Origin of the sequence: Bacillus sp. M6-12, assembly GCF_002860285.1 — a bacterium.
GTDB lineage: Bacteria > Bacillota > Bacilli > Bacillales > DSM-1321 > Peribacillus.
Genome location: NZ_PGVF01000003.1, coordinates 173,015 through 230,685 on the forward strand (window position 1 = coordinate 173,015; position 57,671 = coordinate 230,685).

The window sequence follows — 57,671 nt, forward strand, 5'->3', positions numbered from 1 at the left end:
CTTAACACAGCCAAATTACCACGCTTATTAATATCTCCATGGGCACCTAAACCAAACTTTCCGGCTATCTTCATAGCCTCCGAATTAACATATCCCTGAAGAGATGCCGTTTTAGCACTAGGTGTAGTGTAAATAAAGGACTCATAGCCGGTGCCGCCGCCAGCGTTTACATGATTGCTGATAAAGACATCGGCATTAAGCTTATTAGCAATATCAGCCCTTTTAGAAAGCTCAATAAATACGTCAGTTGAACGCGTTAAAGCAAGCTGAAACCCGGTATAGTTAGCTCTCAAATACTCTTCCATATATTTCGAAATTCTTAACACCAGATTCTTTTCCTGAAGCCCATTTCTTACTGCCCCGGGATCTTTTCCACCGTGCCCAGGGTCAATAATAATCTTTACCATTATAAAATCACCCCTTGCTTCATTCTATGTAAAAGCATGTGGACAAGTTTGTGTTTTACACTAAGCAGCTTACCTTAATTTATCCGTGAGAATGAAAAGATTTTTCTTCAGCAGCATAGTCAGCTTGTGCCCACATGTACGGCTACACTCTGTACTCCTCCAGAACTAAGGCTATAAATAAGCAGAACTTATAAGTGACATTAGATGTTTTCTTCAGCCTAGCCAAATAATCTAATCTAAACCCATATTAAGCAAAAGAGTCTCAAAGCATGAATGCTGAGCGGTTATTCGGATGAATTTTGCTCCTTAACCCCGATAAGACATTATCGAAACCTTGTCCTTATTTAGAATCCTTAAAGATAAACTAGAGGAGTTATGTGAATTTGTTTAGGCATATTCTGTTAAAGCGATTGTATACATTAAATTCAGATGGGGCTAGATTTGGCGAAAATGTTAGGAAATGCAATGCAAAAAGATCTATATATAGGCGCGGTTTGGCAATAAAACCATCCCAGATAGTCCAGTGGTCTTAGCTGACTATTAAAAATCGTTCACCATAGTCCGATAGTAATGTTATAGATGCACAATGAATACACCACTTATTTTATTATAGTGAATAAGAACATGGAGGCGCCTCATATGACAAAAGCAGCCCGCATCATGACCATTCTCTTTAGTTTCTTATCGATTTATGTAATGTTTGGCAGCATTATAGTAAATGCTGATAGTAATAGGCCATCAGAAAGAGCGGAGAGTGACATGAATAATCGAAAGGAAAATGCTATAAAAGGCAAGTCTATTCAGATAGATCCTAGTTTCCCATATTATCAGGGAAGATCTGCTGAAAGTATCGCAGATGAACTCGAATTGGCCGGATATAAGTCGGTTCATTATTTTATTACCAACGAGAATAATGTAAACCCGCAATTGATCACTGCTCTCCAAAACAGAGGCATAGCAGTATGGGGACTGGTTCTAGGAAATGGGACCTATTCGACGGAGAGATTTCCGCCGGAATGGCCAAAGTGGCAAATGGAATTATTAAAGCCGGTTAACGATGGTTATATCAGGTTTTCTTTGTTCAGTGAAGAATATGTAAGCTGGAAAAAGGAAACCGTAGCTAATCTGGTAAAAGAACATCCTTTTGATGGAATTGAAATCGCTGAACCATATTTCCCAGAGTGGAATGGCATTAGCCGAGGTGTATATGGAGATGTAGGACCTTTAGCCAAGCAAGCTTTTAAAGCAGCTTATGGCAGGGAGATTCCTGACTTTACTAATGAAAAATCAAAAAACTACTACCTTTCAAATAAAACTTTGTACAGTAAATGGGTTAACTTTCGTGTAAAAGCTGTAAATGATTTTCTTGATGAAGTAATAAACGGAACCGGGGGAATCAGAGAATCGAGACCAGACATTTTAGTCGCAACCTGGAGTCTTGCAATAGATGCAGGCAAAGATTCCAATAAGCTGCTAAAGGAGTATCAGGGTTTGTATGCCCCTTCAATGGTCGCACAAGTGAAGCCCGATATTCACTTTTTTCAGACTCATTGGCCGGACTGGATGAAATTATCACTTGCACCTGGATACATTACTCATTACCAATCCTTTTACAATGAACTAAAAAAGAAGTTTCCCTCCTTGCCAATTGGGATCCAGACTGATATTGGTTCGCTCCCGTTAATGGTCCGCAGCAAAAACTGGCTGAACCAGTTTTCAAATCAGTCAATTAAATTGGGATATAACACATGGACTGCTTATGAATATCATTTAGGCGGCTATATGTATTCGGAAAAACCAGTACCATTAAAAGCTGTTTTGGATAAGTCAAGTGCCAAGATTACTATCTCGTTCAATAAAAGAATTGATCCAAAATCAACTTCTATTTCTAATACCTTTTTTATAGAGAAAAAAGGAAGAGCTGTTGCTCTGCCTTTACAAGAAGTGCTTGTGGATGGAAATCGCGTGAAAATCACCTTAAAACAGCCAGTTGCTTCTTCATTCACACTCCGCGTAAATAAGCTAAAGGACACTCCCGAATTATGGTGGTTTAAAGACTACAAGCAAAATGAGAGTCCAAATGGGGCAAGGGTCATTGTTCAACACGACCAGTAATAGCATGCAGATAGGCTGCCTCTTTGTGAGAGGCAGCCTATCTTTTACCGTTTTTATAGAAGTTATTTCTCGTCCAAATTCACTGCAACTTCGTCAAAGGCTACATTTCTCTTATGGTCAGTACGTATCCATGTTTTGTTTTCGGATGTGATGAATGCCCAGATAAATAATGGAACGTATGAATAGTTCATAATAAACAGGCTTATAATTGCTTTAACTTTTCCGAATTTTTTCTTGGCATCTTTTCCGATCGTAAACCCTATATACCAAAGGTTAAACAGGAAGAACGCTGCCCATATCCAAATAGGCAAGATAGATTCTGCCCAGTCCGCATCTGTAAGATAGCAAGTAACTAATATGATTCCTGTGATTGTTCCTAAAACGATTTTCCCAGGGTTAACTAAATACATAAATCCATCAAAAGCTCTGATGTCCAAATTCTTAATTGATTTCCAAAGCAGCGGAAGTCCATACTTAAAGCAGACATCCCAGTGTCCGCGGGCCCATCTCAAGCGCTGTACGCAGGAAACCATAAAGCTTTCAGGTTTTTCATCATACACTCTTGCTTTGTGGGACCATTTTGCCGGCACTTCTTTCAGCAGACATTGCATAGTGAATTCTAAATCCTCTGTAAGAGAGCGGGCAGTCCATCCGATCTCTTCCATTAATTGAGTATCTACACAGAAACCAGTTCCACCAATCGCGTTACCAAGATTTAATTTCGATTTAGCTAACTGCCAAGAGCGGTTCATATAATAATAGCTTGTTGCATAGGACAAAGTTACCCAGTTGTCGTCAGGGTTTTTCGAATCCAAATAACACTGAATTAGACGGTCTCCGTTCATCAAGTGATTATTCATTTCTTTCAAATAATTGGTAGAAACGAGGTTATCGGCATCAAAGAACGCAATTGCATCGTAGTCTCTACTTAGACGTTCCCCAATATATTCTAGTGCATATTTAATACCATAAGGCTTTCCTTTTTTCTCTCCAGGCAAGCTCGTATGTTCTATTACATTCGCCCCAAGCTTCCGGCTGATCGCAGCTGTACCGTCATTGGAATTATCAGCAATAACTGTAATATCAAATAATTCCTTTGGATAATCCTGCTGTTGAAGATTTTGCACTAGACTTCCAATTACAGCCTCTTCATTATGAGCTGGTATCAGAATTAGAAAACGTTTCTTAGGATCGTGTGATGGTTGTTCTTTTGGCTTGCCAAAACCAAACATACTGATAAAGAACCAGTAGCCCCAAAAGAACAATAATCCGATCTGGACAGTCAAGAAGGCTGGTTTATAAAAATCCTCCTGAAGATAAACACATAACAAGATGACAGCAACAATAAATGAAATAAAAAATATATAATTCCTCGAAGCAATCCAATAATGGCGGATCCTATCCATCTACATATCTTCCCCTTATATTTAATAGATCCTTTTTCCACTTACCCATTACCAAGCTGTACAACAAAACCCATTAGCAATTGGAAAAAAACCTTTGATTATCTTACCATTAAACATGTTTAAATAATATATTGATATATTAATATTTTATTGGATATTACGGATAAAATTGCTAAATGAAAGAGCGTCAGGGTTTTTAAGAAAAGTAGGGGGATATAAATTCGGGTGTGATACAAGTGGACATCCGGTTCATTAAGCCAAAGATTTAAACTAGTAATTTTAGGGTGTATTTCCACTTTTGAGATTAAAGGATAGTACTCGAATTTGTTAATATACCAGCAATTAAAGCGTTAACAATTTAATAAAGAAATTGGAAATTACTTTTTTACAATAATTTATCTACTATTACTCTCCTTTGAAATTAATGTAAACTATAGTTCAGCGATAACAGTTAAGAAAAAAGGGGGGGAGAGCGGTGAAATCGAGTTTTTTTAATGAGTATCCTTTTTATCAAAAAGATTTTGAAACTCTATTAGCTGATGCAATTGGTAAAATAGCAAACAAAGAAAAGCATTTCATTGTGACAGCCAACCCCGAAATTCTTATGAATGCATACAGAAATGATCGTTATCGCTCAGCTCTTCTTTCTGCAAATGATATTGTGGCAGACGGAATTGGCGTAGTTTGGGCCTCAAAACTATTGCACACTCCTTCTCCTGCGCATATCCCAGGAATTGATATTATGCAGCAGCTAATAAATAAAGCCAGTGATAAACAGTTTAAGGTTTATATGCTGGGCTCAAAGCCAGAATCTCTGGAAAACGCAGTGTCTAACCTCAAACAGAGTTACCCAAATTTATTAATTTGCGGCTATCACCATGGCTACTTTCAGGATTCAGAAAAAATACTTAAGAAAATTAAAGCAGCAGAACCGGATATCGTTTTTGTAGCACTGGGTTCACCCATGCAGGAACAATGGATATATGAGAATTTTCCGTTTTTCGATAAAGGTTTATTCATCGGGATTGGCGGCAGTTTTGATATATTGTCAGGACAGGTCAAACGAGCCCCCCTTTCTTTAAGAAAAGCACATTTAGAATGGGCTTATCGTTTACTCATTCATCCCAGGAGAATGAATAAAGCAAAAAATCTTTTTGTGTTTTCAATATTGATATTGTACAGCAAATTAACTTCTTTTCTCAGTTTGAATAAAAATAGTCCGTCTCACTCCCCCGATTGATATTCATTTGTCCGAACCTAATCGTAACACGTTATTGGCAAAAAGTTGCTCATTGAATCAAGACACTTGCCTTTAACTGCTTGGACTTATAGGATTGACTATTCTTGCTTAGTCCGGCGGTTAAGTTCACAAGGACAAAAATATACCCGGTAAAAGTTAGGAATGACCAAAGCCAACTATCTATCCTGAGAATTTGATTATCCTGGAATGGAATAATACCAAAATGAAAGGGCCTGGCAGCATGTTATTCAAAATAAAAGTTCAGTAGAACCCTGAAGGAATAAAGAATATAACCTGTTTCTGCTGAAATATAAAAAAGAAGCCACTCTTCCCCCGGCTATGCCTCAGGGCAGAGTTAGCTTATTTTTGGCTTTAGAAATGCCTAATACTCACCATAACCAGCTTCCGTTCCATCTTCAGCAGATATGTCTGTTTCTTCCACATAGAATTTGGAATACCTTGAGGACGAAGGACTTTGAAGGCATGCTATTACACATTATAGGCAGAATAGTCTATAAAGTCATGCCTCATTATTCATTTGAGATTTCATAACAGGGAATTCTACTAAAAACTGTGCTTCAAATTGTAATGACCACTTTTCCTTGAGCGTGCCCTTCTGCAAAATATTGGAATGCTTCAGGAACTTCACTTAATTTATAGCTTCGATCAATAACAGGTTTTACTTTGCCAGCTTCAATAAGTTCCTTTATATAAATTAGATCTTCTTGGTTTGCCCTTTGCAGCATGTTGCCCATTTTCTTGCTCCCAGTCATGGAATACCAAGGCCCAAGGACCATTGCCTGGAACATTTGAGACTCGGATCCTCCGATATGAACAAAAATTCCATTGGGATTTAATGCACGCTTATAAACTGAAATTGGCTGATGACCGTTCACTGCGAGAATCAGGTCATAACTCTGAGTTTTCTTGGTAAAATCTTCTTTGGTATAGTCGATGTAAAAGTCTGCGCCAATTGATTGCACTATGTCTACATTTCTTGTACTGCAAACACCTGTTACCTCAGCCCCGAACGATTTGGCAATCTGTACAGCAAAGGTCCCAACACCGCCAGAGGAGCCGTAAACCAAAACCTTTTGCCCGGGTTGAATTTTTCCTTTATTCCGCAGTCCCTGCAGGGCGGTTACAGCAGCCATAGGTACCGCAGCAGCTTCCTCTAGCGAAATATTGGCTGGTTTTATTGCTAATGCATTTTCCGGAACAGAAACATATTCGGCGAAACCGCCCCACCCGCTGCCGGATAGATCTCCGAATACCTCATCTCCGGGCTGGAACTGAGTAACCTCTTTGCCAACTGCCTCTACTATACCAGCTATGTCACCTCCAGGGATGGTGTATTTTGGTTTTAGAAGTCCGAAAGCAAAACGGGCTAAGAACGGTTCTCCTTTCAAAAGCACCAGATTACCATAATTCAGTGATGCTGCATGTACTCTCACCAGTACTTGATTATCCTTAGCAACAGGTTTCTCCACCTCTTTTAATGTAAGAACATCAGGCGGACCATATTTGTGATAAACGAGAGCTTTCATTAGAGATTCCCCCCATATTTACTTGATCTTGTTCATTTAGGATCATTTAGAAAAAACAAATAAACCATTATAAACTCCGTTCCTTAAATGTATTCAAGCCGTAAGATATTCAAAACAGGAATATGGTGAAATAGTTTGTAGCATTCTAATACTATTCTTTTTCGCCATTTACCAAATACGCAAAAAATTACTATTAAAGATAGAACCCTATAACCAAAAAATTTTAGTTGTTTTTGTCGAAATTAATCAAAAAAATAGAAATTTGATACATTAATATATTTTTATGGAAAAGTAGCTACACATGATAACAACTTAATATATCGAAAGATTTTTAAATCTGCCCATTATTAATTAAATAGTTTCAATAAATAAATGCTTTGTTGAAATATCTTCTGCCAATCCGTTAAAAAGCTAACTTTGTAATCTATTTATCCATTTAATATGTCTAATGGGGAAATTAAAAAGGATAGATGAGCATAATAAAATTTGCTCCACCTATCCTTTTTTTGGACAAATGACCTTATTCGCTGCAACAAAAGATTTGTAATGTTGTTTTGCTAACGCACCCTTTCATTTAAGTATTTACAATCTCATAAAATAATTCATTTTTGCATTACTACAAGATGCTTGGTTGTAATAAAGGTAAAATGAATGTTGTAAAACAAACCGAAACAAATATTCTCCAACCGCTGTTCATTAATTTTCACACAACAAATAAAAGGAGCTGAAAACAGCTCCAATAGAGGGTATCTAACTATACAGATTTGCATATTTATATGAGTTGAAGGAAAGATTTTTTCAGCCTTCCCGGTAGCTTAACGAGGAAAAAGAGCCATGCGTCGAAAGTTCGTAATATGTAACAGAATTATTTCAAACCGGGGGAGGATTTAACACCATGCGACTCTTCTCTTTCGCCTGCTAATTTAAATTATTGTTCGTCCCATTTGTCCTAATGCATAATGAATTCCATGCTGTAAGGACTGAAAACAATCATACTTGGATAAGTTTATAGCTGATTGAGAAATAAGAATGCTTAATTCAGCTGAAATACCAACAAGAATAGTTTTCGTTCCAATTAGGGAAGCAGCAGAACCGGTTTTTTCAATGAGACTTGCAGTGTGAGAACTAATATCTTTATCAAGACCAGTTAGGTCCAGAATAAGATAGTTCGCCTTATATGTTGGCAGATTCTTTAATGTCTTGACAACGAGCTCTTCCGAACGTTCTTCGTCGTATTTCCCAATTAGCGGGACTACTACAACTCCTTCAAGAACAGGAATGATTGGTGAAGAGAGTTTCTTCACAAGTTCAGTTAATATTCTTGTTTTATCTTCTACAAGAGCTTCTAAATGATGAATGTGATCCGATTCCTTTTTTCTGGCTAACTGATGAATGTTATTTGAAACAGTAACATCAGAGGGGAAATACTCAATTACACTGTGCTCATGCCCCTCTAGTTGATATTGAACTACTTTGTACCAAATATTTGTGCCAAATAGTCCTGTAAATATTCCTGCATAATGGGCTGGGAGAAAATTTCCTCCCTTTTGCTTTCCTTGTGCTACGTTAATTTTATGCTCCCAACTATCTTTTAAATGGGCAGTGAGTGTTTTTGTTTCAAAGTTTAAATTTTCAATAACCGTCCGGCCCCATCCAGCGGAAGCATATGTATTAGTAATTAATTCTGCTGCTTCAGAAACACTTACATCCTTCATTTTCTCAAAGTATTCCCCTACCACAAGGCCTTGGCGAAATCCTGTTGCCTCAAAAACCAGGTTCGAGGCTTCTTCCCCTGAAATTTCCTCAATCGTATCGAAGAAAGTTTTCATTGCACTAGAAATCCAGAAGAGAACCGCATCCTGTCCTTCAAATAAAAATTGTCCTTTTTCCAAGTCCCATTTGAATTCAAGCCCGCCTATATTAATATTAGAATTTGTAGTCATCAAATAAATCCCTTTCTAGTTTGTAATGTTTATCTCCATGCTTATTCATTATAAATATCCTACATATTCAAGTCCAATATACTGCCACATGTAAGTTTACTTAAATCATCTCACTCAATCATTTATGTATCAATTTTAAAATATTAGGAACGTTCCATAGTAAACGTTTAAAAGCCTGTTTATTGGGGTGGAAGGCGCAAGATCCTCGAAAATGCATCCGCATTTCCTTCGTGCGGTGTTTATTCGAGGATGCTTATTCAACGTCCTGCGGGAGCAACGCGACAGGTGAGACCCCGCAGGAGCATGCGGTGAGGAGGCACCGCACCCCCCGCGGAAAGTGAAGCGCCTGGAACGGAAATCAACAGAACCCCTTCACAGGCCAAATAAAAAAATAACTGCAGGCAAACTCGATGAAATCAAGTTTGCCTGCAGTCTGACCAGTTATTTTACAATAACTGGCTAGTATCTCATATGTGTTAGCAGTAACCTTCCCCGGCAGTTCAGATTTTAGGATTGAACTTCAGCATAGAGATCTTTATGTTTTGTCCGCAGTACATGTTTTTGGATTTTTCCGGTTGTAGTCATTGGCAGGCTTTCAACAAAGACAAACGCTTTTGGTACCTGAAAATTGCCTAAGTGCTGCCTGCAATGATCAGCAATTTCTTTTTCGGAAAGAGTTTCGTTTTCCTTTGGAACAATAAAGGCTGTTACCGCTTCTACCCAATGTTCATGCGGCAAACCAATCGCCACTGCATTTGCCACTTTTTCATGCATTAACAGTACCTGTTCTACCTTGATAGAAGCAACGTTTTCCCCACCCGTTTTGATCAGATCCTTTTTCCTGTCCACAAAGACCATTTGGCCGTCTTTATCCCAATATCCAAGATCACCTGTATGATGCCAGTCGAATTGCCTGCTCGCATCGGTTTCTTCCTTACTATCCAAATACCCATTCATAACGTTTGGACCTCTGTGGACGATTTCCCCTATTTGACCTGCTGGCAAGATGTTTCCTTCTTCATCCATAACAGCGGTATCGTTTATGAGGCTTGACACACCCCAATAAGATCCAAAGCGGCGAAGCTGTTCCTCCGGCTTAAACATCAGTGTAGATGGGTATATTTCTGTTTGTCCGGTACCTAATGCAAAATCGGCATCGAACTCTTTGATTAGTTTTTCCAATGTTGGGCGGTCCATCGGAGCCATGGCGTACATGCATGTGTTCAATGAAGTAAGGTCGTATTTCCCCCTATTAGGGTGATGCAAAATGGCGCGGTACATCATTGGAAGCATAAACATCCATGTGATTTTTTCTTGTTCAATTGTTTTCATTAACCCTTCCGGATCAAAGCCTTTGAAAATGATGCTTGTCGCTCCAATATTTAAAAAGGATGTGACGAAGGTATGCTGGGCGCAATGAAATAATGGCATCAGTGCTGTGGTTACGTCACTAGGCTTTAATCCCATTTCAATTATGTTTGCGAGACTTGCCATATAGACAGTTAAATGGCTGATCATTACCCCTTTTGGGTTTCCGGTCGTGCCGCTTGTGAACATAATCTGCGCCACATCCCGGTCCTGTATCTCCACACTTGGTTCCTTTTCTGAAAAATCCTCGAACAAAGAGAAGAATTCGCTGACACGGCCGTCTAATTGAAGGGTTTGAACCTGACTTTTATAATACTCCAGCTGGTTCTTCAATAACACTTCATCTCCGATTAGAAGCTTAGCTTTCACTTTTTCCAAAATGTATTTCTTTTCATCAAAAGAAATCCCCGGATTTATCGGAACCCATATAAGCCCAGCTTTCGCAATTCCAAACATGGTGATGATGAATTCCATCGAGTTTCCGCAAATGGTCGCGATCTTATCCCCTTTAGTTAGCCCGCTCTCCAGTAAGTAGTTCGCAAATTGATTGCATAACCGATCCACTTCCGAAAAATTCCATTTTTGGTCTCCTTGAATAAATGCTGTCTTTTCAGGGTAACGGCTTGCACTTCTTCGAATAATATCTCCAATTGCAACACGGTTTACTGTGGAAATTCCATACATCCAAACGTCCCCTCTCCAATTTTCATTAAACCTTCTGGCTTTTGTATTGTTCGATCAAAGCAGCTTTTTGAACCTTACCTGCAGGGGTAAGCGGTACCTCTTTTACAAAAATAAACTTTTTGGGAATCTTATAGTCTGCAAGGCGAGATTTACAATATTCGTGGAGTTCATTCTCTGTAATTTCAGCCTCTGTTTTTGGGACGATGTAAAATACTCCTACTTCTCCAAGCACCGGGTCTGGGATGCCGAATCCCGCAGCTATTTGCACCTTTTCATTTAAAGTCAGGACGTTCTCTATTTCGACTGGAAAGATGTTGAAGCCTCCGGATATGTACATTTCCTTTTTTCTTCCCATGTAATGTAAGTAGCCCTCTTCATCTTTTATCACCATATCTCCTGTGTGAAGCCATCCATCGATAAAGGAATCCCTTGTGGTGTCCGGCATGCCATAGTAGCCTTTCCCAACGCATGCTCCCTTTATAAGCAGCTCCCCTACTTCATTTACTACTTCTTCTCCATTTTCATTTACTGCCTTAGCTTGAAAATCCCCAATCACAACGCCAATTGTTTGCTGAACTTTTGAAATGTCATCAGTTAGCCTTGATAAAACACAAGCTCCTGATGTTTCACTTAAACCATATAAGTTAACTAGGTGTGCTTTCGGGAATCTGCCGTCTATTAAATTGCACAGCTGAGGTTCCACGTTGGAGCCTCCGATAATACACAGATTAATAGAATCAAGGTTATATTTCTCTTGCCCTTTTGCGGACAAAAGCATGACATACATGGTTGGAACGCCGCCAAAAATCGTTGCCTTGTGCACCTGAATCGCCTCAAGAACCAAATCTGGACGAAAACCTGGGATTAGCACCACACTGCCTCTTGTTGTAAGCGCTACCATAATCGTGCAAGTAATTCCACCTACATGGTTAAACGGCAGGCTTCCTATTGCCTTGTCTTTTTCTGTAATGTTAAAGTGCGAGGCTTGAGCACGGGCGGATGCAAGCAAGCTTTTGTGAGTGATCATGGCCCCTTTTGGTTTTCCGGTTGTACCGGATGTGTAAATGATCAATGCTGTATCCTCTTCCTGAACTTTGGACGCAGCGTTCTGCAATGCATCTTCATTCGGAATAGTATCTAATAAGAAATCAAAGGAAGTTTCTTTTTCGCCTCCAATATAAATAAATGTTTTTACTCCAGGTATCCGATTCTTGAAACCTTGAAAGAATTCCACGTAGTTAAAATCCTGGAATGAGGCCAATGAAACTATAGCTTTTACATCAGCATTATTAATCATATATTCCAGTTCCGTATCGCGATAACGGACATTCAAGGTAACAAGTCCCACTCCGATCTTTGCTGCTGCGAAAAAAGTATACAGCCATTCTGTTTGGTTTAATGCGATTATAGCTATGTTGTCACCGTGTTTTAATCCAAGCTTTAATAACGAGCCTGCTAATCTATCAGATGTTTCTTTAAATTGCTGAAAAGTGATTTCTTTGCCGCCTTCTATTAAAAAAATCTGGTCTGGATGACTGCTAACTGCCTCCGCTAACTCAAGAAACACTGTTTTGTTTTTCAGCATCTTCCTGCCCCCTATTTTTCAGGTTAAGCCAGGTTAATAAACGTGATTCATCAGCCAATTCAGATTGATTGAACACAGAAAACATCTTCCCGTCGCGCCAAAATCTTTGGACAGGAAACTCCATCATATAACCTGCTCCTCCATGAATCTGAAGTGCATCATCAGATACTTTCTTTACCATACTTATAGACGAACGGTGTGCTAAAGTATTCGATGCTAAAAAGGAATATGAGCATTGATCTTGATCAAATTCATAAAGAGCGCGATAAGTGATACTGCGCGACTTTTCTATTGCTATAGCCATGTCAGCCATTTTATGGCGGAGTGACTGGAAAGAAGCTAACGGTTTCCCAAATTGGATTCGTTCCTTACTATATCGGATCGCGCATTCTAGTGCCATAGAAGCTAAACCAACGCAGCTGACGGATGTCATGACTGTCTGCCATTGGGCCATTTCTTCTCGATAGTCTGCAGCTGTTTTTGCTTCAGCGATCAAATACTCGGAAGGGACATGCACATTGAGGAAAGTCAGGTCAGCCATTTCAAGTGAACGCCAGCCTAGCTTTTTCCGGCATTTTACCGGGATTACACCCTTTGCCTTCATATCTACTAAAATTAAACTAGCGGCATCCTCGGTGCTAATTCTTGCTTCCAATAGCGCATAATCTGAACTTTCTCCCAAAAAGACATTAACAGCGGAACCGTTCAATAAGTATCCGTCTGCTGTTTTTTCAGCTGTTATAGAAGATTTGTTTATGGCTGATGTGAATACTTTCCTTCCGGCTATCCCATCCATTAGCAGATTACGCTTCTTTCTTTCATTGGCGGCCAATTCTATCAATCTCAGGACAGTTAGATGTGCCTGGACTGCCAGTACTGGACCTGCGGCACCCGCTTTCATGAGCTCCTCCATAAAAACCGCTTCCGTAATCGTGTCAAGGCCGCTCCCGCCGTATTCTTCAGCAGCCGTTATTCCTAAATAACCTTGCTTCCCCAATGTTTGAAAAAAACCATTTGGAATATATTCTTCCTTTTCCCAATCCACTATCTGTGGAGCTACTTCTTTATGAATGAATTTCTGTACTGTTTTTCGAAAAAACTCATGTTCGTCAGAAAAAATCCAATGTCCCATTTTCCTCCTCCTTCAGCTTATAACCCAATTTCCTTTGCCACAATTTCTTTCATAACTTCATCAGTTCCGGCACCAATCCTATTCAATCTTGAATCGCGCCATATTCTTTGTATAGGATGCTCCCAGTCGGCAGCGTCTTCCCCGATCAGCTCTAACACTTGGCCGGCAATGGTGTGCGCGGATTGTGCAGTCGTTAATTTAACCATCGAAATTTCCTTGCTCGGAACCTCCCCATTTGCATATCGGTATGCTATTGAATAGACCATTTCCCTGCAAACTTCAATTTCAGATGCTATCTCCATTAGCTGGCCGATTTTCGTGTGATCACTTTTAAAACCATTTTTATAAATATATTCTTTTGCATGTGAACAGCAATAGTCCATCAAACCGATAGCTGCACCGGAAGCTATCATTCTCTCACTTTGAAGCTGCCACATTAACTGGTAAAAACCCTTACCCTCTTCACCAAGCAAATTTTCGTTCGGCACGCGTACATTATCAAAAATAAGTTCAGCCGTATCCGACGAACGCATCCCGACTTTATCCAATTTGCGGCTTATGGAAAATCCAGGGCGATTCGTTTCAACTAAAAATAAACTAATCCCTTTGTATCCCGGAGCATCCGATGTTCTGGTGACCAAGGTGACAAAATCAGCCCGTGGCCCATTGGTAATATACATTTTCGTTCCGTTAATCACCCATTCATCACCATCACGTACAGCCCTGGTTTGTATCGAGGAAACATCTGATCCATGATTGGGCTCAGAAATCCCCAATGATGCAAGTTTTTTCCCTTTTATTGAAGGGGTCAGGAACTTTTCATGGTGATAAACTGTTCCAAATTTATAGATAGGCGGGGTCGCCATATCCGTTTGGACAGCTATTGCCATCGGAAAGCCGCCAGCACCGCATTTATTGAGTTCTTCAGCAAAAATAATCACCTTGAAATAATCTGCTTCCTGACCGCCCAGTTCCTTTGGATAACGCAAACCGAGCAGCCCAAGCTCACCCATTCTTTCTAACAGTTCTAACGGGAACTCACCCGCTTCTTCCCATTCATTTATAAACGGGGCTACCTCTTCTTGTATAAAAGAGCGGACGAACATGCGAAATTCCCTATGCTCTTCTTGGAAATACGGATCCGTAACCATGTGCGCGACTCCATTTTTCATTACGGGCTCACCTCCGATGGCAGGATGCGATCATCTATTTCTATTTCCATGCGCAGTAAATTAGACCCAAAGCATTTTCCCAGATTATCCAGACGTATGGAGGAAGACCCTCCGCCATTTAATGCTTTCTGGCAAATAAAATTTAATGCAAGAATATTAGGCACTTCATAACGGACGACGCTGCCTTCAACAAGTCCCTCGAAATGCTGTTTAACTTTTTCCGTTGTGATTTGCTGGATAAATGTTTGATAAATGGCGTCTGTCGGAGCAAAAAGACCGATATTAACCATATTCCCTTTATCTCCTGACCGGGCCTGGGCAACCTCTCTTAATAAAACTTTAGGCATAGGCGCTCACCTCAAATAGTTCGACTTTAATTTGTTTTTCGACTTCCTCACGCGGAAGCAGGCATGACCACATGCCAATTAATTCACGCGGCGGAATGTTTCCAATATATGCACCCATAGATGGGGGACCGTTTAGGGCTAGCGGCGGAAACAGCCGGCCGAATTTCATAACTTCCTGTTTCGTATTTCCCCTCACTGCCATTCTTAAAAAAACCTCATTCAAATCGCTATCGCTATCAGTTTCCTTTACAGCAGGACCATGTAGCGAGTTATATCCAACATAGTCTGTTTGTACTTCCTTATACGACATTCGATAGCGTTCCATTTGCTTGCGGATAATTTCATCGGCCTTACGGGCTTTTTTCAAAGCATCCGGCCATGAGAATCCAATCATTACCTGTCCCATATATCCGTTCTCATACCCCATAACAACTTTTAATGTTTCAGGCCGCGGTTTGCCTTTTACACCTGTAACTTTGACCTGATTAGGATGGATATTTTCCAAACAGACCTTTGTAATATCGACAACTACATCCGGAGTCATATAGCGGGAAGGATCATGAATTTCATAAAGCATCTGTTCCTTGATCGTGTCACCCGTGACCAAGCCGCCCCGCTCTTCTACTTTTGACACGATGAAATCACCGGTTTGTGAAACCTCTGCAATTGGATAACCGATTTGTTCCATTCCCTCGATTTCCCACCATTTTCCGCTAAAGTTTCCTCCCGTAGATTGGGCAGAACACTCCAGCAAATGACCCATAAAAACGCCGGAAGCCAGGCGATCCCAATCGTCTTCCTTCCAATCAAATTCATAAATAAGCGGTGCCAAAAATTGTGCAGTATCGGTAGTCCTTCCAGAAATGACGATATCTGCACCCATACGCAATGCATCCACAAGCGGCTGTGCACCCAGATAGGCATTGGCAAATAAAAGTTTTTCCTGGACTTCGCTGAAGCTCCGTCCTGTTTCAATATCTTCAAAGGAGATTCCTTTTTGATTCAGTTCTTCAATATTGCCTAAAATATTATCTCCGGTTACAACGGCCACTTTTAAGCCTTCAATCCCGATATCCTTTGCAACTCGCAATAATTCCTCCTTAGCGGCCAATGGGTTGATGCCGCCAGCGTTCGTTAGCAGCTTGATCCCCTTTTCCTTTACATAAGGCAGGAGTGCCTTCATTGAGATTCCTAGATCCCTAGTATATCCAAGGTTTTCATCCCTTTTTTTATCCTTAACCAGAATGGCCATTGTCAGTTCGGCCAATCCGTCAAAGCAAATGTAATCGACATTGCCATATTTAGCTGTAGCTACAGCGGGTTCAATGGTATCCCCATAAAAGCCTTGGGCGGCTCCAATTCTAATGTTTTTCACAATCAGCCTTCCTTTCTCTTTTTAAAATTAGCTCTGTTAATTATGCCTGTTGATTTCCGCTCCACACTCGCTTTCACCTCTCACGTTTACGCCTGCAGGGGCTCCTTTTACTCGCTTCTCCCGAGTACACTATCCTTGAAAAAACACCGCACGAAGGAATGCGAAGCATTTTCGAGGAGTCTTGCGCCTTCCGCTCCATTATAGAAAAGCGCAAGCGCCCTGGTCAGAGGAAGAACGGCTATAGTCGCCAGTGTTGTAACAAAAACCATGTTACAACCTTCGTCCTGTGGCAACGCCGTTCTGACCAACGTCCTCACAAAGCTGTCGCTTTGTTTCGTGCGATGTATCGCTGCCGAAGTATTCCTTGTCCTGTGGACCTCCGACTAAGGTTGTGACGGCTCTTGGTCACAACACAGCATAAGACAAGCGCTGACAGAAGGCGCTTTTTGCCTTCCGAAGCGATTGGCTTATGACCAAGGTTGTAACGGCACTTGGTTACAACACTCGAGAGGCGGGGCGCTGCAGCTAGACATCAACGCAGTGCTAAAATCAACAATGAACTTTAACATAGCTTTAAGATTAATAAACTGCTATCTTCCTGCACAAAATCACCTTCTGAAACGAAAACTTTTTCCACTTTACCGTCTTCCTCTGTTTCAACCGGAATTTCCATTTTCATAGATTCCAGGATTATTAAAGTTTGACCGGCTTTTACCACATCTGCTTCCTTGACCAGAACCTTCCAAACATTGCCACTCATTGGAGCTTTTATATCCATTATGTTCATCCTTTATATTTATTTCCCCTGCCAAACCGGTTCTCGTTTTTCTAGGAATGCCTGGGCGCCTTCTTTTAAGTCCTCACTGCGGAAGGATATGATTCTAAGAGTAGATAAGTAATCAAATGACTTCATTAAATCCATTTGTTCAGTTGCATAAAAAGCATCAAGTCCCAATTGAACCGCCAGCGGACTATACGAAGCGATTGTTTTGGCAATTTTCAGCGTCTCTTCTTCCAGAAGCTCATGAGGGACGACTCTGTGAACCAAATTATACTCAAGTGCTTTTTCGGCTGAAAACACCTCAGCAGTCAGCATTAGTTCCATTGCCTTCCTGTCTCCTGCTGCTCGTCTTATCCAAGGTAAAATTACATATGGAACGATGCCAAGACGCAGCTCGGTTAAACCCAGTTTCGCTTCCTCTGAGGCAATCGCTATGTGGCACATTGCAACAATTCCGCATCCGCCGCCAAGGGCCGGGCCGTTAACAGATGCTATCAACGGTGTTTTTATGGTCGCTCCAAGCTTGAATAATTCCGTGCTTTCCCTTCCCTCAAAATGGAGATCCGGGACACTTTTCGTGAAGTTTGCTTTAAATTCGTTTAGGTTACCGCCAGCAGAAAATGCTTTACCATTCCCTGATAAAATGATAGCTTTTACATCTGAATCCTTGTCGGCAGCAGTAATGGCATTAACAAGTTCCTGTGTAACTTGTTTTGATAACGGATTTCTTAGCTCAGGCTGGTTCAGGATAATTTTTGCGATTCCATCATTTACTTCATACAAGATTGTTTCATAACTCATGTAAACCCCTCCTCCATTTATACCGGGTGGATTGAATTTCTTTTCTCCAGCCCTTTAATTGTTTTTGAACGATATAACTTAAACCGGCGAATTACATCACTTCTCAGTTCATCAAATCCAACAATATCATCGATTATCAGCTTGGATGCCAGACGGTGGATATCTATATTTTCCGAGTACTCTTTTCTCTTCTCCGCTATGTAGGAAGCCCGGTTTTCTTCAGGAAGTTCCTGTATTTTGTTAAAGTAAACAGCATTGACAGCTGCTTCAGGGCCCATTACCGCGATCTGTCCGCTAGGCAGTGAAATCACAGCATCTGAACCAAAAGCCGGGCCGCTCATCGCATACAAGCCTGCCCCAAAACATTTACGGACAATAACTGAGATTTTAGGGACAGTAGCTTCAGACATTGCGGTAATCATTTTGGCGCCATGGCGGATAATCCCGGACTGTTCCACCTTGGATCCGATCATATAGCCCGGAACATCGGATAAAAAGAGAAGCGGGATTTGATATGCATTACAGATCATTATGAAACGGGCTGCTTTATCAGGCGAATCAACAAATAGTGTTCCGCCTTTCACTTTTGATTGATTGGCGATTACTCCTGTGGCCTTTCCATCTATCCGTGCAAAACCGGTGATCAATTCAGGAGCGAACAACTTTTTATATTCCAGCCAGCTGCCTTCATCGATTATCTGATCGATCAGCTCATACATATTAAATGGTGTGTTGTTATTTTCAGGGATGATAGCCTCAATATCCCTTCCTTTTTTGGGCTGTACTGCTTCCTTATTTGCTGGCGGTGATTGATAATTTTGCGGCATGTATTCTAAATATTGCTTACATGCTTCAATGGCTTCTTCCTCAGAACCTACCAAAATATCGCCAAGACCGCTGGTTGTACAGTGCATTCTGGCTCCGCCCATCTGTTCCATTGTGGTTTTTTCGCCGATGGCCATTTCAACCATTCTGGGAGAACCTAAATAAGCACTTGAGTTGTTTTCGATCATAATAACTACATCGCTAAAAGCTGGCACATAGGCTGATCCTGCAGGCGAAGGCCCAAAGAGTATACATATTTGGGGAACGACTCCTGACATTTGAACCTGGTTATAAAAAATTCTCCCGCCATGCCGTTTGCCTGGAAAAACCTCTAATTGTTCAGTAATCCGGGCCCCGGCAGAATCGATTAAATAAAGGATAGGTATCTTTAAGTCGATTGCTTTTTCCTGGATACGGATGTTTTTTTCTACTGATTTGGCGCCCCAGGAGCCTGCCTTGACAGTAGAGTCGGCTGCCAGAAAGCAAACCGGCCTGCCGTTTATTTCCCCAATCCCCGTTACGCAGGCATCAGCAGGCAAATTCGGATCCTCACTGTTTGCAAATAGTCCGTCTTCAATTATTGTTCCTGGATCAAACAGCATTTCTAAACGTTTTCTGACAAACATCTTTCCGCTTGTTTCATTAAGATCGTGATACTTAGCTGCTCCTCCCTGCATAATTCTCGTTCTCTCTTTGTAATAGCGTTCGGTATCCTTTCGCATTTAGCTCCCTCCAATTCGTAATATATGAATGCAAGAAGCGTGCCACTCCATTGGGCATGGTTAAGGGAGGCTATATGACCCTTTTAAATTGATAGACTGTTTCAGAAATTGAACAACTGTCCGGAGTATCGTACAATTGTACTATACAATTCAGAAAATTCTTTCGAATTGAAAAGAGGTGTAGGTTCATGATGAAAGTTGAGTATTTTACAACAACCGATTTTGCTGTATTATCACCTTCCAGTACAATTAGAGATGCTTTACAAATATTCCTTGAAAAAAGAGTTGATTTAGCATGTGTGACTGAATCGGGAAAACTCACGGGCATTGTTACAAAATATTCGATTTATCGTCTGCTATTGAAAAATGCTGCTCTTGACCAGTCGGTAAGGGACGGAATAAAAACTCAAATCATTGCCATAAAGAAAGATATGAGTTTATATGCTGCAAAGGATATTATGATGGACGGGAAAGTCAGCCACGCAGTCGTGCTAACCGATAAGGGAGATATTTTCGGGATCATGTCTAAATCAGATTTAATCAGGGGGATCATGTCAGAGGTACAAAACCTGGCTGAACGACTATCAGCTCTTCTTGAGAATCTCCAGGACGCGGTCATATCCGTAGATGAATCACTAATGATTACTACTTTTAACCTTGCTGCCAAAACACTATTTCAGTTTGATGATAAAACAACTGGAAGCGATATCGAGCATATATTGCCATCTTTTACAAAAGAGCTTAAGGATTCATTGACAACAGGAGAAATTATTGAGGCTAAACGGATTGTTGTTTCTAACATTACGGTTATTGCTTCCTTTATACCGATACGCCAAATGAACAGTATTACAGGAGCGATGGTCGTCCTTCGGGATGTTACTGCCTACGAATCAATCGCCAACGAGCTGGACACGACCAATAAGTTAAAAAGAATTCTCGATAGTGCTTTGGAATTTGCCTATGACGGGGTGATCATTACTGACCAGGAAGGCAGCATTACGATGGCTAATGAAGGATTTCTGGACCTTTTTCAATTTAACAATGCAACGGAAGTCATTGGACAAAGCATTTTTACCATTGCCCCTGAATTGCCAGCAAACAAAAGCCTTGAGTATCAAGAAGTGATCAAGGGTGAACTCGTCACCATCCAGGAGAAATCCTGTATTATAACCCAAACCCCGATTCTGCGCGATGGACTGTTAATAGGGGCTATATTCAAGATTATGTTTCGTCAATTGGAAGTGTGGAAGGACTTGTTAGTCAGAATGGAGCACCTTGAAAACGAACTTACCTATTATCGGGGTGAATTGATCCGTGTGGCCAATAAGGACAGCCCGTTTTCACATGTTATAACGAACAACCCGCAAATGAACAAGCTGCTAAATGATGCCTTTTTAGCGGGGCAATCTTTTTCAACTATATTAATATCCGGAGAAAGCGGAACGGGTAAAGAACTGATTGCTGAAGGAATCCACAATTCCTCAGGCAGGCATGGCTCATTCATTAAGGTCAATTGTGCTGCGATTCCGGCTGATCTTATTGAATCAGAATTTTTTGGTTATGCCGATGGTGCATTTACAGGAGCAAAAAGAGGCGGAAAACCGGGGAAGTTTGAACTGGCAGATCAAGGAACCCTCTTTTTAGATGAAATCGGCGATATGCCGTTAGCTTTACAAGCCAAGCTCCTTCGGGTACTTCAGGAAAAAGAATTCGAGAGAGTTGGAGACACAAAAACAACACATGTAGATGTACGGATCATCGCTGCTTCCAATAAAGACTTATGGCAGCTTGTTCAAGAAAATCAATTTAGAGAAGATTTGTACTACCGCATCAACGTAATTCAATTGCAGATTCCCCCACTTCGAAACCGTCTTGATGATATTCCTCTTCTATGCGATCACTTGATTGAAAAAATTAATAAAAAGATGAAAAAGAATGTTTTAGGTATTTCGCCCTCGGCAGTCCATTTACTTCAATCACAGCAATGGCCAGGAAATGTAAGACAGCTTGAAAATGTTATCGAGAGGGCCTTTCATTTTTGCCAAGGCTATTATATTAATCTGGAACACTTATCCGATGAACTTTTCCATTCCGGGACAGGGCAGCGCATAAAGCCTGGCCAGCCTGTTAAAGACAAAGGAGTGAGCAGTTGGCTGCAGCAAATAAATGATGCAGAAAAGAAAGCCATTTTGGAAGCATTGCAAAAAGTGGATGGCAATAAAACAAAAGCAGCCAAGATACTTGGAATAAGCCGTTCGACCCTTTATCAAAAGATGAATCAATATAAAATTAAGACATATTTAGATTACGCTTCACCGCCGTTCTAAAAATCTGGATTCGACCCAGTTTTTCATATGGGTCGAATCCATAATCCTCAAGGTTATCCAACCCCGTTTATAAACTGCTTCCCTTTCATTTTGAATAATTCTAATATTTCTTTTATGCGGGCTTCTGTTAATCTTAGCTATTGATTTCCGATGTAGTGGCGGTTCAGGAGCTTCCTGGCCACTTCAATGTCAATTCGTTTACGAAGATTGCTCTAATATGGGGTGGATTATTTCATGTTGAAATTAAAATAGATTAGAAAGCTGAGGATTAAAATGAAAAAAGCAATTTTATTAATTTTATTTTGGTGTATCACTATTTTTTCCGTTATAGCACAGATGTCAGACAAATTCATTTATTGGCTAAGTCCAAATGCAGTTTCTCTTATAGATGAAAGAATGACTTATACATTTGTCCCTATGTTGATAAATTTCTTTGTTTTATTTTTATTGTGGAAAATAAGAATTCAAAAGTCTGTGTTCCGATTTTCTCTCATATTCAATGTAGTTCTTTTTCTATATTTTATTTATTATCAATTTGGGGATTTAGGTCTTGGAAAATTTAGGTAAATATTACACTGTATCGGCTGTTGAAAGGAATCCACGAAAACATTATCTCTTCTCCGCTGAATAAAAAACACCGGCCAATTCATTACTTCTGGAGAACCTTTAGGAGGGGTACTCTCCCCTGAGTAGGGATATTGTGACCATCTTCGATAATCTTTTCGCATAAGCCCACCCCTTTCCGAAAATTCCCCTTATCTTATTATTAGGGGTGATGGAATATGAACAAATTTAAAACTATTTATGATTCTGTTTCTAAAACTGAATTGAACATCCAGTAAAATATCCCCCTTCAAACTGCCCTGTTAAAAAAGAAAGGGAGCTGCCGCAGCACCTCCCGGTTTGACAATCGCACTTTATAGTGGCAGAAGACAAACAATTCGTCTTGTGCTCGGCCTTTAAAAGGCCTTCTTTAAGACAATTTCTTCACTAAGCCACAGACTTCGTAACAGTTTTAGCTGAATCTTTATACTATCTCTAACTTTACATCGATGTTCCCTCTTGTTGCTTTTGAGTATGGGCAGAAAGCATGTGCTTTATGAACAAGATCCTCTAATTGCGCTTTTTCGATACCTGTACCTTTTACTTGTAGCGTGACCGCTAATTTAAACCCTTGGTCAGAATCGTCCTTTAATAGACTCACGTTGGCTGTCACTTCTGATTCAAAAGACACCCGCTCTTTCTTCGCGATAAATTGCAGTGCACCATCAAAGCAAGCAGAGTAACCTGCTGCAAATAACTGTTCTGGGTTAGTGGCTTGAGGCAGTTCCTTTGCTCTAGGCGTTCCAGGCATTGCAAGGTCAAATTTAATTACTCCATCAGATGATTCTACCCTTCCTTCTCGTCCTCCAACGGCTGATACACTTGATGTAAATAATGTATTAGACATATACATCCCTCCAATTGAATATTATTCATCTTACTATTCCATATTAGCAGCATTATTAAACTTTTTTCTTGATAACTTGACCTTCTTCCATTCCTGATAAGCGAACAGAATGGCAAAACAAACCCTAATTGAAATAGAAGTGATGTAAAACAACTTCCCTGCTGCAGCTCATATGTATCATGGCCAGGTTTGGTTCCTGGAAAAACGAAAGTGCAGGGAAGAGAAAATCAGCCAAGACTAAATTACTATTCACTGCAATTGTTTACTCATATTGTACCAAGTAACTCCGCCATGCCCAGAGTTTGAAACACCTTTGTTGCGGAATCCATAGTTTTCATAGAAAAGAATTAAGTCCTCTTTACAAGTAAGTGTAATCGTTTCACGTTTTTTCTCTTTTGCTTCTTTTTCTAAATGTGTAAGTAACGCTGATGCCACTCCACGCTTCTGAAAATGTGGGGATACTGCTAAACCTAAAATACTTTGATGACCGCCAAACGCTGGGTTTGCCTTTATGTCACTAAATAGGTCATCTGTAATGTATGATGATGAAATGACGGGTCCATTGATTAAGCCGACAAACACATCATCCAATTCTGCTACAAAAAAACTATCCGGAATGAATCGAATGCGCTTTTCAAACGCTTCTTCCGTTGCAGCCTCTTCTTTTGTGAAACAAAGATGTTCTATGACTGCAAGTTCAGGTAAATCTTCCATTTTTACGTTTCGTATTTTCAACATTTTCCCTCCAAAAATGAACCATAATAAGATAAACAGCCGTTAAGAATTAGCACAATAAGATTTAATTGAATAGGTGTTTGTAATTATGACCTAAAACTCGTATTGCGTGAAAATTGTTTTTTTAACGTAAATATAAGCAAAGTATACTTTATTCCGCCAAAGGAGGAGTATCCATTTGAAGGTCTCTTCAATATTGTTCAAAGATCCTCCAGTTTATCATGAATTCCCTCCCATCTATGAAGGTTTAGGGCTTCCAGATTTATCGCCATTCATTCAGCAACGATTTGAATTTACTTATAGCTTGGGAAAAGTGGAAAGAACGGGGCATGGGAGCATTCGGTTTTATAAACAACAGAGAGATTATAAAGTAAATATATCAGATAAATTGCCCGGAGTGGGACCAATAAAGAATCAGAAATTACAGGATCTGTTACTTGAGGAAGCAAAAGCCGCTTTCATTGCAAATATCGAATCTGAACCCGAAAAGCGGAAGGTGTACTACGCGGATTTTCGCAGCCCTGATAAGAATGAAGAATGAGTGTGTTGTTTTTCCACAATATGGCCCTGAAATGAACGAAGGAACAATAAAAATAAGCCATCTCAAATTGGATGGCTTTTAAAAGAATTAAAGTTCACACTTTTTAATTTGAAATCGTTTTTCCTTTAAACGCTTTTTTACGCCGATATTCTTTGAGTAATAGACAATTTGCGGAGCCATTCCCAAATACTAATCTGATGGTATCTCTCTTATATGTCCATCTCCCACCACTTTTGTTCTTCTTGCTTCATCTGTTTCTCCGTTTGCTGAGGATAGGCGGTTCGGAATTTATGATGGTCTGCTGGGATTATTTCTACCATTTTTGCAATCATATCTTCCGGGTCAAACTGGTTCTTTAACCCCTCTTCCGCCTTTTTTATATCCTCTTTTCTCGTAAAGTTTTTGTCTTCTTCGTACCATTTCCATAGCTCTTCTGCCGCCCGATCATTAAATCCTGTCTTGAAGGCACCAGGGTTAATGGTGGCAACTTTTACTCCAAACCCGTGAAGTTCCAACTGCAGGGTATGGGCAATTGCTTCAATCGCGTGCTTTGTAGCGGCATATGGACCGCCATATGGAGATGCCAAAATTCCAGCAATTGAACTCATAAAGACGCTTTTTCCGCTTCCCTTTTCAACCATCTTCCGTGCAGCTATCTGGGCTGTTTCCAAGGTTGCGAAAACATTTACCTCAAAAAGTGCCCGAAACCGGGCCATTGGCACTTCCCCGAGCGGCCCTCGTTCATTAATGGCCGCATTTGCAACGAATACGTCAAAATCATACTTCTCAATCTGTTTGAGATCCAAAGGGTTCGTAATATCGACTTTAATCACCTCTATATCCAGTTCCAGGTCATTTGATTCCCGCAGAAGGTCGGTTTTTTGAGAAGTCAGCTCAGTAGTGGCAATAACCCGATGGCCTTTTTTGGCCAGACCAATTGCTGCACCTCTGCCGAGCCCGGTGCCTGCACCAGTAATGAAAATTGTTTTACCCATTTTAAATTCCTCCATTCGAAATTGCATGCCAATTTATTGTTCCCTTTAACTGTAAGGGCAAAACGTACATGGGTACTTCGGTTTCTGGCCATAATCAATGATGTCGTCTCTGGGAAAAAACGGGCGGTGATGTCTTTTTCTGCTGTAGTATTTTACCGTCTATATGTACCCGGTCCATAAAAGCATAGCGGCTGCCAGTTGCAATTTAGGTTTGTAAATCGAGGATGAGCTACAACAAAATCCAACAAAATTCTGGCAAAATGTATGATAAATTCTTAGTAATCATATGAGTTGGGGGATCGATCATGGCTAGAATGCGTAGCGATTCTGTCTATAAAATTCGTCGTACAATCCGCGTTTCTTTCTTCATATTAATGGCCTTTCTCTTAGTTGGATCGTATTATCTTCATACTAAAGGTGAACTTGGTTCTTATTTTTTTAGAATAATGAAAGCACTCAGTGCTACACTAATGGAATTATTAAATATGCTGGTTGTATTATTAGCAAACGAACCTTTGTTAGTAGGGTTAGGATTGATAAATAATGCTTTTATGTTAGGAATTGGCTATATAATCGCAAGGAAGCGGTTTTTATAAATAGGGGTGAAGATACCTCTCACTAAAAACGTTGACAGTAAAAAGCAGCTGCATGGCAGCTGCTTAAATAAGAGTTTATCACTGTTCTTCCGAAGGCTCTTCTGTGATATCCGGTTCATTTTTGCAGGATTCTGGTCCTTATCATAAATCTTCCGCTAAACGTATTCCAGTGAATTGCCAGCGCTTTTCTGGTTGGAAAAAGTTACGATAAGTAGTTCGTATATGGGAAGATGGGGTTGCACAAGATCCCCCTCGCAGCACCATCTGATTACACATGAATTTGGCGTTATACTCTCCTAATGCCCCCTCTAAAGGTTTGCTTCCGGGATAGGGTGCATAAGCACTACTGGTCCATTCCCAAACGTCACCAAACATTTTAAAAAGCGCTTCCTGTTCCTCTAATGCAGCCGATACTGGATGATAATACTGATTTTCTGCAAAATTCCCTTGAGTTACCACACTCTCTGCTGCAACCTCCCACTCCGCTTCTGTGGGAAGCCTCTTTCCCGCCCATCTGGCATATGCATTTGCTTCGTAAAAACTAACGTGGCATACAGGTTCATCTAGATTTAATAGTTTTTCCCCTGATAGAGTAAATTGAGTCCACTGTTTATTTTCTTGTCTCCAATACAGTGGTGATTCCCAGCCAAACTTCTTTACAGCTGCCCAGCCGTCGGATAGCCAGAATTGAGGTTTCTTATAGCCACCGTCCTCCATAAACAATAAATATTCAAGATTTGTAACAGGTCGATTAGCAAGTGTAAATGGCTCTAACCAAATTTTATGTCTTGGTCTCTCATTATCAAAAGAAAAGTCTTCCCCACTATGTCCTATTTCCATTAATCCACCTTTAAATTTTATAAATAACATAGGTTTTTGTTCATTCTTACTTTGTTTCATAGGGGAATATACCGGATACAATGGATTCTGGGAAAAATTATACTTGATGTCAGTTATAAGTAGTTCTTGGTGCTGTTGTTCATGCTGCATACCTATTTCTATTAAACCTTTTATTTCCTCAATTACGTTATCACTGCTATTTTCCAATAGCTGAACAATGTTTTCATCCACATATTTTCGATATGTAAACACCTCTTCAACACTCGGTCTTGCTAATACACCTCGCTTATGACGAGGATGGAATGGTCCAATCGTTTCATAATAAGAGTTGAAAAGATAATCAAAATAAGGATTAAGTTCCTGATAATCTTTTTTATACTCTTTTAATATAAATCGTTCAAAAAACCATGTTGTATGCGCTATATGCCATTTAGGCGGGCTGCTATCGGCGTTAGCCTGAATGATAAAATCCTCAACTACCAGCGGTTGGACAATTTGCTCAGTGAACAAACGGACTCCCTTGTAACGAGATACTAATGAATCTTTAATCAGAGTACTAGTCATACACATCTTCCTTTCCTAAGTGTTCCTGCCATAATCTAATTGGATTCCTTTTTTAACTGCAATTTAACTATTGCTTTTATGCTCATCCTATTACCCTCCTGTTGCAGACAATACTTCCCAATACCCTCTCAATTTTTATTTAAACCTAACACATTTTTGCCTTTAGTACTAACTAATGCAACTATTTAGGAATTAGCACTAAATAAATGTATTCTTAGATGATGGATGTAAGTAAACTCGTTTCAACAGGCAATAAGTTGTTAATGTTAACACCATTATTTCAGTAATCATTTTGCATATCTTTAAACACCGATTCAAATGCGCTTGATTATATTTCTTTCTGCAGAACCATAATTTTAATCCTTTCTGAAATTCTTAAGGTCCCCGATCCAATACCTTAATAAATATTTTCTAATCTTGTGCCAACTCTCCTTGTCCGGCTCCAACGTGTTACATCACTTCATATGTGCTTTGTCTTATAAATCCATAAAATGAGATACGCACCTATCAGGAAAATTAGCGCACATCTATCTTGTAGAAAAATTTGCCTCCAAAGAGACTTTTCCGCTACTTCTTTGTGTAGTATTCATCCACTCAAATAAAAAGTTAGGACATACCCTATTAGTGAGTTTTAATATTGAGGTGTAGTTTTAAATGTCAGTTTCGCATTATCACAGTATTGCACCCGTGGCGTTGGAAGGACTGTTGAAATTAGAATGTGTGACGGACGTAGGCATCCGGGAATCATCCATCGGGTTACTAGAGACAGAGTTTATCTTCGTCTATTAGGCAAAAACTTTGGTGGGTATGGATACGGATGGGGCTTTGGATTCGCCGAAGGCATAGCACTTGGAGCAATCGTCAGCCTGGCTTTCATTCCGTTTTTCTGATAATGAAATTTTGACCTAGAGTTTGTCAGGGGACCGTTTTTAGTTGCATTATCCTTTTTACTATCATTATATATTTTCGGGAAATGTTCCATTGGGGATTTATTTGACTGGAGAGGGCGCTAAACTCCCTTTTCTCCTTGCCCTTGTTCGCGATATGCTCTATAACCGAAATCAGGTATATAATAACCGCAGCTCGAGCTGCGGTTATTATGATGAGAAAAACCATATCGGTTTCCCAAACATGAGGTTTTACGTAATAGAGATAATCAATACTTTTATTCTTGTCTTAACATTTGCCCCCGATAAACATGTAAGAGAAGAATTACGGTTATTATGCAAAATATCCTATTGAAAGGCTATTTTACTTAACAATAGCATCCGTACCCGTACGACGGAGAAACTGGACCATACCCTCCATTTCCACCACAAAAACTTGCTCCTATAATAATTAATAGGATAAACAACACGACTATTAAAGCCAATCCGCCACCAAATCCATAACCAGCACCAGCTGCAACTCCATCTGACATATAATCATCTACTCCTTATGTGAATTACTGTCATGCTATGCTCAAAATTGGTAAACGACACAAAAAAAGGACTGCCGCAGCTATGGCCGTAATAAAAGCACCAGTCCTTTAAAAAGGTTTAAAAAACCCTGATAAATAAGGAAACTGACGTGCGACAATTCACACGTCAGTTCTTATACCATTTATGAAGAAAGCACCCGAATACGGAAACCTTTAAAGTATCGTAGTAGTGTGGCTCTTTCACATATTTATTTTATTTTTTGGGAAACAAAATGAACAAATGTGCTTGCGGTCCATGTAAAGGACTTGTCTCTAAGCGCTCTGCCGGTAGTGGCTTCGTAGTTTTCAGGGAAGCCGTTTAAGCGGGCCATTTCACAGAACCGGCCGGCGATGTCGGCTGCTAATTCATGTTCACCGCAATCTTTTAGTGCTTCTACAAACAATAATGTGGATGGGGCCCAGATTGGTCCGCGCCAGTAAGCATCCGCTTCATAATCAGGGCTGTCTATTGCTTCAGTGGCAATTCCCCACTTTGTTAAAAAGCGGTCACTTGTTACAGCATCTATCATTTTTTGTCTGATCTGATCGGGCAGCCTTTTTCCTAAAACAAGACTCACGAACGGCAGCACACCATTGCTTGGGATGATTTCATCATTTAGCGTTTGTTTGGCAACCGGCAGATCATTCATTATGAAGTATTCACAGAACAGCTCAGTCAGCTTGTCGGCTTTTTCTGTCCAATGCTTTTGCTCGTCATTTTTGTTCAATTTTCCGGCGACAAGCGCCAACAGATCCATACCTTTGATGATAAAAGCAGTTAAATCCGGGCTGTTGACTACAACCGGCTTACTGAAAACAGTGCTGTTGTCCTGGCCGGAGTCGTTTCCGTGGTGATATTCACAAATGCCATCACCGTTGGAATCTTTGTATTTTAAGTAAAAATTAATTTGTTTTTCAATGTATTGATACGTTAATTGTAATTGTTCTTCTGAAAAAGGCATTTTCTCCATCATCTTTCCGAAGAAATAACCATGAACAGGCGGTTTGCAAAAATTCCAGCGGATGGTTGAATCACTGACTGAGCCAGGAATCTGCCCCAGCTCATCCTGGTGGTCGAAAAGAACGGCCATTTGATCCCAGGCTAAATCATTATCCACACCGGCAAGACCTAATGCGTTGAAACAATGGTCCCAGCTCCATGCACCCGGAAAATTTTTATTCGAACAATACATCGTATATCTTTTTAAATTTCCTTCAGGCTTTACGAAAGTAGACCAAGTTGTATAGGCCGCAAGCATAAGCGCTTCTTGATACTTTTCTTCAGCAGCAGGAATTTTAGAATAATAATCCTGCAGGCTCTGTTTTGATTCAGCTTGAATACGATCTATATCAAATACAGTCTTCTCCGGTATAGCTGCGTTTGTAGGGATATCTTGGATCAAGCATAAAAACTCTTCCCCATTCTCCGGTTTTATGTCAATGATGGATGAGTTATTTGCTTTATCTGAACTTCCGGTTGAATCATACTGTATATCCTGATTCAGCGAGATTTTGCCCTCGGTGCTGTAGATCAGGAATTTTGTTAAGTTTTTATAGCTGTTGATAATAGCATATTCTTCCCCTTTTTTACCGACCAGGAAATTATATTCAAAATTATAAACAGGCTGTGTATCAAAGCGCAGTCCAACGTCTTCCCCGTTTCCTTTTACTACAATGCGAGAATCTCCATCAAAGCTGATGGTAATTTCCCCTCCAAGGAATTTTAAGGAAATTTTTGTATAGTCGGCTTCATACTGGTACTCAACAGGCTCATTATTTTTTAATGGAACGATCTTCATTACATTCATATGGCTTTTGGACTTGCCTCTTAAACTATTCAGAAACAATCCTGAATCGCCAGTCTTTTTTTGATAATTTATCGACATATAAGAACCGTAATAACTGAACGGAATATCTGTTAAATTCACTTTGAAAAAACTCCTTTAACAAAAATATGTATATACAAGTTGATACTCCTAATTTAACATAGTATGAAGATTAGTCAAGAAAGTAAAGGTTTTCAATTAGGTCTTGACAAGGCTTACAATTTGGAATATTGTAGCTCTTGTATATACAAGTTAAAACAGCGAAGAGGTGTCCATCATGTCTGAATTGAAAGAAAGCGTTTCCCAGATTATTAGTTATATAGGCGGTGCGGACAATATTGAAAGCGCATCCCACTGTGTAACCCGTCTGCGTCTAGTGCTTAAGGACAAGGATAAAGCAGATGTTAAAAGCATTGAAAGCCTTGATATTGTTAAGGGGACCTTCTTTGCAAGCGGCCAGTTTCAGGTTATTATCGGTCCTGGTTTAGTTGAAAAGGTATATGGCGAATTTATCAGCCAGGCCGGCATTAAAGAAAGTTCCATGGCTGAAGTAAAAGAAACGGCTCGTGCTAAAGGAAGCATTGTCCAAAAAGCGGTCAGAACGCTGGCTGATATCTTTATCCCTATCCTTCCAGCCATTGTAGCTTCCGGTCTATTAATGGGCTTAAACAATCTATTAGCAAATCCCGGCCTTTTTTATGAGAAGTCTGTTATTGAAGTACATACTGGCATTGCTGGGATTGAACAAATTATTAATCTAGTAGCCAATGCGGCATTTACATTCCTTCCTGCATTAATCGGGTGGTCTGCCGTCAAGAAGTTCGGCGGAAATCCAGTATTAGGGATTGTTTTAGGGTTAATTTTAGTTCATCCGGCACTTATGTCCGCTTACGATTTTGCGGCTGATCCAAGCAAGGTTAAATATTGGGATGTATTAGGCTTTAAAGTCCAACAGGTTGGTTATCAAGGACAAGTCCTTCCGGTTTTAGTTGCTGCCTATATTCTGGCTCAGATTGAAATTTTCCTTAAAAAGAGAATACCTGATGCTATACAATTGATCGTTGTCTCACCTATTGCCCTTTTGCTCACTGCGTTCTTAACGTTTGCAATCATTGGACCTCTAACTATGACAGGTGCAAACTGGATTACAGACGGAGTAGTTTACTTATTTGATGTTGCTCCTGTTTTCGCGGGTGCTTTATATGCCTTTATTTCTCCGCTGCTTGTAATTACAGGAATGCATCACTTATTCCTAGGTGTTAACCTGCAAATGGCAGGAAGTCTCGGCTATGTTACATTGTGGCCAATCGGTGATACAGTTACATTGGCACAAGGTACTGCAGCTTTAACGATGTTCTTTATCCTGAAGAATAAGAAAATGAAAAACGTTGCCTTTACTTCCTCCTTCTCAGCATGGCTAGGAATAACGGAACCAGCTATTTATGGAGTAAACTTACGGTACCGCTATCCATTTATTGCAGTCATGCTTGCAAGCGCTGTCGGCAGCGGTTTCTTAGCATACTTTGATGTAAAAGCCTCATCAATCGGTGTAGGCGGACTCTTCTCTTTCTTATCCGTTTTCCCTGAATATTGGGGCGTATATTTCACTGGAAACATCATGACTATTATTCTAACAGCATTGATCACCTTCCTATTTTCAAAAAGCAAACGCTTTAAGACGGAAGAATTAGAAGCTTAATAGAAAAAAATCGGCAGGCCCGTGAGCCTGCCGATTTTTGTGGTGTAAGCTAATTTCCTGCTCATTTGCAGGGAAGATTGTCAGCAAATTCTACCCTGCTACATCTGAAATCTGTTTAGAATTTTCCTTCATTTGTTCCTTCATAAATACTTCTATTTCCTCCGTTGGGAGAGGCCGGCTATAATAGTATCCCTGTCCCAAGTGGCAGCCGTTATCCTCCAGGAATTTGGCCTGATCCTCATCCTCTATCCCTTCGGCAATCAGCTTGAAGTTCATAGTGGAGCCAATATCAATGATGGTTTTTACCAATGTTGCCGAGGTTGGACTTGTCCAAATTTCCTGGACAAAGGACTTATCTATCTTCACATAATCCATTGTCAGCTTATGCAGCACACTCAATGACGAATAGCCTGTTCCAAAATCATCAATGGATATTTTAACGCCGATTTCCTTTAAATCTGCAAAGATATGAAAAGTGTCTTCCAAATCATGCATGACACTTTCTGTAATTTCCAGCTCTAGGAGTTCAGGATCCAGCTCATAGTTTTCAAGAGTTTGTCTGATATTCTTGATTAATCGGCTGTTTTGAAACTGGAGAGCTGAAACATTGACCGCAATTCTTATCGGAGTAAATCCCTCGTCCTGCCATATTCGATTTTGCCTGCACGCCTCATCAATCACCCATTCCCCAATCTGGACAATAATACCTGTTTCCTCAGCGATCGGAATGAACTCCATTGGGGAAATAGATCCGAATACCGGGTGGTTCCAGCGGAGCAATGCTTCCACTCCTTTTAGTTTTCCGGTTTTCAGCTCCAGTTGCGGCTGATAATGCAGCATCAGCTCATCATTTTGAATTGCTTTTCTCAATGCTGATTCGAGCTGGACCTTTCGGGTGAGAGCTTTATCAGATTCAGTTTTGACAAACTGAAAATTATTCTTACCCTGCTTTTTGGCCATATACATGGCTTTGTCTGCTTTATGAATGAGTGTATCCGGCGTATTTCCGTCCTGAGGGAATAAGCTGATCCCAATGCTTGTTGAAATAAAAACTTCTTCATTAGTATCGAAGAACGGCTCTTTAAATGATTTCAGTACTCGTTTTGCTGTTGCGATAACAGAGGCTTTATCAGCATCTTCCAAGACAATAATAAATTCATCCCCGCTTTTTCGCGCAACGACATGTCCATCTCTTACGCTGGCAGCTAACCTCTCTGCCACTTTTTTCAGGACCAGGTCTCCAGCCTTGTGGCCTTTCGTATCATTCACGAATTTAAACCGGTCCAGGTCAAGGAACATTACAGCAAGCTCCTTGTTGCTTTTTTGGCACCGGGCAAGAGCACCAGCAAGATAATCATTGATCATATACCAGTTAGGCAAATTCGTTAACGAATCATGAGTCGCCTGGTGTTTCAGCTTCCTCTTCATTTCATTTTCTTTATTTAATAGAATAAACACCCCAATGCTGCACATGGCAATTCCGATGCTAAATAGTCCATTCTCTATGTAAACATCGATAAAACCGGGAAGCTCTATCCCTTCAATGACATCCAATATATTTAAAACGGATCCAATCGAGACAAAAAGACAGCCCAGTACAAGCAGCTTTTGAGCCTTCATCTTAATGGTAAGCATCAAGAAAAACAAAATACTTAAAAAAGTAATCCCTTCCAGACCCACGCTGAAAATATCATCTGCTTCAATCAAACTTTTCGCATACAGCATATAAGAAAATGATATAAAGCCTGTTAATAAAACAACTAAAATGTATAATTCGTTTCTAAATTTCATTCTGTTCACCTTTAATAATTGAAAATCATTCAATTACGTTTCATTTGTATTTTTCTAAAGCAAATGTATGTAATTCCCTTTCTTAACAAGCAAACTACCAAGCAGAAAAATTCATATGTAAAGTTAACAACACTCATACAGTATAAACTACCCAGGAGTATTATACTATAAACATGATTGTTATCAATCTTTAAGGAATCCTGTTTAATTAACCTTTACTGTTAATGAAGTTCTACAATGTCCCGAAGCTGACATTGCTAATTGTCCTGAAACTGACGGATTCACTGTCTAAAGTGTAGGGGAAGCAGCCCTTTGCTTCCCCAACGATTTTTCTATGTATTAACTTTGACATATAGTCCACTTCTTCCTCGAACTTTGCAGCTAAATCCCATATAAAATGCATATAATTTTTATTTTATGCTCAGTTTAAAATTAACTATATTACCAGAACTATATAATAATCAGCTTTTTGATTGTTTATACCATACTGTTTAGGCCTTTCCAAAAATGGGGTCTTATTTGTATTGCCACAATTGAAAAAGTGGGAAACAGCTACTCAAAAAACAACAAAATTAACGAAATAAAAGAGGAAGGAACATCTCTAAATCATTCCAAATAGCCAAAAAGATAAATGAAAGAAAAAAACTGACTCAATAAAGTCGTCTTTAACGACCTTTTGAGTCAGCCCCCAGTATTACCCAACATAGGTAAGTCTTTCACCATTTTTGAATACTTTTTCAATTGTGCCACCGCCAAGGCATTCTTCTCCTAGATAGAATACAGCCGATTGTCCTGGTGTAATCGCTCTTATTGGCTGATGGAAAAGCACCTGTACTTGATCATTTTCCAAAAGCCGGACAGTCACTTTATGATCTTCTTGACGATAACGGAATTTAGCTGTGCATTCAAATTCCTGTGGTTTCTCTATATTGGATACCCAGCTGATTTTGTCGGCGATAATGGAATCAGAATATAGTTTTTCATGATGAAACCCTTGTCCAACATAAAGAACATTACGTTTTAAATCTTTTCCTATCGCAAACCAGGGTTCACCTGAACCGCCAATTCCCAGTCCATGGCGCTGGCCAATAGTATGATACATTAATCCATCATGCGTACCCTTAACTTCACCATCAAAGGTTTCCATTTTCCCATTTTTAGCAGGAAGATAATTGCTTAAGAAATCTTTAAAATTCCGCTCGCCAATGAAGCAAATTCCGGTACTGTCTTTTTTCGCTGCAGTCGCAAGGCCTGCTTCCATGGCAATTTCACGAACTTTGGATTTCTCAAGTTCTCCTATCGGGAACAGTACTTTGCTGAGCTGTTCCTGTGATAATTGGTTAAGAAAATAGGTCTGGTCTTTATTTTGATCCATCCCCCGAAGCATTTTATATTCCCCATCACGATAAACAACCCGAGCATAATGACCTGTTGCCACATAGTCAGCTCCAAGGTTAATCGCATGATCTAAAAAGGCTTTAAATTTAATTTCTTTGTTACACATGACGTCTGGATTAGGTGTTCGGCCACCTTTATATTCCTCTAAAAAATAACTAAAAACCCGGTCCCAATATTGTTTTTCAAAATTAACAGCATAGTATGGAATTCCTATTTGATTGCAGACGCGAATGACATCATCGTAATCTTCAGTAGCCGTACAAACTCCATTTTCATCTGTATCGTCCCAGTTTTTCATAAAAATACCGATAACATCATAGCCTTGCTGTTTTAACAGAAGGGCTGCAACCGATGAGTCGACACCACCAGACATTCCAACAACAACTCTTATATTTTTTGGATCCTTTGTTGCCAATTCTTTCACCCTCCACTTTCCGTGTAAACATACTTTAAAAGATTTATTTTCTTAACCGCCTCACAATGCTTGCGGTTTCATGGGCAGTTTCGACAATCTGTTCAACTGTCGTGTTGAAACCAGTTTGAAAAATCTATTTATAATTGGTATAAGTTTTAATGTACTCCATCAACAAGCTGATTGATTGAGTTTAACTTGGAAGAAAGCTCAATAAACCATGCTTCATCCCCCGTTGATAATGCCAAGTCTATTAGAAATAGAATTTGTTCCTTGTTTATCGCCTTAGAAAGTGGCAGTTTCCTAACATTTTTACTTAAAATCGGAATTGTTTTGCCAAGCGTTTTAAGATTGTCACTCTTTGCAACTGTTACTTTAACAACTCCATCCACAATACTCATTGACTCAATATAACCAATTATTAATTCCCCATCCCCTGATTTTCCCTTAATCCAATCACCTGTTTTCAAAACGGGATTACCATTCGTCAACATTCTTTTTCACCTTCTTAAGTTATTTTATGAATGTAATCAAGAAAGAACCTACAGTCATCAATCACCTAGAAAAACTGTAATGTTTTTTATTACATTTAATAAAAAGAAGTCCACGGCCATCAGTCACAGCTGCTGTTTTGTTCTTGATTTACCAGATCGACCACTTCTTTTATTGTATAGTTCTTTAAATATTCACCCAAATGTTCTTCCGCACCTAAGAAAATTGAAAATAATACATTTTTCATATTCGCTCCTACAATACACTTTTCATTTGAATCAGGACACTTAGGCTGCAAAGCACCTTCAGAGGTTATCATATATATATCCCAAAGATTAACTTCACTCAGTTCTAGATTAAAAAGAAATCCGCCGCCGGTTCCTTCTTTTGATTTTATAAATCCATGTTTTTTTAACAAGCTTAGCACTTTACGAATGCGTACCGGGTGGACACCAGCACTCTCTGAGATGCCATCACTTGTTGACATACGGTCCGGCTGCAACGCAAGATAAGTTAAACTATGAATGGCAAGTGTAAAATCACTATTCATGGACTGCCTCCTTAGAAATCAGCACAGCTAATCACCTTTTTGCTTTACATATAGCTTCTTCATCTTTTTTAAAATAAATCTTCATAGTGTAATAATAATTATTACAGTTTATCTTGTCAAGTATCTAATTAGAAGTGTTATATCAATCCTTAACCATGAATAAGGAATCCCAAACGTCCTATAAAGCTTTACGAATCAGCTTCTCTTCCTAAAAGGTGCGTAAACAAATTTGCGTGTTTTGAAATTTTTGTATAAGTAAGTTTAAAAATCCCATTGTTTTTTGACTTGTTCTTCTGCTAACTGTTTAATTTTTTCCCATGTCATTTCTTTATTTACAATGACATTGGTTTGAAAATTTTTATCTTTAAAATTAACTGTAACGAATACTTCGATCATCACTTTCTTCCTCCTTCCGAAATAATATTAATTGGCTGTTTTTTGCCATTCCACGTTCGAAAATGTGTAAAGTCTGCGAGGCAATAAACTGCGGATCTCACCTAAGATTGGATATAATTTGAGGAGCCAAAAAGGGGAAAGCATGTGAAGAAATGTACCTTAGGACTCTGTTGACAAATCAGAGTTTGAGAAGGGACATTGGCAGGTTTTCCCAGGAAAAGAGTGCAGATCCTATGTCCCCATTCATTTTATATAATATCCAAAGGTATTTTTCTTGTTGGTTTTGGAAAAACCTTGTCAAGTCTGTTCAGATCTTCTATGGTCAATTGAATAGTAGCAGCTTGAGCATTGGCTAAAACATGTTCTTCCTGAACAGCTTTTGGGATTGCAATTACGTTGTTCGAACGAATGGTCCACGCAAGAGCAATTTGTAATGGCTGCACATTGTATTTTTCTGCAATCTCAATGATGGTTGGATCGCTTAGTAATTGTCTTCTTAAGCTCCCTCCCTGGGCCAGGGGACTATAGGCCATAATTGGCATGTTATGTTCCTGTTGCCATGGCAGGAGATCATAATCAATTCCTCTAGAACCTAGATGATATAATACTTGATTTGTCACACATTTTTTTCCGTTAGCAGTATCCCACAACTCTTTCATATCATCTGTATCAAAATTAGAAACTCCCCATCTTACAATTTTACCATCCTTGCGCAGTCTCTCCATTCCTTCAATCGTTTCTGCCAAAGGAACACGACCTCTCCAGTGTAAAAGATACAAATCAAGATGATCCGTTCCTAGTCGTTTTAAACTATTTTCACATGCGGTTTCAATCGAATCTAACCCGGCATGATGAGGATATACTTTCGATACTAAAAAAACTTTATCTCTGCGCCCCTTGATTGCCTCACCAACTAAACGTTCGGAATCGCCATTTCCGTACATTTCAGCCGTATCGATTAGCTTCATGCCTAGTTCTATTCCAAGTTGCAAAGCTTTGATTTCTTTGTTTTTCGATTCAGGATTTTCACCCATGTACCATGTTCCTTGACCAATGCTTGGAAGTAAAGTCCCATCAGGTAAAGTAACTGCACGTTTTTCAAGTGAATCCTTAAAACTCGATATTTTTTCTTGGTCACGTAAACTCATTTTCATCATTCCTTTCATATCTCACCTTGTTTTTGTAAGAACTGCCATTCTACAATTATTGCCATTTATTGAAAAATTGGATTATTACTTAAAAAATGAATGTGGCTATACATTGTTGTAGTATAGCCACAAAAATAACATAATAATGCACACTTACACCAAGTGAGCTCCGCCATCAATAAGAAGAGCAGTACCAGTTGTAAAACCATTTTTCACTAAGTACACATAGGCCTCAGCAATGTCTTCAGGCTGTGCCACGCGATTAACAGGCAGCTGCTGTGCAATATTGCTGTATAAATTTTGTCTTTGCTCGTCAGTCATCCCTCCGTAAAGTGGGGTGTCTACGATACCAGGTGAAACAACATTTACCCGTATAGGGGCCAGGTCTACTGAAAGCCCCCTAACCAATCCATCGATCGCTGAATTGATTGAAGCAAGTGTACTTGCCCCCTGTGGTGGACGGATTCCATAAACACCAGAGGTCAATGTGATAGAACTGGTATCATTTAAATACGGAATAGCAGCATGAACGGTTAAGTATTGCCCCCAAAACTTACTATCAAACGCTTCTCTAACATCCGCAACAGGTAAGTCACTAAAATGACCCATTGCACCTTCACCTGCCGTAACGACAAGGTGATCAAAATTCCCTACCATTTTAAAAAAGTCAGCTAGTTTTTCTTCACTGCGAAAATCAATATTGTATGCTTCCACATTACCACCAAGTAGATTCTTTGCCTCCGATAGTTTTGCATCAGAACGACTTGCAATAATGACTTGAGCAGATTCATCAAGAAATGCCTTTGCTGCGGATAATCCGATACCAGAAGTACCTCCTATTACGACCACACGTTTTCCTTTTAATGACATTGTATGAATCCTCCTTAAAAAATTCTTTTTAGGTTGTATCTGAAAACAATATTACATACTGCTTTTAGTGAAAATAATATAAACCAACGCTAAATTATTTTATTTTGCTAATAGTTTTAGCGCTTCACGATTGAATGCCGGGATATCATCTGGAATACGGCTAGTCACAATATTATTGCTTACCACAACTTCTTCATCTTTGTAGTTAGCCCCTGCATTTTTTAAATCATTACGAATAGATTTGAAACCAGTTATGTCGACGCCTTTTAATAGGTCTGTATCGATCAATACTTGTGGTCCATGGCAAATGGCAAAAACAGGTTTGCCTTCTTGGATAAATTCTTTCGCGAATTGACCAAAGCGGTCATCTTCACGTAGTAAATCAGGGGAGAAACCACCTGGAATAAGCAAAGCATCAAAGTCTGCAGGATTAACTTCATCTATGGCTTTTTCAATTTTTACGGTTGCGCCTTTTTTACCAGTTACTTCATTTCCTGCATGTTTATCAATTGTAATCACTTGATGACCAGCTTCTTTGAAGGCTACTGCAGGTTCTGTAAATTCAACATCCTCAAATAAATTGGTGATAAGTGCAGCAATTTTTTTACCCAAACTAAACCCTCCTTGAATTTCAAAAACTTATTATTCTCACAAAAATGCTTATAATTTAATGGAATCGGCGGGTTCGAAATTTACTTCCGAACCACACTCTATCCAACTAAAATGTAGAACTAACGTAATGCTTTAACAAGGGCTTTTCCAAACTCTTCCGCACCTTGTGGACCATCGCCAGTAATAATATCACCATGGGCAACAACGTGTTGTTCAACATATTTAACGTCAGCAGCTATCAATTCGTTCTTTTGAACATCTACTGGATAGCAAGTTGCTTCTCTTCCAGAAAGCAAACCAGTTTTAGCAACTGTAACAGCCCCTGCACAAATTCCTGTTACAAGAACTTTCTCATTGTAAGCTTGCTTCAAAAAGTCCTGTAATTCTTGATTTCCCCATAGATGATCATTTGTACCAGATCCTCCAATTACTGAAACAACATCAAATTCTGTGGGCGATAATTCTGAAAAGATAACCGAAGCAGTTGCTTTCCCACCATAATCACCAATAATTTCACCTGCCACGGTGCTGGCAATAGTTATTTCGACTCCTGCATTTTCAAGTTCTTCTTTTGGTTTGAATAACTCATCTTCATTAAAACGCTCTGGCGGTATAATTAAGAGTGCTTTTTTACTCATTATTTTTTCCTCCTCATAAAGATTTGTTGCTAACACTTTTTCATATATTCGTATTTTTACCTGTGGCTGTTAACAATTTCAGCGAGCTGTGCAAGTTCTAGTGTATTGCGAAAAGAAACAGCTGAAGAACTTCCAACGTGCAACCGGTGAAGGTCTGGCAATGAGAATGGTTTATATACTCAGATATAAATTCATCCTCTTATTCTGAAAAGTCTGTATTACATATGATTTGAAATTATGTCTGTCAAAGCTTCTTTTGGAGAGAATCCGATAACCTTATCTACTGCGACTCCGTCTTTGAAAAGAATCAGCGTTGGAATGCTCATGACTCCAAATTCCCCTACTGTTCCTGCATTTTCATCTACATTAAGCTTTACAATTTTAACTTTGTCACCCATTTCACCATCGATTTCCTCCAATACAGGTGCAATCATTTTACAAGGACCACACCATGGTGCCCAAAAATCCGCTAAAACTAATCCCTCTTTAATTTCAGTGCCAAATGTTTGATCTGTTACGTGTGAAATAGCCATTATTATATCCTCCAATTCATTCTTATAATTTTAATAAAAGTATTTTTAAATGTTTACAAAAAATACAAAATTGCCCCCTTTTAATGTAATATCAAAAGTTACAGTTTGTTTTTGTAAAACCTACTGTAATAAAATAGTTTACAGTATAGACATTACGAAGCAATGCTCTGGTAAATGTCCCTAACAAACTAAACTATTTTAAAAGCCGCTTTTCAAAATGATTTCTTCCTGTTCAAAAGGAATTACTGTAATATTAATATTTACAGTTTATGAAGTCAAGAAAAATTTACTCGATATTATTATAACCCCCTCAATATAAGCCACGATGTTATTTGGAATGTAAAAGCGGAATGTTTACTACTAGTTCTTCATGCGCAATTTTAGTTGTTTCCTCACATAAAAAAGGCAGCATAATCGCCGCCTTACATTTAAAACACCGTTTTATTTAAAAGGTCTAAAAATAAATTTCTACATCTTTGCATGAATCAGTTTATTTCATAGAAACTTTACCTTGAATTTCAATTTTAACATCTGCTTTTTTCAATAAATTTCCGACTTCGCACCCTTTATCTGCTGCTTCCATCGCTCTTTGTGCGGATTGAATTTGTTCTTCTGTTGAATCTTTAGATAAAACGATGTGAGGATAATGGATAATTTTAAATTCATTATCAGATATATTTGCCTCTGAGTTCACTGTAAGTTCAGCAATAGGCAAGTTTCTGCTTGCAAGTACAAACGTAAGACTTGCTGTAAAACAAGTAGTTACCGAAGAAACAAGAATCTCTTTTGGATTTGCTCCGTTGCCACTACCTCCTAAAAATGCAGGAATAGCGATTTTTGTATCAAGATACTCTGCTTTAAGGGCTCCATTGCCTTTTACTCCACCATCCCAAACAGCATTCACATTTATTTTCATATCAGCCATGTTTAACTCTCCTTCAAATAAATTAATTATATTTATATCATGTTCGTTCACGTATGTTTTTTATTCTACAGGTATCGCAAGTAGTTCACGAAAGATGAAAATTACATTTTATATTTGATCATTTCACTTTTACTATTAGACGCAGAACACACATTCAATAGAATCTTTCCCAGGATACTCTTGCTATTCTTCTCCCTGCGTTTTATATGAATAATAGACCTTTAATTATGAAACATCCTTTTGGTCTTGATGTGAATTTAAATTCAACAGGAAATTGCCAGGAATACTTTTTTGAATCTGGTGAATTGTATATAAAGGTAGCACAAAAATCTGGATAGCATGTCCTTGACCAAGTATTTCATTTACCCTTCCATTCCCCTTCAATCAATAACATCCTCTTCAAAAGAAGGTTCTTCCCCTATCCTTTTAATGTCTTGATTTTTCAAAGCTTTATTCCTAACCCAAACCATTTAAAAGATGGGGAAAATAATCCTCATCTCCCCCCCACCTGTTCTCTAAGCTATTTTATGGAGTTCCTTTAATGCCGTTTCCCAGCCCTGTCTAAAGCATAAAATTTGATTTTGAAGTATAAAGGAATAATATAGAGATATCGCAAATTATCAATATCCTTTTGTTCAATTAGTTTATTCTCATTCCAGGTAAAACAGATTTTAATAAGATCAGAAAGGGGCGGGCAGCGTTGAATCGGGAATCAAATATGATAAATGACGAACAGGCAGTTGAAATTTTCAAAGCTCTGTCAAATCAAATAAGAGTAAATATTCTGCAAATGTTGAAAGAACCTGAAAATAATTTTTCCCCGCAAGCCCATGTCATCAAAGAAAAAGACTTTGATGGCGGGGTTTGTGTTAGTGATATTCGCAGCAAAGTAGGACTATCACAGTCCACTACCTCCCAGTATTTGTCTATCCTATTGCAAAGCGGGCTGGTCGAAATGAAACGAATCGGACAATGGACTTATTATCGACGCAATGAGAAAACCATTAAACAGTTTGAAAAGTATATAGGCTTAAAAATATAACCTTTTAAGGAGGAACAAGAGTGAGTTTTCAAAATCATCGTGCCTATCAAAGCATGTACCAGAAAGACAAAATGACACTCGGATTTGTCCTCCCGACTGCCAGGATGTCTAAAAATCCGATTATGGAGAATCAGCTGGAGCTTGCCCGTAAAATTGAGGAATATGGCTTTGCATCATTATGGCTCCGTGATATTACGATGCAGAATTTGAATATTGATGATAACGGCCAAAAGTACGATTTATGGATTTATTTGACGTATCTTGCTGCCTATACGAAGCACATTGCGTTAGTGACAGGAAGTGTGGTTCTACCTTTGCGCCACCCCGTCAGGGTAGCCAAGGAAGCTGCATCAATCGATCAATTGTTTCCAGGTCGATTGATTATGGGAGTCGCATCAGGGGACAGAGAAAAAGACTTTACAGCTTTAGGGATATCTAAGCAAGAAAGCGGTCCGTTATTTAAAGAAAATTTCGAAATTCTCGACCGGCTGTTAAAAGAGGATCAGCCGACAATCCACAGCAACAGAGGGCTTATTGATGGTACAGATATGAGGTTAATCCCAAAGCCTGTATCTTCGATTCCGACCATGGTGACAGGATTTAGCAATCAGTCTATTAATTGGATAGCAAGGAATGGGGATGGGTGGCTTCAATACCCAAGGAGCATTAATCAACAGGCGCAGCTTATCAAGGATTATCGTGCTTTAACTGAAGTTCATGCTCCAGGAGATTTTAAACCCTTCTCTCAAAGCTTGTTCATCGATTTAGTGGAAAATCCCGATGAAATGCCTGTCCCCATACCGTTAGGCTATTCCGTGGGAAGGAACCATTTAGTAGATCTACTTCATCAATTTCAAGCGATTGGTGTCAACCATTTGGCGTTTGTTCTGTATTTTTCCAATCGCCCTCCAGAGGAAGTAATCCAGGAACTTGGAGAATTTGTTTTACCCTACTTTCCAACCCATAATGGTACAAGAGTATAAAAGGAGGATGAATTATGACTAAGAAAATAGAACTTTCAGTACTAGATCCCTCCCCTATTGTCGAGGGAGGATCAGCCGAACTTTCCCTTCAAAACACGCTTGATCTAGCAAAGAAAACAGAGCATTGGGGATATAAACGGTTTTGGCTTGCTGAACATCATAATTGGGCAGGAATGGCGAGTTCAGCATCCCCGATCGTAATTGGACGAGTAGCCTCTGTCACGGAAAAAATGCGTATTGGATCAGGCGCAATGCTGCTTTCCCATTATTCTCCTCTTTCCGTAGCTGAGCAATTTGGAACATTAGAAACCTTCTTCCCTGGCCGGATCGACCTTGGATTGGGGCGGGCACCTGGCACCGACCAATATACTGCAAATGTATTGCGGCAGCGGGTTGCTGGTGAACCTGAATTTGATGCCCGGCTTCAAGAGCTTATCGCATATCTTTATGGTACTGGAACAGCCACTAAGAATGGTTCATTTAGTTTTCACGCCATTCCCGGCGAAAAAACAAATGTGCCAATTTGGCTGTTAGGTTCTGGGCTTTATAGTGCACAATTGGCTGGAATACTTGGGTTACCCTTCTCTTTCGCGGGACATTTTGCTCCAGCTAACATGATGGAGGCCATCAAACTGTACCGGGATTATTTTCGTCCGTCTCAATTTTTGGAGGAGCCTTATGTACTGTTAGCCGTTCAAGTGGTGGCTGCTGATGAGAAACAGGAGGCACAAAGGCTTGCTACTTCGATGTATCAAAAATTTCTTTTGTTAACCCGCGGACAGCCTTCACCCATTTTGCCTCCTGTTGATAATATGGACGAGCTTTGGAACGATAATGAACGCAGGGCGGTGGAAGAACAGCTTTTCACTTCCATTATCGGGGACCCTGAAGCTGTGAAGCAGCAGCTCCATGAGTTAATAGAAAAGACTGACGCTGATGAAATTATGGCTCATACAGAGATTTTTGATCATAAGGCACGGCTGCGCTCTTATGAAATTCTTGCTCAGGCTGCAGTAAAGTAAACAGTGTCCAGTCTAATAAAGGATGTATTTTCTGCAGATATTAAACCAGTTAAATTAATGTTATTTAGATTGAAGCAGTAAAAGAAGACAAAGAAAACAACCTGTAAATTCTTTAATAGGATGGAAACGAAATTTTTAAAGAAAGAAGATGAGCTATATGTCTGAAAATAATACAAAACAAATTACGGAAATTCCATTCTCGGTCCTGGATCTCTCTCCAATTGCAGATGGAAGTACGCCGGCAGATTCTTTTCGCAATACTTTAGAGCTCGCCCGGCTCGCTGAAAAGCTGGGGTATAACCGATATTGGCTCGCTGAGCATCATAATATGCCATTTATCGCAAGCTCTGCAACATCGGTAGTCATTTCCCATGTTGCAGCAGGTACATCAAAAATCAGGGTAGGTTCAGGCGGCATTATGCTGCCGAATCATGCACCTCTTGTTATTGCTGAGCAATTTGGTACTCTGGAATCATTATATCCAGGACGTATTGATCTTGGCTTGGGCCGTGCACCAGGCACTGATCAGCTTACCGCACGTGCATTAAGACGTGACTTGAGAAGTTCAGGAGAAGAATTCCCTGAGCAGCTGGCTGAGCTCCGGAATTACTTTGACCCTTCCCCGGCACAAGGATATAGTCATGTTAAAGCAATTCCGGGTGAGGGATTAAACATACCTATTTGGCTGTTAGGTTCAAGCGGATACAGTGCCCAGCTGGCAGGAGAGCTTGGACTGCCGTTTGCATTTGCGAGCCATTTCTCGCCGCATAACACACTGCCGGCTATTCAGCTGTACCGCCGTTCGTTTAAGCCTTCAAAAGTACTGGACAAGCCGCATGCAATGGCAGGGCTAAACATCATTGCGGCCGACACAGATCAAGAAGCTGAGCGGCTCGCTACAACATTGCAGCAGCAGTTCTTGAATCTGATGCGCGGGAAGGAAGCCCCATTGCTGCCGCCAGTGGATAATATTAATGATATAGCGAGTGACTATGAAATAGCTGCCCTTGAGAATCAATTAGGAACTTCGATTGTCGGCAGTCCTCAAACCGTAAAAGAAAAGCTGGAAAAGTTTCTGGATGAAAGTCAAGCCGATGAAATCATGGCAATCGCCCAGGTTTACGATCATAAGGCCCGCCTCCATTCCTATGAAATATTGGCAGAAATTACTCAGCTAAAATAGGCCAAACTGGCCGATTCTTAGGGCAGGCTTGGAATGTATCTCTATAAATTTTTTGTATAGAATATAAAAAGTGCCTGTCAAAGAAATTTTTGTAGTCTATGTTATCCATTGCTAAATAGCAAAACCCTTTAACAAACTTGATGTAAACAAAAGGAGAAAAAAGATGAATCCAAAATATGAAGCTGCTTTTAAACCATTTACCTTCCGTTCTGGAGTTGAAATAAAGAACCGTATTACAATGGCACCCATGACCAATACGGCGGCACATGAAAATGGTGAAGTATCAGACGAAGAAGTAGCGTATTATCAAGAACGTGCCGGTGGTGTAGGAGCGGTAATCACCGCATGCACATACGTCACCAGGAATGGAAAAGGATTCCCGGGTGAATTTGGTGCAGATTCCGATTCACTAATACCTAGTTTAAGACGTGTGGCGACAGCTATACAGGAAAAAGGTTCAAAGGCGATTTTACAAATTTTTCACGGTGGCAGAATGTGCCCGCCTGAAGAATTGCTCGATCGTCAACCAATTGCTCCGAGCGCGGTAGCAGCGGAACGGGACGATGCCGTGGTACCTCGGGAAATGACAGCAGACGAAATCGAAGAAATTATTAAAGCATTTGGTGAAGCAACCAGAAGAGCAATCGAAGCTGGGTATGATGGAGTTGAAATTCATGGTGCCAATACGTATTTGATTCAGCAATTCTTTTCTCCACACTCAAATCGCAGAACTGACAAGTGGGGTGGAACTCTGGAAAAACGTATGTCCTTCCCGCTTGCTGTAGTTGAGGCTGTTAAAAAAGAAGTTTCAGACCATGCAACAAAACCTTTTATCATCGGCTATCGGCTATCACCTGAAGAAAGAGAGAATCCTGGCATCACCATGGAAGACACGCTGCAATTAGTGGACAAGTTAGCGGACCAGGACCTGGATTATCTCCATATTTCTGTCGGCGGCTTTTGGAACGGATCAATCCGTGATGATAACGATCAGACATCCCGAGTTGTTATGATCCACGAACGTGTCGGCGATCGTGTTCCTGTAATGGGTGTTGGGATGCTGCGGACACCCGATGAAGTGATGAAAGCATTTGAAACAGGTGTACCTTTAATCGCTTTAGGGAGGGAATTGATAATGGAACCTCAGTGGGTACAAAAAGTACAAGCCGGTGAAGAAGACAAAATCCGCACAACATTATCTAAAAAAGATCAAAAAGAACTGGCTATTTCTGATAAAATGTGGGAGTACTATACTGGCATCCCTGGCTGGCTTCCTATTGTATAAGGAGTTCACTTATCTCATTCCATCTCAGCTTCCTTGAATTTTTCAACAAATGGGAATCATGATGATCATTGTCCTTGCTCAGCAAGGATAAAAATATACCCTATACTAAACAAGACGGAACATTTTTAAAGGGAAACCATCTTAGTGGTTTCCCTCCTTTATTGAGTATGGGAGCAGAAAATCAGCCATAGTTCATTTGTTCGAATGTTAGTATATAATCAACAATAGACGCCCATTGAAAGTATTGATATAAAGTGAATCTTGGATTAAAAGATAAAACGGCATTCGTGACAGGCGGCAGTAATGGTATTGGAAAAGCAATTGCCGTCGCATTTGCCAAGGAAGGCACCAATGTTGTAATTTGTGGCCGTGGTGAAGAAGCATTAAAAGAAGCAGCAGCGGAAATTTGAAAAGCTGGGAGGCAATGTGCTTGCCGTTCAGGCTGATTTAACGAAACAATCTGATGTGGAACACCTGGTCTCCTCTGCAATCGACCGCTTCAAATCAATCGATATCTAGTAAATAATGCAGGAATAGCCAGTGGATTTGACGGTAAAGATACCAATCAAAAAAGCGCGCTTTCCCCGATGAACAGGCACTCTATACATCATACTCCCATAGCCCAAGCCTTCCTTTAGCCGGAATGAAGCTGTCCAGCATCTTCATATTCCTGACTTCCCAGACATACCCTCCCACTTCATAATCACCGAGTAAAAAGTCATTGCCTGATACGATTCTTCCATCCTCCAACACGGCCGATGTCTCGTTGTTTTCCATCACCCTCAAACAATTTTCAAGCTGGCAGACAGCAATGATCACGCCAGTTGGAAGATCATCGGACTTGTACCCATGCTTTGAAAGCAGAGACTTGATCGCCTCAAGTCTGCAGACCTCTTTATCGACTTTTTTGCTGGTATGAATCGCAAGAGGGCCGCGATATTTCGTACTCCACGACCTAGTTTCATATTGAGCCTCGCGCAAGACAAACAGACTTGCCCAAGGCTGAATCATCGACAATACCTTCACTCCAACCACCCTCTGCCTCAACAACTATTTTATCTATAGCATCTCCCGGCAATCCCCCAATTAAACGGGGACGGTCATCCTGTCTCAAAAATATTCATATTTTAGCTATTCATATGACACCCATACTTACTTATGACTGGTAAAGCTCAAAAGGTTTCCTGCCGCCACTTAAATTATTTGCCTGTGTGGAACCGTTATTGCTCTGTTTCCCGTTTGCTACCTTGGGCTTCCTACAGAATCCGCGTCACCGCAGACACCCTTGCCTTTAGCTAATGGTTCGCATATCCCAACGTCCATAGCGGGCTTTCACCGCCTAGTTAATCAACATGCCTGGCACACCAAAAACGGCATAACCGTGGCATGTCGTCCATTTGTATAAAACTCTTGTATAATTCCGTAAAGCGCCAGCGGTATTTCACTTTCCTGTTGAGGGAAACATGGAAGGGTTTCTTAGGATTATTTGACTTATCTACACCCATAGACACCACAAAGAAGCGCTTATCTATATCCTTAAACGCACAACCCGCTAACATTCCCGCAAGACCAAGGACAACACATAAGATTAATAAGGAATCCTTCTTCTTCATGTTTTCTTCCTCCTCAAGGAAAGTAGAAAAACAACCATAACTAATACCACTTCAACAGGCAGCCGAAAGTTAAACCAGTATTTTGCGTACCCGAAAAACTCCCTTTGGTTCAAGGATTCTTGAAAATAGACACTCAGGAATCCAATAAAAGAAAGAAAGGTTAATGCAAATAAGCGCATGCCAGTCTTTCTATCTTGTATACCAAAGGCACCTTTCATTAGCTCAAGGCCAACATTCCAGGTGACTATTCCAAAAAGCATCGTTAACAGCATGAATACAAACACTAATACAAAACTGGTTCGTTCAATAAACCCGTATTGCATTCTTAATGAATCAACCGTAACCATCCATGGAAAGACAAAATCACCCACGGAATGAATCCCTAAGAACCCAAAAGGTGTAAGATACGTAAAGGCAAGTATTAAAGAACCGAGTACGGGAATTACCCAAAAATAATATAGGATCTCCTTTGCTTGAATATTTCTGTTAATAATCACCAAATTGATATATCCTGTAAATATATAACTGGCTGCTGCAATAGAGCTGTAGTTAGGCATTTGCCAGGTGAATTGTAGAATTCTCTTAATATGTACAGGGTAAAAATAATCACTTGATAGTGACTTGAAGATAATAAAGCCTATAAATGGAAGAGCGGCCAGCATGGTAATTTCAGTTTTATACAAAATAGATTGAGTATTTCGGGTTGCTCCATATATAAGCAAGAGAATAAGAAAACCCGAAATGATTCTTAAATCCATTTCCGGATTCAGATAGAGCTTAATAACATAGCAAAAAGAAGTTACAGCAAGGGTGCCGGCTGCCAGCTGCCAGCCACATTAACGCTAAAAAAAATAAAAAAGGAACTCTGATATATCCCGGCATTACCTCTTTAAATATTTCCGGAAGGCCCTGATATGGAAATCTGCTCATACCCTTTGTAAAAAGATAGGCCAGCAGGGTGCCAAGCGGGATACTTATGAGAATGGATGTAATCGAGCCATTAAAACGGTTTTGTATCAAAACCATGGGAACGTTGAGAATGATATTTAATGCCATATTTAGTAAGATAATGTAATAGAAATAACGTGCCAACTAACCCCGTTCCCCCTTCGGTTCCTCGCTTATTTTCTCTATTCTCTTAGAGGATCCCCAATACATTCTTAAAAGAGGTGTACCAAAGCTTCGTGTGTCAGTGAGGTAACAAATTATTAGGATAATCCCCCCTAATAAACCCATTATTCCGAATAAACTGGCCAGTAAGATTAGTGGTTAGCGTGCGACCCGCACTGCAAAACCCATTGAATTAACGGGAATTGTAAAATTGGCAATGGCTACGAAGGCGGTAATGATAATCATGATCGAACTGACAAGCTGTACCTGCTGAGCAGCCTGGCCAAGTATTAATCCGCCAACTGTTGTCGCAGTCGGTCCAATTGTTTTCGGAAGCCTCAGGCTGGATTCAATTAGCATTTCCACCGCCAAAAGCATAAATAAGACTTCAAAAAAAGAAGGGTAAGGCACGCCAGCACGGCTGCCAGCAATAGTAGCCGCCAGCTGGGATCTTAGAATCTCAGGGTTATAGGAGGTCAGTGCCACATACAAAGCTGGAAGAATGAGAGTAATAATCAGACCCATATATCGAATAAAAATCATTAACCTGCTCACCCAAAAAGTATGAGATGTGTCATCCATAGCAGACATAAAATCAAAAAATACTACCGGAACAATTAATCCAAAAGGCGTCCCATGCAGGAGAATTACTATTTTTCCTTGTGCAAGGTTTAAAGCAATCCGATCTGGTCTTTGTGTGTCCATCATGATCGGAAAGAGATGGTGTCTTTTCTCAGTTAAAAAGCTTTACTGATACAATTTTTTACTCTTTTAGCAGCTGATTTTTTCAAATGACATCTCTCCTTTAGCAAAATAAAAAGAGGATGCCCCAACGTCCTTTTGACGTGAGAACATCCTCTAATAAACTCATAACTATAATATATATTTACATCAACTTTCATTATGCATATCAGCTAATTTTAGGCTACCGGAGTATACGTCCCGATCTGTATCGTATATTAGTGCATAGACCATATAGGATAACCATTTCTTAGGGTTGTCAGCCCGCTATTGGTGAATCAAGGGCCTTATTAGAAAATAACCAAATCATTTCCAAAACTGCATAATCAAAAAGGCTGGCTAAAAGTTTTTTAGTCAGCCTTTTTGATTTATTAGCCTGTCAACATCCTTTCACAGTGCTAGTCAATTTAAAGACTGGATGAAGTAGATTAAGTATTTTTCAATGTTTAGATTTTTATATTCCCTCAAAAACCTGATTTACTTATGATGCGGTTCACCGTCACGAATTTAAATGATGTTATAAAACCATGAATATATTTTATTTTTCATTTAAAGATCTACTTTACAACAGACAGTCAAAACTATACCTGTTTCATTTTATTTGCCATTTTTCAACGTTGAAGTCTATTACTTTTGAGTAAATAATTTTAGTGTCTAAAAAAGTTTTAAAAATTCTTTTGCTGCTTTTGATAAGTAACTATTCTTCCTCCAAATTACTTTAGGTTCAGATATTAAGGTCTGATCCTTTAGCTGAATGACTCTCAATCCTCCCAATGAATGGAGGGATAATAACGAGAGTGGTAAGATCGTTGCACCAAACCCCGATGAAACGAGACCAAGTAACATAATTAAATCCTGACATTCGCACAGTATATTTGGTTCTAAATCTAACCGTTGAAATTCATTGACAATTTGTCCATACGCACCTAAACCATAGTTTGGTCGTAGAAGAATCAATGGCAAATCGATGATTTCCTCTAACCTGCATTGTTCTGATCCACTCCACGTCCATTTTTCAGGTAAAACAAGCACATATGGGTCACTTTCCAATGTCATTTGAGAGATACTTTTTTCTGTTATTGGACTATTTGTTATCGCAATCTCAATCTGGCGTTTAGATAACATTTTTATGAGATGAATCGTTTCACCTTCCCATACTTTGAAAGTAAGACCAGGATTTTTCTCACGAATATCTACCACCTTAGAAAGAATTAAAGATGCACAATAAAGATTGGATCCAACAGATAAAATCCCACTGGCGTCTTTCCTCAATTCTTGAACTTCAACCATTGTTTCATCAAGTTTATTTAAAAGTTCTTTTGCTCGAAGAAGTAATCTTTCCCCCTCCAAGGTTAAATTAAGACTTTTGTTATCTCGATCAAATAAAATGACGCCTAGCTCTTCTTCCATTTGTTTGAGTTGTCTACTCAAAGGGGGTTGAGCAATATTTAATTTCTTTGCAGCGGTCGTAATCTTACCTTCTTCTGCTATAGTGACAAAGTATTTTAACTGTCGAATATCCAATATGAAACCTCCATCATACCCAAAAGATATAGTAAAAAGACAAAACAGATATTTTAAGTATTGATAAATTGAGTATACACTAAGATGTAGTGTAATTCATTAGTTGAAGGAGTGTGACTTTGTTGTTCAAAAAAAATACCATGCAATTTCCAAAGCTTTTATCGGTTGGGAATATATCGAATGGATTTGTGGCCTGGCTTTTTGGTTCAGCAGGACCATTATTAATTGTTTTACAAGCTGCTGCAAAAGGTCATTTGTCTGGCAGCATAACCAGCTCATGGATTTTCGCCATTTATGGAATGGGGGGACTCCTAACGCTCATCGTCTCCTTATATTATGGGCAACCCCTAGGCTATGCCTTTTCAATACCTGGAGCCATTCTTGTCGGCTCAAGCTTAACCCATTATTCTTTCAACCAAGTGGTTGGTGGCTATATTTTAACCGGGATCCTTATTTTTCTTTTAGGTTTATCTGGCATTGTTACAAAAATGATGAAGGTTTTGCCTATGCCAGTTATGATGGGGATGGTGTCAGGCGTCTTACTCCCTTTCGGAACTGAAATGATCGGCTCGGTTGTAAAAAATCCTTTACTCAACGGAATCCCGTTACTTGTCTTTCTTGCTCTTTCTTTTTTCTTACGATTTTCAAAAAAGTTTCCCCCTATATTAGGGGCGATCATTGCAGCAATTCTTTGTCTTAAATTTTTGCCGAACGTTTCTGTACAGCCTCTCCATATAACAATGGGCATTCCCCATTTTATCGTCCCATCATTTAGTTTTTCCGTTGTAGGGGAACTTGTCATTCCATTACTCTTAACAGTTATTGCTATTCAAAATGCCCAAGGGATTGCTATTTTAGAAACCCATGGCTATCGTCCACCGATTAATGCCATGACCAATTGGAGCGGAATCGGGACCATTATAAATGCTTTTTTTGGGGGCCACCCAGCCTGTATTGCAGGTCCCATGACGGGCTTACTTGTTAACAAAGAATCAGGCAAACTTGAACATAGGTATGTCGCTGCTATTGTATTAGGAGTATTATCCTGTCTATTAGCTCTATTCTCTCCAATAGCTTCGCAAATTCCACATGTCATTCCTGCCTCATTAATTCAATTACTAGGTGGGGTCGCCATGATTAGTGTACTGGTTGACTCTTTGAAAATGAGTTTCTCTGGTCCATTCAAATCAGGAGCCCTCTTTTCCTTTATAATCACTATCTCTGGGATCTCTATTCTCCATATCGGAGCGCCATTCTGGGGTCTGGTTGGGGGTACCTTAGCCACCGTGTTCTTGGATAAACAAGATTTTTATAAATCCGAATCAAGTGACCAAAACAATGAACCTAACTTGAGTGAAGCTCTTTTCAAGGACAAAATTTCCTAACACCGTTTCTTTAGACCTCGGATACATCTCATGACAAAATAAATGACACCTAGACATAGTGCAGTCTAGGTGTCATTTATTTCTTTGTATAGAATAAAAACCTCATTTACTTATGATACGGTTCACCGTAACCTATCAAAATGCAAAAAAATAAAAAGAGGGATTATCCCCCTTCATTCACTACTTTACATTTCTGCTATCTTTATAGTCTGTATTTCTTTTCGAACAATGCTTATTGACGTAATACTGCCCCTGGACCGTTTTTCTATTTCATTAGGCATCTTTTGAATCTTCTCTTTAGAAGCATCTAAATCTTTTTCTAAAGTTTCTTTTATATCTGATCCATCAGAATTTCCTTCATTTTCCTTCCAAAACTGAAGTGTATTTACTGTCTTTTTTCCTGCTTCCTGTAATGAATTAAAAAGGGATTCAGCTTTATTTACTGTAATTAAAACACCTGAAGATAGATCTAGAACTTTAGTATTACTTAACTTTTCAATCTGATAAATCAAGTTTGAATTTAACACTTCTTCAATTTCAAATAATTTTTCAGTGCTTTTTTCTTTTTGATATTCTTCGAATAATGAACTTAACTTTTGATGAGAATCATTCATCTCTTGTTGAATAACTGTTAAGTAATCCAAACTCACTAACATCCTGTCAATTTCAGCCAGTTGAAGCTGTGCAGATGTTAATTTGGTACTTATGTTACCTGCTCCAGGAATGTCAACAAGATTGTTCACCCCTTTAAAGACGGTAATTCCTTTCTATCTTTATGTAGAGTGGAGTAGACAATGAAGCTACAAGGCTAGTTATACTTTGTCTAATAGGATTCCAATTTAAGGGGGCTATTGTGTGTTGCTTCATCCCTTTTCTTTTTGTTAGTGGCTCTCTTGTTAGCAATCAAAGTAATAATTAGGGCAGATAGCAACGGAACCGCCATGGCAATGATAAATCCAATGGGGTTATTCGACATAAAAGGTGCCGTAAAAGATGGAACATAAGCTGTACCGCGTACATCAAAGAAACCGACCATGGCACCTCCAAGACCCGCCGATAATACTGCGCCTATAAATACTGCCTTATTTGAGAACATAAAAGGGTAAGCAGCTTCCACAAAGGTACCGAAGCCCATATTGATCATAAATCCTGGCGTTGCAACTGCGGCTTCACCTTTATCCCTTGGAGAAAGAATATTTGCAAGCGTTATTCCAGCTGATACCATGACCAAACCGACCATATCCACGGCTCCTAAAAAGCTGTTTCCTGTTTTCTCCATCTCAAGAAGCACAATTGGAAGGATTGCTGCGTGGTAGACACCACCCAAGATTGCTGGCCAGATAAGCAATCCTGCAACCGTGCCTGCAAGGACGGGATTAAATGACACTGCCAATTCAATTATTTCCTTAATCAAGTTACCCGCCTTCAACGCCACCGGTCCGATAAAGTAGAAAACAATCAAACCTGAAATTAAACCGGATATCCCGCCTGCCACAATATTGACAGTTGTCATCGGAAAGCGCCATTGTATACATTTTCCGAATAGATAATGAACCAAAATACCCGCTCCAATTCCTCCAATGATCCCGCCAATGATACCGCCATTCACAGACAGAACTCCTGCGATAACACCTGACAGGATAGATACTTCATCTAATTCAGATACTTGCTTAGCCGCAATAACAGCCATCATCACTGGCAGAGCTTTCAGCAAGAGGTCTGTAACTTCACCAAGCCCTTCTAACGCCGGGATTTTGCTTAAAGCCAATACCAAGGCCATCGCAATAAAACCTGGCAAAGATGAAATCATGATTCCTCTAATATTAATATTTTTAAACACATTGCCGCTTGCAATTTCTTCCTTATGGCCTGATCCTCCGATTTGAGGGTTGTACTTAATATCCCAGTGCTTACAAAGGCATGATATAAACGAAACCGCTCTGGTTCTGTTGGTAGTACCGGTGGTACCAGATGACGCTATCACATTGCCTCCTTTAGATGTAATCATAGCCATTGAAGTTCCGCCAGTACCAACTATGGGTATGTTTGTTTCAATAGCTGCCTTAATGGTATGTAGATTAGTCCCTTCCGGATCCACACTCATTGCGATGATTCCATCCACTTCATTATTCCTGATCCGGTCTGCCAAATATGAATCTACTTTGGAGGCTTCAATATTAGCATCCTTAAGATTGCCATTGAAAATCTCAACGGGCTGATGTTTTTCCAAACGATAAATTGAGGCCCTGGTGTGATCATTTGCTGTGTCCATTGATTCACCTGCTGTCACGAAAAGCAAATCTTCCGCTTCCAATTCGGCAGCCTTAATTTGAATTAAAATTTCGTCTAACAGCTTCCTTGGACTTGCACCGCCTAAATTAAATAAGTTGCCTCCACTACTGCCAATGATTAATATTTTTTTCAATATAATCCCTCTTTTTTCATCTTAATATCTATCCGCTTCTCTCTATGAACTTTATTATACTTTATATGAATAAAGTGGTAAAGGAGTAAAGAAATGACACAACATTATAATCTGTCCTTGCATTTTATAAATTCTCATTCTGTCTCAATATCTAAGATTTCTATTTTATACTGAGACTAATCCTATATGTTTCAAAAACTGCCGAGAATTTAAACTTTAAAAACGACAAATTATATACGCTCAATCTATTTTAATGTCCCCTTCTGACGAGTAACACAATTCTCTACACCATTAAGACATAAAACTCTTTACTGCCTTTTAATCTCCGGGGAATATAGATATTTTATGTCATTTTCCATAATAGTATTGAATTTGTGGTAAAAAACCAGAAAGTATAGAAAATCGTTGTCATTATTATATGACACGATTTTCTATACTTTCTTCTTTGAATCGTTTATATGATAATTTTTGTAATGTATGTATAACTAGTTACCTTCCGATTTATATAGTATTATTAACGTAATACGCGCTATGTTGTTAAAGATATTATTCGTAAAATGGATATTTTACGCATAGTTGAAAAGTAAAGTAATATAGTTATCTCTTAGATTTCCTACCCCTTCTGTCGAGTGACAACCCAGTCGTGACATTTGTGCCGGAGACAACTTTATCGTGACATGAACCATCTATTCGTGACAATAATAAAAGCATGGCTTAATGTTAGCCAGACTTAATTATGATTAAAAACTGAAGTTATTCAACAAAAGCACCCGTTAGCCATCCATGAATCACACAAATCAGCGATTCACCACAGAGAATGAAAATAGGCTGTGAGATTATACTGTTTAATGCTGGAGAAGAAGGTCTTTGAACTATGGTTCCTTAGAGCCCATCCGTTAGTCTGACTCCAACGACCACGGTGTAACACCGACTGTCGCACCCTTGATGGGTAGCACTCATGGGAGATTAATCCTAATTCTGGTTGTTGCTCCAGCTGCACTTATTTTACTCCAACGAGAAGGGTCTGAATTCAAGCCATGTACCACCAATTTTATATCTAAAATTTTATGAGGCCCAGCCTCTTTTTAAAAACTGGTTTTTCTGAGTTTAT

General features: G+C 39.5%; 51 protein-coding genes and 1 pseudogene (1 of these 52 cut by a window edge). 14 read left to right on the top strand and 38 right to left on the bottom strand.

The genetic code is table 11. The features are described from left to right. Positions 1–407, bottom strand: the 5' portion of a protein-coding gene (locus CVD28_RS05885) for an N-acetylmuramoyl-L-alanine amidase family protein (protein WP_101591443.1). The gene continues 277 nt to the left of window position 1, outside the view; 407 of the gene's 684 nt are visible here — the first part of the coding sequence; it begins with the start codon at positions 405–407; its stop codon lies beyond the left edge, outside the window. Between the two features lie 639 nt (positions 408–1,046). On the opposite strand from CVD28_RS05885, the gene CVD28_RS05890 reads away from it, so the two are divergent. Further along, positions 1,047–2,522, top strand: a complete 1,476-nt coding sequence (locus CVD28_RS05890) for an N-acyl-D-glucosamine 2-epimerase (protein ID WP_257985770.1) — start codon at positions 1,047–1,049, stop codon at positions 2,520–2,522. Positions 2,523–2,584: 62 nt separating this feature from the next. On the opposite strand, the gene CVD28_RS05895 is transcribed toward CVD28_RS05890, so the two are convergent. Next, a complete protein-coding gene (locus CVD28_RS05895; RefSeq protein WP_101591444.1) occupies positions 2,585–3,928 on the bottom strand; it encodes a glycosyltransferase family 2 protein in 1,344 nt (447 codons plus the stop codon). 475 nt (positions 3,929–4,403) lie between these two features. Between CVD28_RS05895 and CVD28_RS05900 the strand changes: the two genes are divergently transcribed. Next, on the top strand, positions 4,404–5,168 hold the full coding sequence (locus CVD28_RS05900) for a WecB/TagA/CpsF family glycosyltransferase (RefSeq protein WP_101591445.1): 765 nt from the start codon (positions 4,404–4,406) through the stop codon (positions 5,166–5,168). A 578-nt stretch (positions 5,169–5,746) separates the two neighbouring features. Here CVD28_RS05900 and CVD28_RS05905 read toward each other — a convergent pair. The 11 genes from CVD28_RS05905 to CVD28_RS05955 all read right to left on the bottom strand — a co-directional run bounded on the left by CVD28_RS05905 (position 5,747) and on the right by CVD28_RS05955 (position 19,450). Further along, positions 5,747–6,715 (bottom strand): NAD(P)-dependent alcohol dehydrogenase, encoded by a 969-nt coding sequence (locus CVD28_RS05905; protein ID WP_101591446.1) that lies wholly within the window; start codon positions 6,713–6,715, stop codon positions 5,747–5,749. A gap of 923 nt (positions 6,716–7,638) precedes the next feature. After that, complete coding sequence (locus CVD28_RS05910; protein WP_101591447.1) at positions 7,639–8,658, bottom strand: STAS domain-containing protein; 1,020 nt, start codon at positions 8,656–8,658, stop codon at positions 7,639–7,641. 507 nt (positions 8,659–9,165) lie between these two features. Next, positions 9,166–10,710, bottom strand: a complete 1,545-nt coding sequence (locus tag CVD28_RS05915; RefSeq protein ID WP_101591448.1) for an AMP-binding protein — start codon at positions 10,708–10,710, stop codon at positions 9,166–9,168. 25 nt (positions 10,711–10,735) lie between these two features. Further along, positions 10,736–12,295, bottom strand: a complete 1,560-nt coding sequence (locus CVD28_RS05920; RefSeq protein ID WP_101591449.1) for a class I adenylate-forming enzyme family protein — start codon at positions 12,293–12,295, stop codon at positions 10,736–10,738. Then, positions 12,267–13,427 (bottom strand): acyl-CoA dehydrogenase family protein, encoded by a 1,161-nt coding sequence (locus CVD28_RS05925; RefSeq protein ID WP_101591450.1) that lies wholly within the window; start codon positions 13,425–13,427, stop codon positions 12,267–12,269. The genes CVD28_RS05920 and CVD28_RS05925 overlap by 29 nt, the downstream gene beginning before the upstream one ends. Positions 13,428–13,444: 17 nt before the next feature. Beyond that, complete coding sequence (locus CVD28_RS05930; RefSeq protein ID WP_257985771.1) at positions 13,445–14,599, bottom strand: acyl-CoA dehydrogenase family protein; 1,155 nt, start codon at positions 14,597–14,599, stop codon at positions 13,445–13,447. Next, on the bottom strand, positions 14,599–14,946 hold the full coding sequence (locus tag CVD28_RS05935) for an AtuA-related protein (RefSeq protein ID WP_101591451.1): 348 nt from the start codon (positions 14,944–14,946) through the stop codon (positions 14,599–14,601). Before CVD28_RS05935 ends, CVD28_RS05930 begins: the two co-directional genes overlap by 1 nt. Then, positions 14,939–16,321, bottom strand: coding sequence for an acyclic terpene utilization AtuA family protein (locus CVD28_RS05940; RefSeq protein WP_101591452.1), 1,383 nt, complete (start codon positions 16,319–16,321; stop codon positions 14,939–14,941). Before CVD28_RS05940 ends, CVD28_RS05935 begins: the two co-directional genes overlap by 8 nt. A 562-nt stretch (positions 16,322–16,883) precedes the next feature. Further along, on the bottom strand, positions 16,884–17,099 hold the full coding sequence (locus CVD28_RS05945; protein ID WP_180953991.1) for a biotin/lipoyl-binding carrier protein: 216 nt from the start codon (positions 17,097–17,099) through the stop codon (positions 16,884–16,886). Positions 17,100–17,117: 18 nt separating this feature from the next. Further along, entirely contained in the window at positions 17,118–17,903 is a 786-nt protein-coding gene (locus CVD28_RS05950) for an enoyl-CoA hydratase/isomerase family protein (RefSeq protein WP_101591453.1), read from the bottom strand. Positions 17,904–17,920: 17 nt separating this feature from the next. Next, entirely contained in the window at positions 17,921–19,450 is a 1,530-nt protein-coding gene (locus CVD28_RS05955) for an acyl-CoA carboxylase subunit beta (protein WP_101591454.1), read from the bottom strand. A 188-nt stretch (positions 19,451–19,638) separates the two neighbouring features. On the opposite strand from CVD28_RS05955, the gene CVD28_RS05960 reads away from it, so the two are divergent. Further along, positions 19,639–21,777, top strand: a complete 2,139-nt coding sequence (locus CVD28_RS05960; RefSeq protein WP_101591455.1) for a sigma-54-dependent Fis family transcriptional regulator — start codon at positions 19,639–19,641, stop codon at positions 21,775–21,777. A gap of 1,027 nt (positions 21,778–22,804) precedes the next feature. Here the strand turns inward: CVD28_RS05960 and CVD28_RS05970 are convergent. Both CVD28_RS05970 and CVD28_RS05975 read right to left on the bottom strand, forming a co-directional pair. Further along, positions 22,805–23,227 (bottom strand): organic hydroperoxide resistance protein, encoded by a 423-nt coding sequence (locus tag CVD28_RS05970; RefSeq protein ID WP_101591457.1) that lies wholly within the window; start codon positions 23,225–23,227, stop codon positions 22,805–22,807. A 249-nt stretch (positions 23,228–23,476) separates the two neighbouring features. Continuing rightward, positions 23,477–23,965, bottom strand: a complete 489-nt coding sequence (locus CVD28_RS05975) for a GNAT family N-acetyltransferase (RefSeq protein WP_101591458.1) — start codon at positions 23,963–23,965, stop codon at positions 23,477–23,479. Between the two features lie 175 nt (positions 23,966–24,140). Here CVD28_RS05975 and CVD28_RS05980 point away from each other — a divergent pair, with 175 nt between their 5' ends. Beyond that, a complete protein-coding gene (locus CVD28_RS05980; protein WP_101591459.1) occupies positions 24,141–24,503 on the top strand; it encodes a hypothetical protein in 363 nt (120 codons plus the stop codon). A gap of 209 nt (positions 24,504–24,712) precedes the next feature. On the opposite strand, the gene CVD28_RS05985 is transcribed toward CVD28_RS05980, so the two are convergent. After that, positions 24,713–25,498, bottom strand: coding sequence for an SDR family oxidoreductase (locus CVD28_RS05985; protein WP_101591460.1), 786 nt, complete (start codon positions 25,496–25,498; stop codon positions 24,713–24,715). Between the two features lie 305 nt (positions 25,499–25,803). Here CVD28_RS05985 and CVD28_RS05990 point away from each other — a divergent pair, with 305 nt between their 5' ends. Continuing rightward, positions 25,804–26,094, top strand: a complete 291-nt coding sequence (locus tag CVD28_RS05990) for a hypothetical protein (RefSeq protein WP_101591461.1) — start codon at positions 25,804–25,806, stop codon at positions 26,092–26,094. Between the two features lie 141 nt (positions 26,095–26,235). Here the strand turns inward: CVD28_RS05990 and egtB are convergent, their stop codons facing one another. Then, positions 26,236–27,498 (bottom strand): ergothioneine biosynthesis protein EgtB, encoded by a 1,263-nt coding sequence (gene egtB / locus CVD28_RS05995; RefSeq protein WP_101591462.1) that lies wholly within the window; start codon positions 27,496–27,498, stop codon positions 26,236–26,238. A 716-nt stretch (positions 27,499–28,214) separates the two neighbouring features. Here egtB and CVD28_RS27920 point away from each other — a divergent pair. Then, on the top strand, positions 28,215–28,388 hold the full coding sequence (locus CVD28_RS27920) for a hypothetical protein (RefSeq protein ID WP_180953992.1): 174 nt from the start codon (positions 28,215–28,217) through the stop codon (positions 28,386–28,388). A gap of 365 nt (positions 28,389–28,753) precedes the next feature. On the opposite strand, the gene CVD28_RS29045 is transcribed toward CVD28_RS27920, so the two are convergent. Continuing rightward, positions 28,754–28,918, bottom strand: coding sequence for a YjcZ family sporulation protein (locus CVD28_RS29045; RefSeq protein WP_101591464.1), 165 nt, complete (start codon positions 28,916–28,918; stop codon positions 28,754–28,756). Between the two features lie 248 nt (positions 28,919–29,166). After that, positions 29,167–30,885, bottom strand: coding sequence for an amylo-alpha-1,6-glucosidase (locus tag CVD28_RS06010; RefSeq protein WP_101591465.1), 1,719 nt, complete (start codon positions 30,883–30,885; stop codon positions 29,167–29,169). 175 nt (positions 30,886–31,060) lie between these two features. Between CVD28_RS06010 and CVD28_RS06015 the strand changes: the two genes are divergently transcribed. Then, on the top strand, positions 31,061–32,482 hold the full coding sequence (locus tag CVD28_RS06015; RefSeq protein ID WP_180953994.1) for a PTS transporter subunit EIIC: 1,422 nt from the start codon (positions 31,061–31,063) through the stop codon (positions 32,480–32,482). A 90-nt stretch (positions 32,483–32,572) separates the two neighbouring features. Here CVD28_RS06015 and CVD28_RS06020 read toward each other — a convergent pair whose 3' ends face one another. The 11 genes from CVD28_RS06020 to CVD28_RS06065 all read right to left on the bottom strand — a co-directional run bounded on the left by CVD28_RS06020 (position 32,573) and on the right by CVD28_RS06065 (position 42,247). Further along, on the bottom strand, positions 32,573–34,273 hold the full coding sequence (locus CVD28_RS06020; protein WP_101591466.1) for a putative bifunctional diguanylate cyclase/phosphodiesterase: 1,701 nt from the start codon (positions 34,271–34,273) through the stop codon (positions 32,573–32,575). A gap of 694 nt (positions 34,274–34,967) precedes the next feature. Continuing rightward, positions 34,968–36,086 carry a tRNA 2-thiouridine(34) synthase MnmA gene (mnmA, locus tag CVD28_RS06025; protein ID WP_257985772.1) on the bottom strand — a complete coding sequence of 373 codons (1,119 nt, stop codon included), beginning with the start codon at positions 36,084–36,086 and terminating at the stop codon, positions 34,968–34,970. Positions 36,087–36,241: 155 nt separating this feature from the next. After that, positions 36,242–36,577: an IDEAL domain-containing protein gene (locus tag CVD28_RS06030; protein ID WP_101591467.1), complete on the bottom strand. Its 336-nt coding sequence runs from the start codon at positions 36,575–36,577 to the stop codon at positions 36,242–36,244. Between the two features lie 119 nt (positions 36,578–36,696). Continuing rightward, entirely contained in the window at positions 36,697–37,125 is a 429-nt protein-coding gene (locus tag CVD28_RS06035) for an RrF2 family transcriptional regulator (RefSeq protein ID WP_101591468.1), read from the bottom strand. Positions 37,126–37,386: 261 nt separating this feature from the next. Continuing rightward, positions 37,387–37,521 (bottom strand): BA3454 family stress response protein, encoded by a 135-nt coding sequence (locus CVD28_RS27465; RefSeq protein WP_142384735.1) that lies wholly within the window; start codon positions 37,519–37,521, stop codon positions 37,387–37,389. A gap of 248 nt (positions 37,522–37,769) precedes the next feature. Continuing rightward, complete coding sequence (locus CVD28_RS06040) at positions 37,770–38,669, bottom strand: aldo/keto reductase (protein WP_101591573.1); 900 nt, start codon at positions 38,667–38,669, stop codon at positions 37,770–37,772. A 153-nt stretch (positions 38,670–38,822) separates the two neighbouring features. Continuing rightward, positions 38,823–39,539 carry an SDR family oxidoreductase gene (locus CVD28_RS06045; protein WP_101591469.1) on the bottom strand — a complete coding sequence of 239 codons (717 nt, stop codon included), beginning with the start codon at positions 39,537–39,539 and terminating at the stop codon, positions 38,823–38,825. 99 nt (positions 39,540–39,638) lie between these two features. Continuing rightward, positions 39,639–40,151, bottom strand: a complete 513-nt coding sequence (locus CVD28_RS06050) for a type 1 glutamine amidotransferase domain-containing protein (RefSeq protein ID WP_101591470.1) — start codon at positions 40,149–40,151, stop codon at positions 39,639–39,641. A gap of 119 nt (positions 40,152–40,270) precedes the next feature. Next, positions 40,271–40,789, bottom strand: a complete 519-nt coding sequence (locus CVD28_RS06055; RefSeq protein WP_101591471.1) for a DJ-1/PfpI family protein — start codon at positions 40,787–40,789, stop codon at positions 40,271–40,273. Between the two features lie 218 nt (positions 40,790–41,007). Further along, positions 41,008–41,322 (bottom strand): thioredoxin, encoded by a 315-nt coding sequence (gene trxA, locus CVD28_RS06060; RefSeq protein ID WP_101591472.1) that lies wholly within the window; start codon positions 41,320–41,322, stop codon positions 41,008–41,010. Between the two features lie 490 nt (positions 41,323–41,812). Further along, positions 41,813–42,247 (bottom strand): OsmC family protein, encoded by a 435-nt coding sequence (locus tag CVD28_RS06065; RefSeq protein WP_101591473.1) that lies wholly within the window; start codon positions 42,245–42,247, stop codon positions 41,813–41,815. 718 nt (positions 42,248–42,965) lie between these two features. Here CVD28_RS06065 and CVD28_RS06070 point away from each other — a divergent pair. From CVD28_RS06070 to CVD28_RS06095, 6 genes are all read left to right on the top strand, one after another. Continuing rightward, positions 42,966–43,289: an ArsR/SmtB family transcription factor gene (locus CVD28_RS06070; protein ID WP_101591574.1), complete on the top strand. Its 324-nt coding sequence runs from the start codon at positions 42,966–42,968 to the stop codon at positions 43,287–43,289. A gap of 20 nt (positions 43,290–43,309) precedes the next feature. Next, positions 43,310–44,272 (top strand): TIGR03571 family LLM class oxidoreductase, encoded by a 963-nt coding sequence (locus CVD28_RS06075; protein ID WP_101591474.1) that lies wholly within the window; start codon positions 43,310–43,312, stop codon positions 44,270–44,272. A gap of 14 nt (positions 44,273–44,286) precedes the next feature. Beyond that, positions 44,287–45,294 carry an LLM class flavin-dependent oxidoreductase gene (locus CVD28_RS06080; protein ID WP_101591475.1) on the top strand — a complete coding sequence of 336 codons (1,008 nt, stop codon included), beginning with the start codon at positions 44,287–44,289 and terminating at the stop codon, positions 45,292–45,294. A 157-nt stretch (positions 45,295–45,451) separates the two neighbouring features. Then, positions 45,452–46,477 carry an LLM class flavin-dependent oxidoreductase gene (locus CVD28_RS06085; protein WP_101591476.1) on the top strand — a complete coding sequence of 342 codons (1,026 nt, stop codon included), beginning with the start codon at positions 45,452–45,454 and terminating at the stop codon, positions 46,475–46,477. Positions 46,478–46,640: 163 nt separating this feature from the next. Next, a complete protein-coding gene (locus tag CVD28_RS06090) occupies positions 46,641–47,762 on the top strand; it encodes an NADH-dependent flavin oxidoreductase (RefSeq protein ID WP_101591477.1) in 1,122 nt (373 codons plus the stop codon). 254 nt (positions 47,763–48,016) lie between these two features. Then, positions 48,017–48,172, top strand: a complete 156-nt coding sequence (locus tag CVD28_RS06095) for an SDR family NAD(P)-dependent oxidoreductase (RefSeq protein WP_101591478.1) — start codon at positions 48,017–48,019, stop codon at positions 48,170–48,172. Positions 48,173–48,362: 190 nt separating this feature from the next. Here CVD28_RS06095 and CVD28_RS06100 read toward each other — a convergent pair whose 3' ends face one another. From CVD28_RS06100 to CVD28_RS06125, 6 genes and pseudogenes are all read right to left on the bottom strand, one after another. Further along, entirely contained in the window at positions 48,363–48,788 is a 426-nt protein-coding gene (locus CVD28_RS06100; RefSeq protein WP_101591479.1) for an ASCH domain-containing protein, read from the bottom strand. A 317-nt stretch (positions 48,789–49,105) separates the two neighbouring features. Next, complete coding sequence (locus CVD28_RS06105; protein ID WP_101591480.1) at positions 49,106–49,375, bottom strand: hypothetical protein; 270 nt, start codon at positions 49,373–49,375, stop codon at positions 49,106–49,108. Beyond that, positions 49,372–50,133, bottom strand: a complete 762-nt coding sequence (locus CVD28_RS06110; RefSeq protein WP_142384730.1) for a hypothetical protein — start codon at positions 50,131–50,133, stop codon at positions 49,372–49,374. The genes CVD28_RS06105 and CVD28_RS06110 overlap by 4 nt, the downstream gene beginning before the upstream one ends. 19 nt (positions 50,134–50,152) lie before the next feature. After that, complete coding sequence (locus CVD28_RS06115) at positions 50,153–50,467, bottom strand: hypothetical protein (protein WP_101591482.1); 315 nt, start codon at positions 50,465–50,467, stop codon at positions 50,153–50,155. Between the two features lie 177 nt (positions 50,468–50,644). After that, positions 50,645–51,217: pseudogene (locus CVD28_RS06120) on the bottom strand (spore germination protein); the annotation flags it as partial. A 663-nt stretch (positions 51,218–51,880) separates the two neighbouring features. Continuing rightward, positions 51,881–52,750, bottom strand: a complete 870-nt coding sequence (locus tag CVD28_RS06125; RefSeq protein ID WP_101591484.1) for a LysR family transcriptional regulator — start codon at positions 52,748–52,750, stop codon at positions 51,881–51,883. Between the two features lie 122 nt (positions 52,751–52,872). On the opposite strand from CVD28_RS06125, the gene CVD28_RS06130 reads away from it, so the two are divergent. Next, entirely contained in the window at positions 52,873–54,135 is a 1,263-nt protein-coding gene (locus tag CVD28_RS06130) for a benzoate/H(+) symporter BenE family transporter (RefSeq protein ID WP_101591485.1), read from the top strand. 185 nt (positions 54,136–54,320) lie between these two features. Here the strand turns inward: CVD28_RS06130 and CVD28_RS06135 are convergent, their stop codons facing one another. Together CVD28_RS06135 and CVD28_RS06140 are read right to left on the bottom strand one after the other, a co-directional pair. After that, on the bottom strand, positions 54,321–54,779 hold the full coding sequence (locus CVD28_RS06135; RefSeq protein ID WP_142384732.1) for a hypothetical protein: 459 nt from the start codon (positions 54,777–54,779) through the stop codon (positions 54,321–54,323). A gap of 179 nt (positions 54,780–54,958) precedes the next feature. Then, positions 54,959–56,560 (bottom strand): PTS sugar transporter, encoded by a 1,602-nt coding sequence (locus CVD28_RS06140; RefSeq protein WP_257985773.1) that lies wholly within the window; start codon positions 56,558–56,560, stop codon positions 54,959–54,961. Positions 56,561–57,671: the final 1,111 nt, after the last annotated feature.

What these genes read in the sequence shown, in the direction of transcription:
- CVD28_RS05890 (WP_257985770.1), top strand. Translation starts at nt 1,047, where the DNA reads ATGACAAAAGCAGCCCGCATCATGACCATTCTCTTTAGTTTCTTATCG.
- CVD28_RS05895 (WP_101591444.1), bottom strand. Translation starts at nt 3,928, where the DNA reads ATGGATAGGATCCGCCATTATTGGATTGCTTCGAGGAATTATATATTT.
- CVD28_RS05905 (WP_101591446.1), bottom strand. Translation starts at nt 6,715, where the DNA reads ATGAAAGCTCTCGTTTATCACAAATATGGTCCGCCTGATGTTCTTACA.
- CVD28_RS05910 (WP_101591447.1), bottom strand. Translation starts at nt 8,658, where the DNA reads ATGACTACAAATTCTAATATTAATATAGGCGGGCTTGAATTCAAATGG.
- CVD28_RS05915 (WP_101591448.1), bottom strand. Translation starts at nt 10,710, where the DNA reads ATGTATGGAATTTCCACAGTAAACCGTGTTGCAATTGGAGATATTATT.
- CVD28_RS05920 (WP_101591449.1), bottom strand. Translation starts at nt 12,295, where the DNA reads ATGCTGAAAAACAAAACAGTGTTTCTTGAGTTAGCGGAGGCAGTTAGC.
- CVD28_RS05925 (WP_101591450.1), bottom strand. Translation starts at nt 13,427, where the DNA reads ATGGGACATTGGATTTTTTCTGACGAACATGAGTTTTTTCGAAAAACA.
- CVD28_RS05930 (WP_257985771.1), bottom strand. Translation starts at nt 14,599, where the DNA reads ATGAAAAATGGAGTCGCGCACATGGTTACGGATCCGTATTTCCAAGAA.
- CVD28_RS05935 (WP_101591451.1), bottom strand. Translation starts at nt 14,946, where the DNA reads ATGCCTAAAGTTTTATTAAGAGAGGTTGCCCAGGCCCGGTCAGGAGAT.
- CVD28_RS05945 (WP_180953991.1), bottom strand. Translation starts at nt 17,099, where the DNA reads ATGGATATAAAAGCTCCAATGAGTGGCAATGTTTGGAAGGTTCTGGTC.
- CVD28_RS05950 (WP_101591453.1), bottom strand. Translation starts at nt 17,903, where the DNA reads ATGAGTTATGAAACAATCTTGTATGAAGTAAATGATGGAATCGCAAAA.
- CVD28_RS05955 (WP_101591454.1), bottom strand. Translation starts at nt 19,450, where the DNA reads ATGCGAAAGGATACCGAACGCTATTACAAAGAGAGAACGAGAATTATG.
- CVD28_RS05960 (WP_101591455.1), top strand. Translation starts at nt 19,639, where the DNA reads ATGATGAAAGTTGAGTATTTTACAACAACCGATTTTGCTGTATTATCA.
- CVD28_RS05970 (WP_101591457.1), bottom strand. Translation starts at nt 23,227, where the DNA reads ATGTCTAATACATTATTTACATCAAGTGTATCAGCCGTTGGAGGACGA.
- CVD28_RS05975 (WP_101591458.1), bottom strand. Translation starts at nt 23,965, where the DNA reads ATGTTGAAAATACGAAACGTAAAAATGGAAGATTTACCTGAACTTGCA.
- CVD28_RS05985 (WP_101591460.1), bottom strand. Translation starts at nt 25,498, where the DNA reads ATGGGTAAAACAATTTTCATTACTGGTGCAGGCACCGGGCTCGGCAGA.
- CVD28_RS05990 (WP_101591461.1), top strand. Translation starts at nt 25,804, where the DNA reads ATGGCTAGAATGCGTAGCGATTCTGTCTATAAAATTCGTCGTACAATC.
- egtB (WP_101591462.1), bottom strand. Translation starts at nt 27,498, where the DNA reads ATGACTAGTACTCTGATTAAAGATTCATTAGTATCTCGTTACAAGGGA.
- CVD28_RS27920 (WP_180953992.1), top strand. Translation starts at nt 28,215, where the DNA reads ATGTGTGACGGACGTAGGCATCCGGGAATCATCCATCGGGTTACTAGA.
- CVD28_RS29045 (WP_101591464.1), bottom strand. Translation starts at nt 28,918, where the DNA reads ATGTCAGATGGAGTTGCAGCTGGTGCTGGTTATGGATTTGGTGGCGGA.
- CVD28_RS06015 (WP_180953994.1), top strand. Translation starts at nt 31,061, where the DNA reads ATGTCTGAATTGAAAGAAAGCGTTTCCCAGATTATTAGTTATATAGGC.
- CVD28_RS06020 (WP_101591466.1), bottom strand. Translation starts at nt 34,273, where the DNA reads ATGAAATTTAGAAACGAATTATACATTTTAGTTGTTTTATTAACAGGC.
- CVD28_RS06030 (WP_101591467.1), bottom strand. Translation starts at nt 36,577, where the DNA reads ATGTTGACGAATGGTAATCCCGTTTTGAAAACAGGTGATTGGATTAAG.
- CVD28_RS06035 (WP_101591468.1), bottom strand. Translation starts at nt 37,125, where the DNA reads ATGAATAGTGATTTTACACTTGCCATTCATAGTTTAACTTATCTTGCG.
- CVD28_RS27465 (WP_142384735.1), bottom strand. Translation starts at nt 37,521, where the DNA reads ATGATCGAAGTATTCGTTACAGTTAATTTTAAAGATAAAAATTTTCAA.
- CVD28_RS06040 (WP_101591573.1), bottom strand. Translation starts at nt 38,669, where the DNA reads ATGAGTTTACGTGACCAAGAAAAAATATCGAGTTTTAAGGATTCACTT.
- CVD28_RS06045 (WP_101591469.1), bottom strand. Translation starts at nt 39,539, where the DNA reads ATGTCATTAAAAGGAAAACGTGTGGTCGTAATAGGAGGTACTTCTGGT.
- CVD28_RS06055 (WP_101591471.1), bottom strand. Translation starts at nt 40,789, where the DNA reads ATGAGTAAAAAAGCACTCTTAATTATACCGCCAGAGCGTTTTAATGAA.
- trxA (WP_101591472.1), bottom strand. Translation starts at nt 41,322, where the DNA reads ATGGCTATTTCACACGTAACAGATCAAACATTTGGCACTGAAATTAAA.
- CVD28_RS06065 (WP_101591473.1), bottom strand. Translation starts at nt 42,247, where the DNA reads ATGGCTGATATGAAAATAAATGTGAATGCTGTTTGGGATGGTGGAGTA.
- CVD28_RS06070 (WP_101591574.1), top strand. Translation starts at nt 42,966, where the DNA reads ATGATAAATGACGAACAGGCAGTTGAAATTTTCAAAGCTCTGTCAAAT.
- CVD28_RS06080 (WP_101591475.1), top strand. Translation starts at nt 44,287, where the DNA reads ATGACTAAGAAAATAGAACTTTCAGTACTAGATCCCTCCCCTATTGTC.
- CVD28_RS06085 (WP_101591476.1), top strand. Translation starts at nt 45,452, where the DNA reads ATGTCTGAAAATAATACAAAACAAATTACGGAAATTCCATTCTCGGTC.
- CVD28_RS06090 (WP_101591477.1), top strand. Translation starts at nt 46,641, where the DNA reads ATGAATCCAAAATATGAAGCTGCTTTTAAACCATTTACCTTCCGTTCT.
- CVD28_RS06105 (WP_101591480.1), bottom strand. Translation starts at nt 49,375, where the DNA reads ATGAAGAAGAAGGATTCCTTATTAATCTTATGTGTTGTCCTTGGTCTT.
- CVD28_RS06110 (WP_142384730.1), bottom strand. Translation starts at nt 50,133, where the DNA reads ATGGATTTAAGAATCATTTCGGGTTTTCTTATTCTCTTGCTTATATAT.